General features: G+C 69.7%; 52 protein-coding genes and 3 pseudogenes (1 of these 55 only partly in view). 27 read left to right on the forward strand and 28 right to left on the reverse strand.

Annotation, left to right across the window (positions count from 1 at the left end; translation table 11 throughout):
• From AC1DWC_RS06545 to AC1DWC_RS06555, 3 genes and pseudogenes are all read left to right on the forward strand, one after another.
• Nucleotides 1-149, forward strand: a pseudogene (locus tag AC1DWC_RS06545) (steroid 3-ketoacyl-CoA thiolase); the annotation flags it as partial.
• Between the two features lie 7 nt (nucleotides 150-156).
• A complete protein-coding gene (locus AC1DWC_RS06550; protein ID WP_072843152.1) occupies nucleotides 157-621 on the forward strand; it encodes a nitroreductase family deazaflavin-dependent oxidoreductase in 465 nt (154 codons plus the stop codon).
• A 108-nt stretch (nucleotides 622-729) separates the two neighbouring features.
• Nucleotides 730-1,401 carry a GNAT family N-acetyltransferase gene (locus tag AC1DWC_RS06555; RefSeq protein WP_072843153.1) on the forward strand — a complete coding sequence of 224 codons (672 nt, stop codon included), beginning with the start codon at nucleotides 730-732 and terminating at the stop codon, nucleotides 1,399-1,401.
• Nucleotides 1,402-1,481: 80 nt separating this feature from the next.
• Here the strand turns inward: AC1DWC_RS06555 and AC1DWC_RS06560 are convergent, their stop codons facing one another.
• Both AC1DWC_RS06560 and AC1DWC_RS06565 read right to left on the reverse strand, forming a co-directional pair.
• On the reverse strand, nucleotides 1,482-2,396 hold the full coding sequence (locus tag AC1DWC_RS06560) for an SDR family oxidoreductase (RefSeq protein ID WP_477906688.1): 915 nt from the start codon (nucleotides 2,394-2,396) through the stop codon (nucleotides 1,482-1,484).
• Nucleotides 2,393-3,169: an SDR family oxidoreductase gene (locus tag AC1DWC_RS06565; RefSeq protein ID WP_477906689.1), complete on the reverse strand. Its 777-nt coding sequence runs from the start codon at nucleotides 3,167-3,169 to the stop codon at nucleotides 2,393-2,395. Before AC1DWC_RS06565 ends, AC1DWC_RS06560 begins: the two co-directional genes overlap by 4 nt.
• Nucleotides 3,170-3,304: 135 nt before the next feature.
• Between AC1DWC_RS06565 and echA20 the strand changes: the two genes are divergently transcribed.
• From echA20 to AC1DWC_RS06585, 4 genes are read left to right on the forward strand one after another with little or no spacing between them, the layout of a single operon-like run.
• The gene (gene echA20, locus AC1DWC_RS06570; protein WP_477906690.1) at nucleotides 3,305-4,090 is read left to right on the forward strand and encodes a (7aS)-7a-methyl-1,5-dioxo-2,3,5,6,7,7a-hexahydro-1H-indene-carboxyl-CoA hydrolase; all 786 of its coding nucleotides are present in this window, start codon (nucleotides 3,305-3,307) and stop codon (nucleotides 4,088-4,090) included.
• Nucleotides 4,090-4,980, forward strand: a complete 891-nt coding sequence (locus AC1DWC_RS06575) for a CoA transferase subunit A (protein WP_477844137.1) — start codon at nucleotides 4,090-4,092, stop codon at nucleotides 4,978-4,980. The genes echA20 and AC1DWC_RS06575 overlap by 1 nt, the downstream gene beginning before the upstream one ends.
• Nucleotides 4,977-5,726 (forward strand): CoA-transferase subunit beta, encoded by a 750-nt coding sequence (locus AC1DWC_RS06580; protein WP_477844139.1) that lies wholly within the window; start codon nucleotides 4,977-4,979, stop codon nucleotides 5,724-5,726. The genes AC1DWC_RS06575 and AC1DWC_RS06580 overlap by 4 nt, the downstream gene beginning before the upstream one ends.
• Complete coding sequence (locus AC1DWC_RS06585; protein WP_477906691.1) at nucleotides 5,723-6,787, forward strand: NAD(P)H-dependent flavin oxidoreductase; 1,065 nt, start codon at nucleotides 5,723-5,725, stop codon at nucleotides 6,785-6,787. The genes AC1DWC_RS06580 and AC1DWC_RS06585 overlap by 4 nt, the downstream gene beginning before the upstream one ends.
• Before the next feature lie 88 nt (nucleotides 6,788-6,875).
• Here AC1DWC_RS06585 and AC1DWC_RS06590 read toward each other — a convergent pair whose 3' ends face one another.
• Complete coding sequence (locus AC1DWC_RS06590; protein ID WP_477906692.1) at nucleotides 6,876-7,148, reverse strand: DUF2277 domain-containing protein; 273 nt, start codon at nucleotides 7,146-7,148, stop codon at nucleotides 6,876-6,878.
• A 125-nt stretch (nucleotides 7,149-7,273) separates the two neighbouring features.
• Here AC1DWC_RS06590 and AC1DWC_RS06595 point away from each other — a divergent pair, with 125 nt between their 5' ends.
• On the forward strand, nucleotides 7,274-7,882 hold the full coding sequence (locus tag AC1DWC_RS06595) for a TetR/AcrR family transcriptional regulator (protein ID WP_477906693.1): 609 nt from the start codon (nucleotides 7,274-7,276) through the stop codon (nucleotides 7,880-7,882).
• Nucleotides 7,883-7,961: 79 nt separating this feature from the next.
• Here AC1DWC_RS06595 and AC1DWC_RS06600 read toward each other — a convergent pair whose 3' ends face one another.
• A complete protein-coding gene (locus tag AC1DWC_RS06600; RefSeq protein WP_477906694.1) occupies nucleotides 7,962-9,113 on the reverse strand; it encodes an acetyl-CoA C-acetyltransferase in 1,152 nt (383 codons plus the stop codon).
• A gap of 28 nt (nucleotides 9,114-9,141) precedes the next feature.
• Nucleotides 9,142-9,774, reverse strand: coding sequence for a TetR/AcrR family transcriptional regulator (locus tag AC1DWC_RS06605; protein ID WP_072843246.1), 633 nt, complete (start codon nucleotides 9,772-9,774; stop codon nucleotides 9,142-9,144).
• Between the two features lie 40 nt (nucleotides 9,775-9,814).
• Between AC1DWC_RS06605 and AC1DWC_RS06610 the strand changes: the two genes are divergently transcribed.
• Nucleotides 9,815-10,576 (forward strand): SDR family NAD(P)-dependent oxidoreductase, encoded by a 762-nt coding sequence (locus AC1DWC_RS06610; protein ID WP_477906695.1) that lies wholly within the window; start codon nucleotides 9,815-9,817, stop codon nucleotides 10,574-10,576.
• A gap of 48 nt (nucleotides 10,577-10,624) precedes the next feature.
• Here AC1DWC_RS06610 and AC1DWC_RS06615 read toward each other — a convergent pair.
• Nucleotides 10,625-11,371, reverse strand: a pseudogene (locus AC1DWC_RS06615) (SDR family oxidoreductase); the annotation flags it as partial.
• Nucleotides 11,368-12,573 (reverse strand): acyl-CoA dehydrogenase family protein, encoded by a 1,206-nt coding sequence (locus AC1DWC_RS06620; RefSeq protein ID WP_072843165.1) that lies wholly within the window; start codon nucleotides 12,571-12,573, stop codon nucleotides 11,368-11,370. The pseudogene AC1DWC_RS06615 and the gene AC1DWC_RS06620, both read right to left, overlap by 4 nt.
• A 54-nt stretch (nucleotides 12,574-12,627) precedes the next feature.
• Here AC1DWC_RS06620 and AC1DWC_RS06625 point away from each other — a divergent pair, with 54 nt between their 5' ends.
• The 7 genes from AC1DWC_RS06625 to AC1DWC_RS06655 all read left to right on the forward strand — a co-directional run bounded on the left by AC1DWC_RS06625 (nucleotide 12,628) and on the right by AC1DWC_RS06655 (nucleotide 19,756).
• On the forward strand, nucleotides 12,628-14,181 hold the full coding sequence (locus AC1DWC_RS06625) for a FadD3 family acyl-CoA ligase (protein ID WP_477906696.1): 1,554 nt from the start codon (nucleotides 12,628-12,630) through the stop codon (nucleotides 14,179-14,181).
• Complete coding sequence (locus tag AC1DWC_RS06630) at nucleotides 14,178-15,053, forward strand: enoyl-CoA hydratase (RefSeq protein ID WP_072843167.1); 876 nt, start codon at nucleotides 14,178-14,180, stop codon at nucleotides 15,051-15,053. Before AC1DWC_RS06625 ends, AC1DWC_RS06630 begins: the two co-directional genes overlap by 4 nt.
• Nucleotides 15,053-16,213 (forward strand): acyl-CoA dehydrogenase family protein, encoded by a 1,161-nt coding sequence (locus AC1DWC_RS06635; RefSeq protein ID WP_072843168.1) that lies wholly within the window; start codon nucleotides 15,053-15,055, stop codon nucleotides 16,211-16,213. The genes AC1DWC_RS06630 and AC1DWC_RS06635 overlap by 1 nt, the downstream gene beginning before the upstream one ends.
• Nucleotides 16,210-17,166 carry an acyl-CoA dehydrogenase family protein gene (locus tag AC1DWC_RS06640; protein ID WP_477906697.1) on the forward strand — a complete coding sequence of 319 codons (957 nt, stop codon included), beginning with the start codon at nucleotides 16,210-16,212 and terminating at the stop codon, nucleotides 17,164-17,166. The genes AC1DWC_RS06635 and AC1DWC_RS06640 overlap by 4 nt, the downstream gene beginning before the upstream one ends.
• A complete protein-coding gene (locus tag AC1DWC_RS06645; RefSeq protein ID WP_477906698.1) occupies nucleotides 17,163-18,293 on the forward strand; it encodes an acyl-CoA dehydrogenase family protein in 1,131 nt (376 codons plus the stop codon). The genes AC1DWC_RS06640 and AC1DWC_RS06645 overlap by 4 nt, the downstream gene beginning before the upstream one ends.
• A gap of 118 nt (nucleotides 18,294-18,411) precedes the next feature.
• Nucleotides 18,412-18,918: a nuclear transport factor 2 family protein gene (locus AC1DWC_RS06650; protein WP_477906699.1), complete on the forward strand. Its 507-nt coding sequence runs from the start codon at nucleotides 18,412-18,414 to the stop codon at nucleotides 18,916-18,918.
• Nucleotides 18,919-19,027: 109 nt separating this feature from the next.
• Nucleotides 19,028-19,756, forward strand: coding sequence for an acetoacetate decarboxylase family protein (locus tag AC1DWC_RS06655; protein ID WP_477906700.1), 729 nt, complete (start codon nucleotides 19,028-19,030; stop codon nucleotides 19,754-19,756).
• 22 nt (nucleotides 19,757-19,778) lie between these two features.
• Here AC1DWC_RS06655 and AC1DWC_RS06660 read toward each other — a convergent pair whose 3' ends face one another.
• A complete protein-coding gene (locus AC1DWC_RS06660) occupies nucleotides 19,779-20,330 on the reverse strand; it encodes an SRPBCC family protein (protein WP_477906701.1) in 552 nt (183 codons plus the stop codon).
• A 227-nt stretch (nucleotides 20,331-20,557) separates the two neighbouring features.
• Between AC1DWC_RS06660 and AC1DWC_RS06665 the strand changes: the two genes are divergently transcribed.
• A complete protein-coding gene (locus tag AC1DWC_RS06665) occupies nucleotides 20,558-22,615 on the forward strand; it encodes a neutral/alkaline ceramidase (protein WP_477906702.1) in 2,058 nt (685 codons plus the stop codon).
• Here the strand turns inward: AC1DWC_RS06665 and AC1DWC_RS06670 are convergent.
• The 5 genes from AC1DWC_RS06670 to hsaA all read right to left on the reverse strand — a co-directional run bounded on the left by AC1DWC_RS06670 (nucleotide 22,602) and on the right by hsaA (nucleotide 27,119).
• The gene (locus AC1DWC_RS06670) at nucleotides 22,602-23,501 is read right to left on the reverse strand and encodes a hypothetical protein (protein WP_477906703.1); all 900 of its coding nucleotides are present in this window, start codon (nucleotides 23,499-23,501) and stop codon (nucleotides 22,602-22,604) included. The two genes, AC1DWC_RS06665 and AC1DWC_RS06670, sit on opposite strands and share 14 nt — an antisense overlap.
• A 66-nt stretch (nucleotides 23,502-23,567) precedes the next feature.
• Entirely contained in the window at nucleotides 23,568-24,152 is a 585-nt protein-coding gene (gene hsaB / locus AC1DWC_RS06675; RefSeq protein WP_477906704.1) for a 3-hydroxy-9,10-secoandrosta-1,3,5(10)-triene-9,17-dione monooxygenase reductase subunit, read from the reverse strand.
• Entirely contained in the window at nucleotides 24,153-25,052 is a 900-nt protein-coding gene (gene hsaC / locus AC1DWC_RS06680) for an iron-dependent extradiol dioxygenase HsaC (RefSeq protein ID WP_477906705.1), read from the reverse strand.
• On the reverse strand, nucleotides 25,052-25,933 hold the full coding sequence (hsaD, locus tag AC1DWC_RS06685; protein ID WP_477906706.1) for a 4,5:9,10-diseco-3-hydroxy-5,9,17-trioxoandrosta-1(10),2-diene-4-oate hydrolase: 882 nt from the start codon (nucleotides 25,931-25,933) through the stop codon (nucleotides 25,052-25,054). Before hsaD ends, hsaC begins: the two co-directional genes overlap by 1 nt.
• A 10-nt stretch (nucleotides 25,934-25,943) precedes the next feature.
• Nucleotides 25,944-27,119 carry a 3-hydroxy-9,10-secoandrosta-1,3,5(10)-triene-9,17-dione monooxygenase oxygenase subunit gene (gene hsaA, locus AC1DWC_RS06690; RefSeq protein WP_072843179.1) on the reverse strand — a complete coding sequence of 392 codons (1,176 nt, stop codon included), beginning with the start codon at nucleotides 27,117-27,119 and terminating at the stop codon, nucleotides 25,944-25,946.
• A 200-nt stretch (nucleotides 27,120-27,319) separates the two neighbouring features.
• Between hsaA and AC1DWC_RS06695 the strand changes: the two genes are divergently transcribed.
• Together AC1DWC_RS06695 and AC1DWC_RS06700 are read left to right on the forward strand one after the other, a co-directional pair.
• Nucleotides 27,320-28,492 carry a 3-ketosteroid-9-alpha-monooxygenase, oxygenase component gene (locus AC1DWC_RS06695; protein ID WP_477906707.1) on the forward strand — a complete coding sequence of 391 codons (1,173 nt, stop codon included), beginning with the start codon at nucleotides 27,320-27,322 and terminating at the stop codon, nucleotides 28,490-28,492.
• Nucleotides 28,489-28,827: a hypothetical protein gene (locus AC1DWC_RS06700; protein WP_477906708.1), complete on the forward strand. Its 339-nt coding sequence runs from the start codon at nucleotides 28,489-28,491 to the stop codon at nucleotides 28,825-28,827. The genes AC1DWC_RS06695 and AC1DWC_RS06700 overlap by 4 nt, the downstream gene beginning before the upstream one ends.
• On the opposite strand, the gene dmpG is transcribed toward AC1DWC_RS06700, so the two are convergent.
• The 4 genes from dmpG to AC1DWC_RS06720 are packed head-to-tail and all read right to left on the reverse strand — an operon-like array spanning nucleotide 28,766 to nucleotide 33,204.
• On the reverse strand, nucleotides 28,766-29,854 hold the full coding sequence (dmpG, locus tag AC1DWC_RS06705) for a 4-hydroxy-2-oxovalerate aldolase (RefSeq protein WP_477906709.1): 1,089 nt from the start codon (nucleotides 29,852-29,854) through the stop codon (nucleotides 28,766-28,768). The genes AC1DWC_RS06700 and dmpG overlap by 62 nt on opposite strands.
• Before the next feature lie 5 nt (nucleotides 29,855-29,859).
• Nucleotides 29,860-30,762, reverse strand: coding sequence for an acetaldehyde dehydrogenase (acetylating) (locus tag AC1DWC_RS06710; protein WP_477906710.1), 903 nt, complete (start codon nucleotides 30,760-30,762; stop codon nucleotides 29,860-29,862).
• Nucleotides 30,763-30,774: 12 nt separating this feature from the next.
• Nucleotides 30,775-31,560 carry a 2-keto-4-pentenoate hydratase gene (locus AC1DWC_RS06715; RefSeq protein ID WP_477906711.1) on the reverse strand — a complete coding sequence of 262 codons (786 nt, stop codon included), beginning with the start codon at nucleotides 31,558-31,560 and terminating at the stop codon, nucleotides 30,775-30,777.
• A gap of 24 nt (nucleotides 31,561-31,584) precedes the next feature.
• Entirely contained in the window at nucleotides 31,585-33,204 is a 1,620-nt protein-coding gene (locus AC1DWC_RS06720) for an FAD-binding protein (RefSeq protein WP_477906712.1), read from the reverse strand.
• A gap of 145 nt (nucleotides 33,205-33,349) precedes the next feature.
• On the opposite strand from AC1DWC_RS06720, the gene kstD reads away from it, so the two are divergent.
• The 3 genes from kstD to AC1DWC_RS06735 all read left to right on the forward strand — a co-directional run bounded on the left by kstD (nucleotide 33,350) and on the right by AC1DWC_RS06735 (nucleotide 37,852).
• The gene (gene kstD, locus AC1DWC_RS06725; RefSeq protein ID WP_477906713.1) at nucleotides 33,350-35,080 is read left to right on the forward strand and encodes a 3-oxosteroid 1-dehydrogenase; all 1,731 of its coding nucleotides are present in this window, start codon (nucleotides 33,350-33,352) and stop codon (nucleotides 35,078-35,080) included.
• A gap of 11 nt (nucleotides 35,081-35,091) precedes the next feature.
• On the forward strand, nucleotides 35,092-35,952 hold the full coding sequence (locus AC1DWC_RS06730; protein ID WP_477906714.1) for a MaoC/PaaZ C-terminal domain-containing protein: 861 nt from the start codon (nucleotides 35,092-35,094) through the stop codon (nucleotides 35,950-35,952).
• A 94-nt stretch (nucleotides 35,953-36,046) separates the two neighbouring features.
• The gene (locus AC1DWC_RS06735) at nucleotides 36,047-37,852 is read left to right on the forward strand and encodes a cholesterol oxidase substrate-binding domain-containing protein (protein WP_477906715.1); all 1,806 of its coding nucleotides are present in this window, start codon (nucleotides 36,047-36,049) and stop codon (nucleotides 37,850-37,852) included.
• 72 nt (nucleotides 37,853-37,924) lie between these two features.
• Here the strand turns inward: AC1DWC_RS06735 and AC1DWC_RS06740 are convergent, their stop codons facing one another.
• From AC1DWC_RS06740 to zapE, 3 genes and pseudogenes are all read right to left on the reverse strand, one after another.
• Nucleotides 37,925-39,391, reverse strand: coding sequence for an MFS transporter (locus AC1DWC_RS06740; RefSeq protein WP_477906716.1), 1,467 nt, complete (start codon nucleotides 39,389-39,391; stop codon nucleotides 37,925-37,927).
• Entirely contained in the window at nucleotides 39,388-40,224 is an 837-nt protein-coding gene (locus AC1DWC_RS06745) for a mycofactocin-coupled SDR family oxidoreductase (protein ID WP_477906782.1), read from the reverse strand. The genes AC1DWC_RS06740 and AC1DWC_RS06745 overlap by 4 nt, the downstream gene beginning before the upstream one ends.
• A gap of 100 nt (nucleotides 40,225-40,324) precedes the next feature.
• Nucleotides 40,325-41,299, reverse strand: a pseudogene (gene zapE / locus AC1DWC_RS06750) (cell division protein ZapE).
• A 104-nt stretch (nucleotides 41,300-41,403) separates the two neighbouring features.
• Between zapE and AC1DWC_RS06755 the strand changes: the two are divergent.
• Entirely contained in the window at nucleotides 41,404-42,015 is a 612-nt protein-coding gene (locus AC1DWC_RS06755; RefSeq protein WP_477906717.1) for a TetR/AcrR family transcriptional regulator, read from the forward strand.
• Between the two features lie 142 nt (nucleotides 42,016-42,157).
• Here AC1DWC_RS06755 and AC1DWC_RS06760 read toward each other — a convergent pair whose 3' ends face one another.
• The 7 genes from AC1DWC_RS06760 to AC1DWC_RS06790 all read right to left on the reverse strand — a co-directional run bounded on the left by AC1DWC_RS06760 (nucleotide 42,158) and on the right by AC1DWC_RS06790 (nucleotide 49,774).
• A complete protein-coding gene (locus AC1DWC_RS06760) occupies nucleotides 42,158-42,532 on the reverse strand; it encodes a RidA family protein (protein WP_477906718.1) in 375 nt (124 codons plus the stop codon).
• An 85-nt stretch (nucleotides 42,533-42,617) separates the two neighbouring features.
• Nucleotides 42,618-43,790, reverse strand: a complete 1,173-nt coding sequence (locus AC1DWC_RS06765) for a lipid-transfer protein (RefSeq protein ID WP_477906719.1) — start codon at nucleotides 43,788-43,790, stop codon at nucleotides 42,618-42,620.
• The gene (locus AC1DWC_RS06770) at nucleotides 43,787-44,227 is read right to left on the reverse strand and encodes a MaoC family dehydratase (RefSeq protein ID WP_477906720.1); all 441 of its coding nucleotides are present in this window, start codon (nucleotides 44,225-44,227) and stop codon (nucleotides 43,787-43,789) included. The genes AC1DWC_RS06765 and AC1DWC_RS06770 overlap by 4 nt, the downstream gene beginning before the upstream one ends.
• Complete coding sequence (locus AC1DWC_RS06775) at nucleotides 44,224-45,249, reverse strand: bifunctional MaoC family dehydratase N-terminal/OB-fold nucleic acid binding domain-containing protein (protein ID WP_477906721.1); 1,026 nt, start codon at nucleotides 45,247-45,249, stop codon at nucleotides 44,224-44,226. The genes AC1DWC_RS06770 and AC1DWC_RS06775 overlap by 4 nt, the downstream gene beginning before the upstream one ends.
• A complete protein-coding gene (locus AC1DWC_RS06780) occupies nucleotides 45,246-46,412 on the reverse strand; it encodes an acyl-CoA dehydrogenase family protein (protein ID WP_477837686.1) in 1,167 nt (388 codons plus the stop codon). The genes AC1DWC_RS06775 and AC1DWC_RS06780 overlap by 4 nt, the downstream gene beginning before the upstream one ends.
• Nucleotides 46,397-47,506, reverse strand: a complete 1,110-nt coding sequence (locus AC1DWC_RS06785; RefSeq protein ID WP_477906722.1) for an acyl-CoA dehydrogenase family protein — start codon at nucleotides 47,504-47,506, stop codon at nucleotides 46,397-46,399. The genes AC1DWC_RS06780 and AC1DWC_RS06785 overlap by 16 nt, the downstream gene beginning before the upstream one ends.
• Before the next feature lie 36 nt (nucleotides 47,507-47,542).
• Nucleotides 47,543-49,774 carry an acyl-CoA dehydrogenase family protein gene (locus AC1DWC_RS06790; RefSeq protein WP_477906723.1) on the reverse strand — a complete coding sequence of 744 codons (2,232 nt, stop codon included), beginning with the start codon at nucleotides 49,772-49,774 and terminating at the stop codon, nucleotides 47,543-47,545.
• Nucleotides 49,775-49,902: 128 nt separating this feature from the next.
• Between AC1DWC_RS06790 and kstR the strand changes: the two genes are divergently transcribed.
• Together kstR and otsB are read left to right on the forward strand one after the other, a co-directional pair.
• Entirely contained in the window at nucleotides 49,903-50,568 is a 666-nt protein-coding gene (gene kstR / locus AC1DWC_RS06795; protein ID WP_477906724.1) for a cholesterol catabolism transcriptional regulator KstR, read from the forward strand.
• 14 nt (nucleotides 50,569-50,582) lie between these two features.
• A complete protein-coding gene (gene otsB / locus AC1DWC_RS06800; RefSeq protein WP_477906725.1) occupies nucleotides 50,583-53,147 on the forward strand; it encodes a trehalose-phosphatase in 2,565 nt (854 codons plus the stop codon).
• 33 nt (nucleotides 53,148-53,180) lie between these two features.
• On the opposite strand, the gene AC1DWC_RS06805 is transcribed toward otsB, so the two are convergent.
• A complete protein-coding gene (locus tag AC1DWC_RS06805; RefSeq protein WP_477906726.1) occupies nucleotides 53,181-54,266 on the reverse strand; it encodes a LacI family DNA-binding transcriptional regulator in 1,086 nt (361 codons plus the stop codon).
• A gap of 85 nt (nucleotides 54,267-54,351) precedes the next feature.
• On the opposite strand from AC1DWC_RS06805, the gene AC1DWC_RS06810 reads away from it, so the two are divergent.
• Both AC1DWC_RS06810 and AC1DWC_RS06815 read left to right on the forward strand, forming a co-directional pair.
• Complete coding sequence (locus AC1DWC_RS06810; protein WP_477906727.1) at nucleotides 54,352-55,422, forward strand: metal ABC transporter solute-binding protein, Zn/Mn family; 1,071 nt, start codon at nucleotides 54,352-54,354, stop codon at nucleotides 55,420-55,422.
• 62 nt (nucleotides 55,423-55,484) lie between these two features.
• On the forward strand, nucleotides 55,485-55,971 hold the 5' portion of the coding sequence (locus AC1DWC_RS06815; protein ID WP_083577053.1) for a metal ABC transporter ATP-binding protein. 341 nt of this gene lie beyond the right edge of the window; only the first 487 of its 828 coding nucleotides appear in the window; it begins with the start codon at nucleotides 55,485-55,487; its stop codon lies off the right edge, out of view.

Genomic DNA, 55,971 nt, shown 5'->3' on the forward strand with positions numbered 1-55,971 from the left:
TGGCCCTCGGACACCCCGTGGGCAGCACCGGATCCCGGCTGATCACCACCGCGCTGCACGAGCTCGAGCGGACGGACAAGTCGACCGCGCTGATCACCATGTGCGCGGGCGGCGCGCTGGCCACCGGCACCATCATCGAGCGGATCTGATCCGACGATGAAGCGCCCACCGTTGCTCGATACGAATTTCACCCGCTCCATCATCAAGTGGATGGCGAAGTCGAACGTGATCGCGTACCGGGCCACCGGTGGGCGCATCGGAGGCAAGTGGCGGGTCGGCAGCGCCGCGAAGAGCGGTCTGCCGATCTGCCTGCTCACCACCACCGGCCGCAAGTCCGGCGAGCCGCGGGTGAGCCCGCTGCTGTTCCTGGAAGACGGCGACCGGGTCGTGCTGGTCGCCTCGCAGGGCGGCCAGCCCAAGAACCCGCTGTGGTACCTGAACCTGAAGGCCGACCCCAACGTGAAGGTCCAGATCCGTTCCGACGTGCGCCATCTGGTCGCGAAGGTCGCGGACGATGCCGAGCATGCGGAGCTGTGGCCCAAGCTGGTGGCGATGTACCCCGAGTTCGACGACTACCAGTCCTGGGTCGAGCGGAAGATTCCCGTCGTCGTGTGTGCGTAGCAATCACGCCCCATCTGACAGAGAATGCGTGAGAGAGCCCGCGACGGCGCCCACACCGCGTCGCGCCCGCTCCGGACGTTGCACACTCGACGGATAGGGAGATTTGTCATGACGGCAGGGCCACAGGACCAGATCATCGACCGCCGGGAGATTGCCTCGGCGCTGCTGCGCGCACTCGACCTTCGCCACGAGATCCTCGACGCGATCGTCGACAGCGACGACCACGCGGCGGCGGTCAGCACTGTGGCCCAGCTGCTCGGCACCACCGAAACGAACGCGAATGTGGTGCTGGGCCTTCAGCTCGGGCGCCTGACCAAGCTCGAGCGGGACAAGATCCGGGACGAACTCTCGAACCTCGACGCGACCCTCAAATGGCTGCCCGAGCAGCGGCCGTTCAGCACCGGCGAGGGCGTGTCCCTGCGGCCGTTCAGCCAGAGCGACTCGGACGCCGAACTGTTCCGCCGTCGCTCCGCCGAGCAGCTCGGCGACGACGGCCAGCCGTGGCCCGCCGACCGGGTGGAAGCCGAGCGGCGCGCGGGCCTGCGCCGAGTCGACGACGAGTCGGCCGCCTGGTTCGTCGCCGAGCGAAAGGCGGGCGACCACGCCGAGTGCGTCGGCCTGGTCTTCGGCGAACTCACCGGCAGCGAGGTCGAACTCGCGGTGTGGGTCGCCCCCGACGCGCGCAAGCAGGGCGTCGGCACCGCGGCGATCAAGCAGTCCCGCTCCGAACTGGCCGCCTTCTTCCCGGGCAGCATCGTCGTCGTCCGCACCCCCGCGTAGGCGCCGCCCCCCTGACAGACGCCGCTGGGCGCGTCCGGCATCCGATCGGGATCCGGACGCGCCCAGCGTCGTTGTGCTGCCTACGCGCCGTAGACCGGCGTCGGCACCTCGGCCTTGGCCAGCAGGTCCGCGACGACGGGACCGATCTCCTTGGGGTCCCAGCGGTCGCCCTTGTCCTGGCTGGGGCCGTGCCGCCAGCCCTCGGCGACGGTGATCTTGCCGCCCTCGACCTCGAACACCCGGCCGGAGACGTCCTTCGACTCGGCGCTCGCGAGCCAGACCACCAGCGGGGAGATGTTCTCCGGCGCCATCGCGTCGAAGCCCTCCTCCGGTGCGGCCATCGCCTCGGCCATCGCGCCGCCGGCGCCGACGGTCATCCGGGTGCGGGCGGCGGGGGCGATCGCGTTGACCGAGACGCCGTAGTTCTTCAGCTCGGCCGCGGCCTGGATGGTCATCTCCGCGATGCCGGCCTTGGCCGCCGCGTAGTTGCCCTGGCCGATGGAGCCCTGCAGGCCCGCACCCGAACTGGTGTTGATGATCCGCGCGTCCACCGGACGGCCTGCCTTGGACTCCGCGCGCCAGTAGGCGGCGGCGTGGCGCAGCGGGGCGAAGTGGCCCTTGAGGTGCACCCGGGTCACCGAGTCCCACTCCTGCTCGCTCATCCCGACCAGCATGCGGTCGCGCAGGAAGCCGGCGTTGTTGACCAGCACGTCGAGCCCACCGAACGTGTCGATCGCCGTCTTGACGAGGTTCTCCGCGCCCGCCCAGTCCGCGACGTCGTCACCGTTGACGACGGCCTGGCCGCCGGCCGCGATGATCTCCGCGACGACCTGCTCCGCCGGGCTCTCCCCGGTCGTGGAGCCGTCCGCGCCGGCGCCGATGTCGTTGACGACGACCTTCGCGCCCTCGGCCGCGAAGGCCAGCGCATGCGCCCGGCCGATGCCCCGGCCCGCACCCGTCACGATGACGACGCGGCCGTCCACCAATCCACTCACTTGTTCTCCTCTGTGTCTGCCGCCGCCAGGAAGGCGGGGCGCTCGCCGCCGCCGTGGACGGTCAGTGTCGAACCGCTGACGTAGGACGCCAACGGTGATGCCAGGAATGTCGCACAGTTTCCGATGTCCGCGGGCTGCGCCATCCGACCCAGCGGGACTGTCGCGCCGACCGCGGCGAGGCCGTCGGGTCCGCCGTAGTGCAGGTGAGACTGCTCGGTCTCGACCAGTCCGACGACCACCGAGTTGACCCGCACCCGCGGCGCCCACTCCACCGCCAGGCTCGTGGACAGGCTGTCGATGCCGGCCTTCGCGGCGCCGTAGGCCGCGGTGCCGGGCGACGGCCGGGCCCCGCTGACGCTCGAGATGTTGACGATCGACCCGCCCGTCTCCTGGCGCTGCATGACGGCGTTCGCGGTCTGCGCGACGAGCAGCGGCGAGAGCAGGTTCAGCTCCACGATCTTCGAGTGGAAGCGCGGGCTGGCGTCCGCGGCCAGCGCGAAGGGCGCACCGCCCGCGTTGTTGACGACTGTGTCCAGGCGCCCGTGGGTGGCGACGATCGAGTCGATCATCGCCTGCACCTGTTCGGGGTCGCGGACGTCGCAGGCGATGAACTCCGCCGTCCGTCCGTCCACCTCGACCGGCTCGTCGCCGGGCCGTCGCGCGCACGTCACCACGGTCGCGCCCGCCCCGAGGAAGGCGCGGCTGATGCCGGCACCGACCCCTCGCACACCGCCGGTGACCAGCACCACGTTGCCGTCCAGACCTAGATCCACCTGTACCTCCGCTGTCAGGGATTCTCTGCGGGCCGGGGGTGCATCCGTCCCCTCGGGACGAACTCCGGCCCGACCCGCAGGTGTGCTAACTTACCAAGCAATCGCTTGGTTTGGCGACCTACCTAAGGAATCACGATGGGAATCACTTCCAAATCCGACGGGTCCGGCATCACCACGGTCACCGTCGACTACCCGCCTGTGAACGCAATCCCCTCGAAGGGATGGTTCGAACTGGCCGACGCAATCCGCGAAGCCGGCCAGGACATGGACACCCACGTGGTGATCCTTCGGGCCGAGGGCCGCGGCTTCAACGCCGGCGTCGACATCAAGGAGATGCAGGCCACCGAGGGCCACGGCGCCCTGATCGACGCGAACCGCGGCTGCGCGGCCGCCTTCTCCGCGGTCTACGACTGCGAGGTTCCCGTCGTGGTGGCGGTCAACGGTTTCTGCGTCGGCGGCGGCGTCGGCCTGGTCGGCAACGCTGACGTCATCGTCGCGTCCGACGATGCGATCTTCGGCCTGCCGGAGGTCGACCGCGGCGCACTCGGTGCGGCCACGCACCTCGCCCGCCTGGTCCCCCAGCACATGATGCGCACGCTGTACTACACGGCCAAGAACGTCGACGCCCAGACCCTCAAGCACTTCGGGTCCGTCTACGACGTCGTCCCGCGCGAAGAGCTCGACGCCTGCGCACTGAAGATCGCCGGCGAGATCGCCGCCAAGGACACCCGGGTGATCCGGCGCGCCAAGGAAGCCATCAACCGCATCGACGTGATGGACGTGCACACCAGCTACCGGATCGAGCAGGGCTTCACGTTCGAGCTGAACCTGGCGGGCGTGGCGGACGAGCACCGCGACGAGTTCGTCGCGACGGGCAAGCCGAAGTCGAACAGCACCGCAGCCAAGGAAGAGGGCAAGTAATGGCCGAGAAGCGCAACAAGCGCCGCTCACTGGACGAGGCAGTCGCCGGCATCCAGAGCGGGATGACCGTCGGCATCGGCGGCTGGGGCTCACGGCGCAAGCCGATGGCGCTGGTCCGCGCGCTCCTGCGGAGCGACGTGAAGGACCTGACCGTCGTCGGGTACCTCGGCCCGGACCTCGGCCTGCTGATCTCCGCCGGCAAGGTCAAGCGCGCCTACTACGGCTTCGTGTCCCTGGACTCGGCACCGTTCTACGACCCCTGGTTCGCCCAGGCCCGCGTCGCGGGGACCATCGAGTCCCGCGAGATGGACGAGGGCATGGTCAAGGCCGGCCTGCAGGCCGCCGCCGCGCGCCTGCCGTTCCAGCCGATCCGCGCCGGCCTCGGCTCGGACGTGCAGACCGTCTGGGGCGACGAGCTCAAGACCGTCACGTCCCCGTACCCGGACGCGGACGGCCGCGTCGAGACCGTGCTGGCCATGCCCGCGCTGAACCTCGACGCCGCACTCGTGCACCTGGACCTGGCCGACGACCGCGGCAACGCCGCATACACCGGCGTGGACCCGTACTTCGACGACCTGTTCTGCCTCGCGGCCGAGCAGCGCATCCTCAGCGCGGAGAAGATCGTCTCCACCGAGGAGCTCGTCGCGGCCGTCCCGCGTCAGGCCCTGATCCTGAACCGCGCGATGGTCGACAGCGTGAGCGAGGCCCCCAACGGAGCCCACTTCACCTTCGCCGGCGACTACAAGCGCGACGAGAAGTTCCAGCGCCACTACGCCGAGTCCGCCAAGACCCCCGAGGCGTGGCAGGCATTCGCCGAGACCTACCTTTCCGGCAGCGAAGCCGACTACCAGGCCGCCGTGCGCAAGTTCGCAGAGGAGCAGAAGTCATGACCGAGGTAACCCGCGCGGAGTACTGCGCCATCGCCTGCGCCGACATGTTTGCCGATTCCGGCGAGATCTTTGCCTCCCCGATGGCGACGCTGCCGCTGATCGGCGCCCGCCTGGCGAAGCTCACCACCGAGCCGGACCTGCTCATCACCGACGGCGAGGCCCTGATCCTGGCCGACGCCCCGGCGATCGGCGCCACCGCGCCCATCGAGGGCTACATCCCGTTCTCGAAGGTGTTCGACGTGGTCGCGTCCGGCCGTCGCCACGTGGTGATGGGTGCCAACCAGCTCGACAAGCACGGCAACCAGAACCTCTCCGCGTTCGGCCCGCTGGACAAGCCGACCCGCCAGATGTTCGGCCTGCGCGGCGCGCCCGGCAACTCCATCAACCACGCCACCAGCTACTGGGTGGGCAAGCACTCCACCCGCGTGTTCACCGAGAAGGTCGACGTCGTGTGCGGCGTCGGCTACGACAAGGTGGACCCGGAGAACCCGGCGTTCCGCTTCCTGAAGAACTACCAGGTGGTCACGAACCTGGGCGTGTTCGACTACGCGGGCCCCGGCCAGACGATGCGCGCCGTGAGCCTGCACCCCGGCGTCACCGCCGAGGACGTCAAGGCCAACACCTCGTTCGAGGTCGCGGGCCTGGCCGAGGCCGGCGTCACCCGTGAGCCCAGCGAGGAGGAGCTGCGCCTGATCCGCGAGGTCCTGGACCCGCGCAGCCTGCGTGACCGCGAGGTCTCGCTGTGACCGGCCTGCTGAAGACGCCGTTCACCGAACTGGTCGGCATCGAGCACCCGATCGTGCAGACCGGCATGGGCTGGGTCTCCGGCCCGCGCCTGACCGCGGCCACCGCCAACGCCGGCGGCCTCGGCATCCTCGCCTCGGCGACGATGACCTACGAGGAGCTCGAGGTCGCGGTCCTCAAGACCAAGCAGCTGACGGACAAGCCGTTCGGCGTGAACATCCGCGCCGACGCGACGGACGCAATGCAGCGCATCGACCTGCTGATCCGCGAGAAGGTCAAGGTCGCCTCGTTCGCGTTGGCGCCCAAGAAGGAACTGATCGCCAAGCTCAAGGACAACGGCGTCGTCGTCATCCCGTCGATCGGTGCCGCCAAGCACGCCGTCAAGGTCGCCTCCTGGGGCGCCGACGCGGTGATCGTCCAGGGCGGCGAGGGCGGCGGTCACACCGGCGGTGTCGCGACGACGCTGCTGCTGCCGTCCGTGCTCGACGCGGTCGACATCCCGGTCGTCGCCGGCGGCGGTTTCTTCGACGGCCGCGGCCKGGCCGCGGCGCTCTCCTACGGCGCTGCCGGTGTCGCGATGGGCACCCGCTTCCTGCTGACCAGCGATTCGGCGGTGCCGGACTCCGTCAAGCAGGAGTACCTCAAGCGCAGCCTGACGGACACCACCGTGTCCGTGAAGGTCGACGGCATGCCGCACCGGGTGCTCAACACCGACCTGGTGAACAGCCTGGAGAAGTCCAGCTACGCCAAGGGCCTCGTCGCCGCCACCAAGAACGCGATGAAGTTCAAGGCGATGACGGGCATGAAGTGGTCGACGCTGGCCAAGGACGGCCTGGCGATGAAGAAGTCCGGCGACCGCACGTGGCAGCAGATCATCATGGCCGCCAACACCCCGATGCTGCTCAAGGCCGGACTGGTCGACGGCAATACCGAGGCGGGCGTGCTGGCGTCCGGCCAGGTGGTCGGCATGATCGACGACCTGCCGAGCTGCCAGGAACTGATCGACCGGATCATGACCGATGCCGTGGCACGGATCGACGCACTGGGCGCCCTGCGCGTCTGACGCGCCGGTCACCTCGCCGAAGGGCGCCGTCACCCGTTCACGCGGGTGCCGGCGCCCTTCCGCCGTCTCGGGGCACAACCGTCGGGCGTCAGCCCTGCCGGGCCTCGATCCGGGCCCGGACCTCGGGGCGCCGCAGCGGCGGAACCGTCGTCGGCGGCTGCTTCCGGGCCGGCAGGACCCCGAGCAGTCGCGTGGTGGTCGCGGTGACCTCCGCAACGGCCCGCTCGAACGGGTCCCGGGTGGCGTCGGTGAGCTTCTGGATCCCGCTCACCTTCCGGACGTACTGCCGTGCTGCCGCCTCGATCTCCTCCGCGGTGGCGGCCGGTTCGAGCCCGCGGAGTTCGGTGATGTTTCGGCACATGCCCCGACGATAGTCCCGGGCTCGGCCTCCGTGCGGGTCCCCACGGAGCCGTTTCGTCGGTCCCTCGTCGGGTACCCGCACGCGTTGTCCAATGGGGCGCAACGGCTCCGGTAGTCTCCGCCCTTGTGAAGCTTTCGTCAGACCGCCCCACTGAATCGAGCGGCCCGGGCCGGCCACGCGACCCGCAGGTGGACCTCGCGGTTCTGCAGGCAACGGTCGATCTGTTGGTCGAGTCCGGCTACCAGAAGACCACGATCCAGGCCATTGCACGGCGCGCGCAGGTGAGCGCGCCCGCGATCTACCGCCGCTGGGCGACGCGCGAGATGATCATCGAGGACGCCATCTTCCAGCTGCAGACCGGCGACGTGCCGCCTGCCACCGAGGATCTGCACGCCGACCTGCTCGCCTGGACCCGGCAGTTCCTCGACCGCACCGCCGACCCGGCCGCCCGGTCGGCCATCCCGGGACTGCTCTCGGCCTACCACCACCACGACGGCGTCCACGAGCGTCTGGTGCAGCGCGCCGAACTGCCCATCCGCACCGCTCTCGTCGCGCGGGTGCTCAAGGAAGTGCCGAACCCCGGCCCCGAGGCCGCCGCCACCGCCGAGACCGTCTTCGACCTGCTGGTCTCCACCACCATGATCCGCGGCGTCTCCCGCGGCTACGAGGACGCCGACGAGTGGTGCCGGCGGATCGCGGACGCGCTGTACGCGCTCATCCGCACCCTGTCCTGACCTACCCTCATACCACTGCAGGGCACCCGCATCGGCCTGAGCCGAACGCGGATGCCCTGCGGTGCAGCGGCGCGGTGGGTCAGCCCAGGCGCTCGATGATGGTGACGTTGGCCGTGCCGCCACCCTCGCAGATGGTCAGCAGGCCGTAGCGACCGCCGGTGCGCTCGAGCTCGTTGAGCAGGGTGGCCATCAGCTTGGTACCGGTCGCACCGAGCGGGTGGCCGAGCGCGATCGCGCCGCCGTTGACGTTGACCTTGGCCGGGTCTGCGCCGATCTCCTTGATCCAGGCGAGCACGACGGGCGCGAAGGCCTCGTTGATCTCGATCAGGTCGATGTCGTCGATGGTCAGGCCGGCCTTGGCGAGCGCGTGCTGGGTGGCCGGGATCGGCGCGCTGAGCATGAAGATCGGGTCGTCGCCGCGGGCACTCATGTGGTGGATCCGCGCGCGGGGCTTGAGGTTGTGCTTCTGCACGGCCTCCTCCGAGGCGAGCAGCAGCGCGCTGGCGCCGTCGGAGATCTGGCTGGCGACGGCCGCGGTGATGCGTCCGCCCTCGACCAGCACGTTCAGGCCGGCCATCTTCTCGAGGCTGGTCTCACGCGGGCCCTCGTCGGTGGTGAACTCACCGACCGGGACGATCTCCTTCTCGAAGCGGCCCTCGGCGATGGCCGCCTTGGCGCGCTCGTGGCTCTGCAGAGCCCACTTCTCGAGGTCCTCGCGGCTGACGTCCCACTTGTCGGCGATCATCTCGGCGCCGCGGAACTGCGACACCTCCTCGTTGCCGTAGCGCTCGGTCCAGCCCTTCGACTCGGCGGTGGGAGTGGTGAAACCGTACTGCTGGCCGACGATCATCGCGGCGGAGATCGGGATCTGGCTCATGTTCTGCACGCCGCCGGCGATGATGAGGTCGGCGGTGCCGGCCAGGATCGCCTGCGCACCGAACTGGATGGCCTGCTGGCTCGAGCCGCACTGGCGGTCGACGGTGACGCCGGGCACGTGCTGCGGCAGGCCCGCGGCCAGCCACGACATGCGCGCGATGTTGCCGGCCTGGCCACCGATCGCGTCGACGCAGCCGAAGATGACGTCGTCGACGTCCGACGGGTCGATGCCGGTGCGCTCGACGACGGCCTTGATGACGTGCGCACCCAGGTCGATCGGATGAACGGGAGCCAGGCTGCCGTTCTTCTTGCCGATCGGGGTACGGATGGCGTCGACGATGTATGCCTCGGGCATGGGAAACTCCTACGGTTCGGGTCGAGAGTTAAGAAGCCGGTCGTGACTGGGGGCTGGCGAGCCCGTCGAGCACGATCGCCAGGTACTGCTTGGCAACGGTTTCGGCGGTCATCGGCCCACCCGGCCGATACCAGCGGACCGCCACCCACACGGTGTCGCGCATGAAGCGGTAGACCAGTTCGACGTCGATGTCGGGACGGAAGCTGCCGTCCTCGATGCCGGACTCGAGCACCGAGACCCACAGGCCGCGGAACTCCCGGTTGCGCTCGGTGATGTAGTCGAACCGCTCGCTGCCGAGGAGGTGCTTGGCCTCGTCCTGGTAGATCGCCACCGCGGCGTGCGACTGGTCGATGGAGTCGAACGACGCGACCACCAGCGCCTCGAGGGTTGCCCGGGCGCCGAGTCCGGCGTCCACGATCGCGCGGTATCGGCCGAACAGGTCGTCGAGGAAGTGCTTGAGGATCTCGTCGACCATCGACTCCTTCGAGTCGAAGTGGTGGTAGAGACTGCCGGAGAGAATTCCGGCGGCATCGGCGATGTCGCGGACGGTGGTCGCGCGCATCCCACGTTCGGCGAACAGCGAGGCCGCCAGCTCGAGCAGCTCGGCTCTACGGCCGGACTTGCTGGCAGGCTCTTCGGCGGCACGGGGCGGAGGGGTCACCACTACATCGTAGCAACCAAGCGCTTGTTAGGGTATCGGCATGTCTGAAAACTCCACATGCGCCGTCGTGACCGGTGGCTCGGGCGGGATCGGGGTCGAGATCAGCAGGCTCCTGGCCGCGCGCGGACTGCCGGTTGCCGTGACCTACCACTCCAACGCCGACCGCGCCGCCGCCCTGGTCGAGGAGATCACCGCGGCGGGCGGGCGGGCCCACGCCGCCCGCGTCGACCTGGCCGACACCGACCGGGTCGCGACCTGGGCGCAGCAGCTCTGCACCGAGTTCGGCGAGCCGTCGGTGCTGGTGCACGCGGCCGGGCCGCACATCCCGATGGTGCACCTGTCGAAGGTCTCCCCCGCCACCTACTCCGAACACCTGGGCGCCGAGGCAACCGCCTTCTTCGCGCTGGTGCACGCGTTCCTGCCGGCCCTGCGCCGCACCGCGGGCTCGGTGGTCGCGGTGACGACGGCGGCCACCGACCGGTACCCGGTCCGCGACGGCCTGTCCGCGGGCACCAAGGGCGCGGTCGAGGCGCTGGTGCGCGGCTTCGCCGCCGAGGAGGGCCGGTTCGGCGTGCGCTTCAACGCCGTCGGCCCCGGCATGCTCACCGACGGGATGGCCGAGCGACTGATGGGCGGCGGCGACCTCGACGAGCACGCCCAGGCCGCCGCAATGAGCCGCATCCCGTTGGGCCGCTTCGGTTCCGCCGCCGACATCGCCGAGGCCGTCTGCTTCCTGGCGAGCGACAAGGCCGGTTTCGTCACCGGCCAGAAGCTGAACGTCGACGGCGGCTACACGGTCTAGCCGTCCTCGCCACCCCACCCCCCCGAACGACCGAATGCGACATTCGTTCAGTATCGCGATGGTCGCGGCGATCTCCCACACCTCTGCGGCGCGGCCGAAGGCCTCGCCCTCGGCCAGCTTGTCGAGCAGCTCCTCGCTGGTGACCTTCGCCAGGAAGGCGTGCCGGGCGATGGACGGCGCGACGGCGTTGATGCGGACGCCGTACTCGGCGGCCTCGATCGCGCTGCAGCGGGTCAGCGCCATGACGCCGGCCTTGGCCGCGGCGTAGTGCGCCTGCGAGTGCTGCGCGCGCCAGCCGAGCACCGACGCGTTGTTCACCAGGACGCCGTTGTGCTCGACGCTCTTGAAGTAGCGCAGCGCCGCGCGGGTGGCGCGGAAGGTGCTGGTGAGGGTGATGTCGAGGACGCGGTCCCACTGCTCGTCGGTCATGTCGACGACCGGGGTCTCGCCGCCGAGGCCGGCGTTGTTGACCAGGACGTCGATCCGGCCCAGCTGCTCGGCGGCGGAGGCGATCAGCGCGTCGACCTGCTCGGTGCTCGAGACGTCGCAGACGAACGAGGTGACCTGCTGGCCCGGGAACTCCGCGGCGAGCTTGTCGACGGTCTCGCCGAGACGGCGCTCGTGGAAGTCCGAGACCAGGACGTCGGCGCCCTCGAGCAGTGCGCGGCGGGCGGTGGCGAAGCCGATGCCGGTGCCCGCGGCCGCCGTCACGACGACCTTCTTGCCCTTGAGCAGGTTGTGGCCCTCGATCTCGACGGGTGCGGTGGCCAGGGGGGACTTGAACGACGCGGTCACGGGCGAGCCTCTCGGGGAAGTCCGAGCACGCGCTCGGCAATGATGTTTCGTTGGATTTCGTTGGAGCCGCCGTAGATGGTGTCGGCGCGGCTGAACAGGAACAGGCGCTGCTGGTCGCTGAGGTCGGCATCCTCGCCGAACGCACCGTCGCCGGCGAGCAGCGACGACGCCCCCGCGACCTCCATCGCGAGTTCGCCGAGTCCGCGGTGCCAGTTGGCCCACAGCAGCTTCGCCACGGAGGCCTCGCCGCCGTTGCCGGTGGCGTCGACCGAGGACAGCGTGCGCATGGCGTGCGCCCGCATCACCTGCAGGCCCACCCAGGCGCGGGTCAGCTTGTCCTTGATGACGGGGTCGGACGCGGCGCCGTTGCGCTCGGCGAGCTCGACGATCTCGGACAGTTCGCGGGCGAAGCCCACCTGCTGGCCGAGGGTGGAGATGCCGCGCTCGAAGGTGAGCGTGCCCATCGCGACCGACCAGCCCTGGCCGACCTCGCCGACCACCAGGTCGGCGTCGGTGCGGGCGTCGTCGAAGAAGACCTCGTTGAACTCGGAGGTGCCGGTGAGCTGGACGATCGGGCGGACCTCGATGCCCGGCTGGTCCATCGGCACCAGCAGGTAGGACAGGCCCTTGTGGCGCTGCGAGCCCGGCTCGGTGCGCGCGACGACGAAGCACCACTGCGACAGGTGCGCCAGCGACGTCCACACCTTCTGGCCGTTGATCCGCCACTGGTCGCCGTCCAGGCGCGCCGAGGTGGTGACGGCGGCGAGGTCGGAGCCGGCGCCGGGCTCCGAGTAGCCCTGGCACCACAGCTCGCTGACGTTGTTGATGCCGGGCAGGAAGCGGCGCTTCTGCTCCTCCGTGCCGAACGCGATCAGCGTCGGGCCGAGCAGCTCCTCGCCGAGGTGGCTCACCCGCGCGGGCGCCCCGGACCGGGCGTACTCCTCGTGGAAGATGACCTGCTGGCTCAGCGTGGCCTCTTTGCCGCCGTACTCCTTGGGCCAGCCGAGGCAGGTCCACCCGGCGGCCGCGAGATGGCGGTCCCAGGCAAGTCTCTCCTCGAAGGCCTCGTGCTCACGGCCGGGTCCACCCTTGCCGCGCAGCGCGGCAAACTCGCCGGTGAGGTTGTCGGCCAGCCACTCGCGAACGGTGGCGGCGAACTGGTCGTCGTCTTTGGCTGTGTCCAGCCCCTGGCTTACATCCACACCGGTAGAGTAACCTACCAAGCACTTGCTTTGTAGAGGAGTCCGAGGAGTCCAGTGACCAGTGAAGTGAATACGACCCCCGCGGCGCTCGCGCGGGCCGCACGCGAGTTCGGTGACGCCGAGGCCATTGCCGACGGCGAGGTCCGGATCAGCTATGCGGACCTCCTCGACCGCGTCCGCACCACCGCCCGCGCGCTGATTGCCCGTGGCATCGAGCCCGGCGACCGCATCGCGGTGTGGGCCCCGAACACCTATCACTGGGTGGTCGCGGCGCTCGGCGCCCAGTACGCCGGCGCGGTGATCGTCCCGATCAACACCCGGTACACCGGCAGCGAGGCGCTCGACCTGGTGATCCGCACCCAGGCCAAGGCCCTGTTCGTCGTCGGGCCGTTCCTCAAGGCCGACCGCTACGCCGACCTGGTCCGGGCGGCCGCACCGGGCGACCTCGACCACCTGCACACGGTGGTCCGGATCCCGTTCGACGACGCGCCGTCCGCCGACGGGGTGATCGAGTGGACCGCTCTCGACGCGCTGGCCGAGTCGGTCGCCCCCGAGCGGGCCGACGCCCGCGCGCAGGCGGTGGGCCCGGACGACCTCGCGGACATCCTGTTCACGTCCGGCACCACCGGCAAGAGCAAGGGCGTGATGACCGCGCACCGGCAGACGATCGGCGTGGCGCGGGACTGGGCCGCCTGCGCGGAGGTCACCTCCGCCGACCGCTACCTGATCATCAACCCGTTCTTCCACACCTTCGGCTACAAGGCCGGGTTCCTGGTGTGCCTGCTGCACGGTGCCACCATCGTGCCGATGGCCCTGTTCGACGTGCCCACCGTGATGGCGACCATCGCGGCCGAGCGGATTTCGATCGTGCCCGGCGCGCCGACCATCCACCAGTCGATCCTCGACCTGCCGACCCGCGACGACTACGACCTGTCGAGCCTGCGGATCGCCATCACCGGCGCCGCCGCCGTCCCGGTCACCCTCGTCGAGCGCCTGCAGTCCGAGCTCAGCTACAAGGCGGTGCTCACCGCGTACGGGCAGACCGAGGCCGTCGTGGCCACCATGTGCCGCACCGACGACGACCCGGTCACCGTCTCGACCAGCTCCGGCCGTGCGGTACCCGGGATGGAGGTCCGGATCGGCGATCAGGGCGAGATCCTGGTCCGCGGCGAGAACGTGATGCTCGGTTACCTCGACGACCCCGAGGCCACCGCGAAGACCATCGACGCCGACGGCTGGCTGCACACCGGCGACGTCGGCACCCTCGACGACCGCGGGTACCTCGACATCACCGACCGGCTCAAGGACATGTACATCTCGGGCGGGTTCAACGTCTATCCCGCCGAGATCGAGAACACGCTGGCCCGGATCGACGCCCTCGCGGAGTCCGCCGTGATCGGCATCCCCGACGAGCGGATGGGCGAGGTCGGGCTCGCATACGTCGTGGCCAAGCCCGGACACACCCTCGACGAGGCGGAGGTGCTGGCCTTCTGCAAGGAGCACCTCGCGAACTTCAAGGTCCCGCGCAGCGTCAAGATCGTGAACTCGTTGCCGCGCAACCCCTCCGGCAAGGTGCTCAAGAACGACCTGCGCGAGGGCAAGGCATGACCACGCCCGACGCGGGCACCCCGGTCCCCGACGAGGGCGAGGTCGTCACCTACGAGGTCCGGGGCAAGGTCGCGGTCGTCACGATGAACCGGCCGAAGTTCCGCAACGCGCAGAACTCCGTGATGACCTATGCCCTCGACGCCGCCTTCCAGCGCGCCGTCGAGGACCCCGAGGTGAGCGCGATCGTGCTGGCCGGCAACGGCGAGCACTTCAGCGCCGGGCACGACATCGGCACCGTCGGCCGCGACCACCACGTGTCCTACGACAACAAGGCCGTCATGTGGTGGGACCACGTCGACCGCGAGGGCGGCGACCAGCGGTTCGCCCGCGAGATGGAGGTCTACCTCGGGATGTGCCGGCGGTGGCGCGAGCTGCCGAAGCCGACCATCGCCATGGTGCAGGGGGCCTGCATCGCGGGCGGGCTGATGCTGTCCTGGGTGTGCGACCTCATCGTCGCCTCCGACGACGCATTCTTCGCGGACCCCGTTGTCCGGATGGGCATTCCGGGCGTCGAGTACTTCGCGCACCCGTGGGTGCTCGGGGTGCGCGGGGCCAAGGAGATCCTGTTCACCGGCGACCGCTTCACCGCGCAGCGCGCCTACGAGTGGGGCATGGTCAGCCGGGTGGTGCCGCGGGAGGACCTCGAGTCGACCGCGATGGACCTGGCCGACCGGATCGCGACCATGCCGCAGTTCGGACTCGCACTGACCAAGAAGGCCGTCAACCAGTGCGAGGACCTGATGGGCGTGCGGGCCGGCATGGACTCGGTGTTCGGTCTGCACCACTTCGCGCACGCACACAACGCCGAAATCGGCTCCGGCCCTCTGGGCGGTCTGGACGCCAAATCGATGAAGAAGGCTGGAGAAAACTAGTGGATCTCGACTTCGACGACGCCACAGTCGCATTCCGCGACGAGGTGCGCACGTTCCTCAAGGAGAACGTCCCCGCGACGCCGCTGCCGCACATGGACACGGCCGAGGGCTTCGAGGCGCACCGGCAGTGGGAAGCCACCCTCGCCGACGCCCGCCTGTCCGTGGTGTCCTGGCCGGCCGAGTACGGCGGCCGTGACGCCACCCTCGAGCAGTGGGTCATCTTCGAGGAGGAGTACTACCGCTCCGGTGCACCCGGACGGGTGAGCCAGAACGGGATCTTCCTGTTGGCCCCCACGCTCTTCGAGCATGCCAAGCCCGAGCAGCTGGCGCGGATCATGCCGCGGATGGCCCGCGCCGACGACATCTGGGCGCAGGCCTGGTCCGAGCCCGAGTCCGGCTCCGACCTCGCCAGCCTGCGCGCCACCGCCACCAAGGTCGACGGCGGCTGGCTGCTCAACGGCCAGAAGACCTGGAGCTCGCGCGCCGCCTTCGCGGACTGGGGATTCGGTCTGTTCCGCTCCGATCCGGAGGCCCAGCGGCACAAGGGCATCACGTACTACATGTTCGACCTGCGGTCGAAGGGCGTCACCGTGCGTCCGATCGACCAGCTGGACGGCCTGCCCGGCTTCGCCGAGGTGTTCCTCGAGGACGTCTTCGTGCCCGACGACCCGGCCAACCCCGCCGAGTCCGGCGTGATCGGCGCCGTCAACGAGGGCTGGCGCGTCGCGATGAGCACGGCCAGCAACGAGCGGGGCCTGTCGCTGCGCAGCCCGGGCCGCTTCCTCGCCGCCACCGACCGTCTCCTCGCGCTGTGGAAGCGCAACGGCGACCCCACGGACACCGCGCTGCGCAACCGCGTGGCCGATGCCTGGATCGGTGCCCGCGCATACGAACTGAGCACCTGGGGCACCGTGACCCGGCTCGCCGACGGCGGCCAGCTCGGCGCGGAGTCCTCGATCAACAAGGTGTTCTGGTCCGAGTGGGACGTTGCGACCCACGAGACCGCGCTGGACCTGCTGGGCCCGGAGTCGGAGCTGCTCGACTCGTGGATGGACGGCTACCTGTTCTCCCTCTCCGGACCGATCTACGCCGGCACCAACGAGATCCAGAAGAACGTCATCGCTGAGCGCCTGCTCGGCCTACCGAAGGCAGACCGTTGAGATTCGCACTCGATTCCTCGCACACCGATTTCGCGGCGAGCATCGACTCGCTGCTGACCAAGTCCGACCTGCCGGCCGTCATCCGGTCCTGGAACGCCGGTGACACCGCGCCCGGCCTGAAGGTCTGGCAGCGGCTCGCCGAGACCGGCCTCAATGCGCTGACCATCCCGGAGGAGCACGACGGCATCGGCGCCGACGCCATCGACCTGGTGGTCGCCGTCGAGCAGCTGGGCAGGCACGCGGTGCCCGGCCCGGTCGCCGAGACGCTGGCAGTCGCCCCGGCACTGCTGGCCGGCGTTGCGCCCGAGCGGCTCTCGGCCCTCGCCGAGGGTGCACTGGCCACCGTTGCCGCCCCGCCGCGGGTGCCGTTCGCGGTGGACGCGAACGTCGCCGACCTCGTGCTGCTGGTCGAGGGCGAGACCGTCTCCCTCGCCGCCGCCGGCGAGTCGAAGGTGTCCGTCGACCAGGCCCGCAAGCTGTACGCCGTCACGGCCACCGAGTCGCTGGGCAGCACAGACACCGAGCACGCCTTCGACCTGGGCGCGCTGGCCACCGCCGCGCAGCTGCTCGGCCTCGGCTCGACCATGCTCGAGATCACCACCGAGTACGCCAAGGCCCGCAAGCAGTTCGGCAAGGCGATCGGCAGCCAGCAGTCCATCAAGCACCACCTCGCCGGTGTCGCGGTGAAGCTGGAGATGGCCCGGCCGCTGCTGCTCGGCGCCGCAATGGCGGTACGCGACGGCTCCGCCGACGCCCGTCGGGACGTCGCCGCCGCGAAGGTCGCCTGCGGTGACGCGGCGTACCACGCCTCCCGGATCGCCCTGCAGGTGCACGGCGCGATCGGCTACACCCAGGAACACGACCTGTCGTTGTGGCTGACCAAGACCCGGGCCCTGCTCACCACCTGGGGCACCCCGTCTCTGCACCGCGCTCGTGTGATGGACGCGCTGTGAGCGCCGTCGCGGCCGTCGGTGCGTTCACCGACGAGCAGCTCGAGCTGCGAAAGACGGTCAAGGCACTGCTGGCCAAGCACGCCGACCCCGGCGCGGTGCGCCGGGCGACGGAGTCCGAGAACGGCTACGACGCCGCGCTCTGGGACCTGCTGTGCCAGCAGGTCGGGGTCGCCGCGCTGGCGATCCCCGAGGAGTTCGGCGGCATCGGTGCGAGCGCGGTCGAGTCCCACCTGGTGCTCGAGGAGCTCGGCCGCACCCTGGCCCCGACGCCGATGCTCGGCTCGGTCGTCCTTGCCGCACAGGCGATCCTGGCCAGCGGTGACACCGACGCCTGCGAGCGGCTGCTGCCCGGCATCGCCGAGGGAACCTCCGTCGCGGCGCTGTGCTGGACCGACGAGTCGGGCTCCTGGGACACCACCGGGGCCGGCGTCACCGCGACTGCGTCCGGTGCGGGTTTCGAGCTCACCGGCAGCAGCCACTTCGTGCTCGACGGTTCCTACGCGGACGTGCTCGTCGTCGCGGCCACCGTCGACGGCGCGGTCGCGCTCTTCGAGGTGGACCCGGCACAGGACGCGGTGAGCCGCCGCCGGGTACCGACGATGGACACCACCCGCACCCTCGCCGTGGTCGAGTTCGCCGGGGCCACCGCGCGCCTGCTCACCGCCGACGGCGCGAACGCCCTCGAGCGGGTCCGTGAGATCGCCTGCGTCGCACTGTCCGCCGAGCAGGTGGGCGCCGCCGCACAGTCGCTCGAGCTCACCGTCGAGTACACCAAGTCACGGGTGCAGTTCGGCCGGCCGATCGGCAGCTTCCAGGCCCTCAAGCACCGCATGGCCGACCTGTACTTCCAGGTCGAGACGGCCCGGTCCGCCTCCTACGGCGCGGTGCGCTCGCTCGCCGACGGGGCGCCGAGCACCGGCGCCGACGCGGCCGTCGCCAAGGTGTACTGCTCGGAGGCCCTGCAGGCGGTGGCCGCGGACAGCATCCAGTTGCACGGCGGCATCGCGATCACCTGGGAGCACGACGCACAGATGTACTTCAAGCGCGCGCACGGCAGCGCCCAGCTCTTCGGGCAGCCGCGCACCTACCTGAAGCAGATGCAGTCGGCCGCGGGCCTGCCCGCCTGATCCCGTTCCGCTGAACACAGAAGGCCGGCCCGGACACTCCGGGCCGGCCTTCTGCGTGCCGGGACCGGAATCGGCTGAAGTCGCAGCTGTGGGCATTCGCGTGTGAGAAGCTGCGCGAGTGACCCTCCGATCCCTCGAAGAGCTCGGTGCACTCGACGAGCTGCGGCAGCTCAAGTACCGGTACTTCCGCACGTTGGATCTGAAACGGTGGGACGAGTTCGCGGACACCCTGTCGGAGAACGTCGTCGCGCACTACGGCACCCACGCGCTCGCCGAACCGCTGGTCTTCGAGGGCCGGGACGCCCTCACCGGATTCATGCGGGACGCGCTCGGTCCGGCGGTCACGACAGTGCACGTCGCCAACCACCCCGAGATCTCGGTGGACGGCCCCGACGCGACCGGCTCGTGGGCATTCGAGGACACGGTGATCGTGCCCGGCGCGAACAGCCTGATCCGCGGCGCCGGCTACTACGCCGACCGGTACCACCGCGACGACGACGGGCACTGGCGAATCGCCGAGACGTCGTACCAACGCATCTACGAGTCGCTCGTCTCCCTCGACGACCTCCCGAGCTTCACGCTCCTCTCGCACATGTGGGCCACTCCCCCGGCCGCGGGCGCCTGACCGCACGACCCGGCAGGCGAACGGCATGTCCTGACCCCACCGCCGGTGGTAGAACAGGTTGCACAACGGAGGGAGTCCCGGTGAACACGAACTGCGGGCGGGTCGCGTCATGACCTCCCACGAGATCCTCGGCCGGCAGGTCCAGATCCCGGTCGAGGTCCGCCAGGCGTCCGCCTTCATGGCGATGTACTCCGTGCCGACCCGGGCGGCACAGTCCCTGATCGGGTACTCCGGGCTCGAGGTCCTGCAGTACCGGCCCGGCCACGGCATCTGCGCGCTGGTCTTCGTCGACTACGTGGACGGGGACCTCGGCCCGTACAACGAGTTCGGCGTGGCGTTCATGGTCCGCGACCACCGGGTCCGCGGCGGCTCGGTGACGCAGGACCTCAAGGCCCTGGCGACGGGCAGGGCGGGCACCCTCATCCACCAGCTCCCTGTCGACGGGGAGTTCACCATGGCCGCCGGCCGCGGCATCTGGGGGTTCCCCAAGGTGCTCGCCGACTTCGACGCCGACCACACCGGCAAGGTCAAGCGCGCCGCGGTCAGCCAGGACGGCAGGCTGATCGCCGGGCTGACCGTCAAACCGGGTGTGCCGCTGCCGGGTTCCGGGACCAACACCTCGTTGGAGGCGTACACACACCTCGACGGCGTCACCCGACACACCGCGTGGGACATGAACCCGAGCGGCGCCCGGTCCAGGATCGGCGGCGCGGAACTGCATCTGGGCAGCCACCCGATCGCCGACGAACTGCGAACGCTCGGCCTGCCGCGGCGGGCCATGATGACCTCGTCCATGCCCGACCTGAAGATGACGTTCGGGGACGCCCGGACGGTGTGACGAATCGGGACCCTGCGCCCCGTCAGGACTCGAGGATGGTCTTCGCCTTCTCCAGATTGCCCCGGACATCGTGCGTGTAGAGCCTCTGCACGATGGGATCGGCGAACTTGAACAGGCCTGTGCCTGCCTCGGCCTCCTGCAGGAAGGTCACCCGAGTGCCGTCGCCGTCACTGTCGAAGTCCAACTCCCGGGTGTAGCCGATTCTCGACTCCTTGGAACGCCACTGAAGTCGCTTGTTGGGCTCGTACGTGGTGAGTTCCTCCGTCGCCTCGAGGCGGAGGCCTGCAACCTTGGCAGAAAACTCTGTCACAGAACCGACTTCATCGGCGGTGCCCGAGATCACTTTGTAGTCGATGACGTTGCTGTTCCACGCCGTCCCGTTCTCGGGGTTCGAGAGGTAGGCGAACACCTCCGCCAGCGGCCGTTCGATGACGATCGATTCTTCGGTCTTCAGTGTCTTGGGCATGATCAGTGATCCTTGCCTTGCCTTGTCGTGCTCTGCTGCTTGCTGCGCTTGCACGGGTCGCGCGCGACGGTCCGCGCAGCCACCCACCCGGAGCCCGGCCAGTTTCATCCCCCGAACAGTCGGCACAGCACGACTGGTTCGCCGCTACCCCACCTCGTCCGGCGATCGCTGGCGAGTTCCTCACCTCGAACTTCGTTCAGCACCGTCAATCCTAGACGGATCGACGGCCCGGCAGAAGGTCGTCAGCCCTTGCCATCCGGCGCCGATTCGTGTGTGCTGTCTCACTGGACGCTTGACCAGTTCGGCGCTCCTCCTGCCTCCGAAAGGAATCCGTGGTGACGATCAGTCGACGCAGCGTGCTCGCCGGGGCGGCGGCCGCACCAGCGCTCACAGCCCTGAGCGCGGGTCACGCCGCCGCAGCTCAACAAGGCCCGGCCGAGCGGGCGCGCACGACGCCTGCCGCCGGCGGCTTCCGCGTCGGCGTCGGACTTTCCGACGTCACCGGCCCCATCGCCGAGAACGGCATGATGGGCTACTCCGAGTTCTCCCAGCGCGCCGAGGGCCTGCACCAGCGCACCCGGGTGCGCGCGTACGTTTTCGCCGACGCCCAGGACAACCGGGTGGTCTACGCCTGCACCGACACCTGCATGATCTTCCAGTCCGTGCACGACGCCGTACTGGCCCGGCTCGCGGAGCGCTACGGCGACCGCTACACCGAGCGCAACGTCATGCTCACCGCCGTGCACTCGCACGCCGCCTGCGGCGGTACGAGTCACGACTACGCCTACAGCCTGGCCACCCTCGGGTTCCAGCCGCTGGCCTTCCGGGCCGAGGTCGACGGCATCGTCGAGGCCGTCGCCGCCGCGCACGAGAACCTCGCCCCGGGCGCACTCGCGTACGGCCGCAGCACGCTCGCCGACGCCTCGGTCAACCGCTCCCGTGCCGCGTTCGACCGGAACCCGCAGGCGGACAAGGACTACTACCCACTGGGCATCGACACCGCGATGCGGGTGCTCCGAATCAGTCAGGCCGACACCAACGTCGGCGGCATCGCCTGGTTCCCCACCCACTGCGCGTCGCTGACAAACGAGAACCTGCTCATCTCCGGCGACAACAAGGGTGCAGCCGCCTACTTCTGGGAGCACGACGTCGCCGGCGTCGACTACCTCGCCGGCGCCCCGGAGTTCGTCGCCTGCTTCCCGCAGACCAATGCCGGAGACATGTCCCCGAACCTCGACCTCGAGCCCGGACACGGTCCGACCGACGACGAGTTCGAGAATGCCCGGATCATCGGCGAGCGCCAGCTGGCGGCGGCGCGCACCGCCTTCCGCGACGCGGCACCCCTGTCGAAGCTCGCCGTGGACAGCCGGATGATGTACCTGGACATGGCCGCTCAGCGCGTCGACGGCCGGTTCACCCCGGACGGCACCCCGCAGAGCACCTCCCCCGCCTGCATCGGCGCAGCCATGGCCGCCGGCAGCACCGAGGACGGCCCGGCCATCCCGATCTTCCCCGAGGGCACCCGTAACCCGATCATCGACGCGTTCGGCGGCACCGACATGCCGACCCCGCAGTGGCTCGCGGACGCGCAGGCACCGAAGCTGGTGGTGGTCCCGGTCGGGCTGCTGCCCCCGGACGGCTGGGTCCCGCATGTGCTCAAGATCCAGATCATCCGGATCGGCGACCTCTACGTGGTCGGCGGACCGGCCGAGTACACCATCGTCTCGGGGCTGCGGATCCGCCGGACGGTCGCCGAGGAACTCGGGGTCCCGCTGGAGAACGTGATCTTCCAGGGCTACGCCAACTCCTACTCGAGCTACTGCACCACCCCGGAGGAGTACGACTCCCAGCAGTACGAGGGCGGCTCCACGCTGTTCGGCCGGTACACGCTGCCGGCCTACCAGCAGGGCTACGCCGCGCTCGCGGCCGCGCTGCGCACCGGCGCCCAGGTACCGCGCGGACCCGCTCCCCGCGACCTCTCGGCGGTCCAGCCCGGTGCCGTGCAGTACGTCGACCTCGACGAGCCGGTAGCCGGTCACGCCTACGGTGACGTGCTGGTGCCGCCCGCCGCGCACGCGGCGCCCGGCACCGAGGTGGCCGTCGAGTTCGTCACCGGGCACCCGAAGAACAACCAGCGCCGCAACGGCACCTTCCTCGAGATCCAGCGGCGCGAGGGTGCGGACTGGGTGCGGGTGGCCGACGACGGTTCCTGGTCCACCAAGTACCGCTGGCGCCGCGAGGGCCAGCACGGCTCGGTCGCCCGGATCACCTGGGACGTCCCGGCCGACACGGAGGCGGGCACCTACCGGGTCCAGCTCTTCGGCGACCAGAAGGACCGATCCGGGACGGTGTCGTCGTTCAGCGGTGTCTCCGGCGAGTTCACCGTCGGGTAGGCCTCGTCCTCGGGGCACCGTCGGCGGCAGGATGACGCCCGCGGGTGCCCCGCGAATCCCGAAGGGCCCCTGCATCGCAGAAGACGAACGTGTCGTTGACGAACCTCTCGGCCTGACCGGAGAAGGCGACGCCGGTGGCGGTGCCACTGCCGAGGATCCGGTGCAGCACCGTGCCCTCCGCCACCGTGACGGTCCCGACCCCCGCGGCCGGACGGTTGATCGTCATGTTGGCGTTCGTGGTGACCACGTTGCGGCCCTGGCTGTCCCGGGTCCACAGCTTGTAGACGATGCCGGGATTCGGGACGCGCACCGCATCCGGCAGCAGCGACGGCGTCAACTGCGCGGTCGCCGTGGTCGGCGCGATGGTGCCGCCCGCCGAGGCGGACGCCTGGCGCCCGATCGCGTCGGGTGCGCCGAGGTCAAGCGCGATGTCGGTGACCTCCGACCGATATCCGAGGCCCGACTTGTACTCGGACAGAACCGTGTTCGTGTCCAACTGGGAGAGCATGTAGATGTTCTCGGCCATCACCTCGCCCAGTCGCGGTGAGCTGACGGCCCGCGGGGGCTCGACGGACAGCGCGGCCTCGGAGAGGTGGAACGACCCGATCTCGGTGTCGTTCACGCTCGCCCCCTCGCAGGTCGAGGTCTCGACGAGCATCGTGGGCAGCGCAGCGAGAGCGAAACCCTCCGGGAGCACCGCCCTGGCGCGGCCGGCCTGCTCCGGGTTCAGGGGGATGGTGACGCCCAGGTTGGCGCACGAACGGGCCTGCACCACCCCCGAATGCACCGCGCCCGCTGCCGGTTGGGCGGCAGCGGGCGCGGTCAGCGCGACGGAAGTTGCGAGCGCCCCGATCACCGCCTGCGCCAAGATCACTCGATGTCTCATGGCGCGCGGCTCGTGCACTGAAGTGTCCGTCCTTCTGGTGTGAGGACACCTTCCTCGGTAGATCTCCTAGAGCCAGGTGTCCTCTGTTGTCGTGGTCAGGAATGCCTCGAGATCGTCACGCCACGGCGCAGGCACCGTCTTGTCCGGCTCGATTCCGGTGTACTGCCCACGATAGAACAGCAGCGGCCGCTCGGTCTTGATCTCACTCATCGAATGCACCCGACCGAACACCACGAAGTGGTCGCCGCCGTCGTGCACGGTCTCCACGGTGCAGTCGATGTGAGCCAACGACTTGTCGATGATCGGCGACCCGAGAGGTGAAGCCGTCCAGTCGATCCCTGCGAACTTGTCCGGTTCACGCGAGCCGAAGCGTGCGCACACCGACTGCTGCTCCTCGGCGAGGACGTTGACGCAGAACTTGCCACTGCGTTCGATCGCCGCCCAGGAACGCGAACCCTTGGTCGGGCAGAACAGCACCAGCGGCGGATCCAGTGACAACGCCGCGAAGGACTGGCAGGCGAACCCCACGGATTCGCCCTCGTCCATCGTGGTGATGATCGTGACGCCGGTGCAGAACTGGCCGAGCACCGTGCGGAACTGCCGCGGATCGATCTCCGCGGCAGTCCCGGGCGCCACCTCGGGGGAACCCATCTACTTCATTCCCACCGTGAAGTCGTGACCCCACAGGCTCACTGCCGTGCTCTCCCGCGCAATCCAGGAGTCGTCTTCGACTTCGCGTCCTTCGCAACCGAATTCGATGTCGAACCCGCCCGGGGTCTTCATGTAGAAGGACAGCATCAGGTCGTTGACGTGCCGGCCGAGGCTGGCGGACATCTTGACCTTCTTGCGCATTGCCCGGTCCAGGCAGAGTCCGACGTCGTCGGAGTTCTCCACCTCCACCATGAGGTGCACGATGCCGGTCGGGTTCGGCATCGGCAGGAACGCCAGGCTGTGGTGCCGGGGGTTGCAGCCGAGGAAGCGCAGCCAGGCAGGCTCCCCGTCCGCGGGCCGGCCCACCATCTGCGGAGGCAGTCGCATCGAGTCGCGCAGCTTGAAGCCGAGCACGTCACGGTAGAACCGCAGCGACGCGTCGTCGTCGTTGGTCGTGAGCACGACGTGCCCGAGACCCTGCTCGCCGGTGACGAACTTGTGGCCGTACGGACTGACGATCCGACGGTGCTCGAGCGCCGCGCCGTGGAACACCTCGAGCGTGTTGCCGGAGGTGTCCTCGAACGCGATCATCTCGACGACGCGACGGTCCTGCAACTGGTCGGCGGTGCCCTCCTTGAAGGGCACCCCCGCCCCGGACAGCCGGTCCCGGATGTCCTGCAGCTCAGCGGCGTTGGCGGTCTCCCAGCCGGAGACCTGCAGGCGGTCCTTCTCGCCCGGCACGATCACCAGTCGAGCCGGGAAGTCGTCCATCCGCAGGTACAGGGCGTCCGGGTTGGTGCCCTTGCCCTCGACCATGCCGAGGATCTTCAGTCCGTACTCGCGCCAGGCCGCCATGTCGGTGGCCTCGATGCGCATGTACGCGAGCGAACGAATACCCATCACTTACCTCCTTCGAGCAGGAAGTCGCCGGCCAGTCGGTTGAACTCGTCGAACTTCTCGAGCTGCGCCCAGTGGCCACAGCCACCGAACACGTGCAGCTGCGCGCGCGGGATCATCTTGAGCGCCACCAGCGCACCGTCGAGCGGGTTGACCCGGTCCTCGCGGCCCCAGATCAGCAGCACGCGCTGGCGCAGCTTGTATGCCTCGCGCCAGAGCATGCCGAGCTCGAAGTCCGCGCTGGAGAAGGACTTCCCCATCGCCTTGGCCGCGGCCAGCGACTCCGGGGTGCTGGCGGCAGCGAAGCGCTCCTCGACCAGCTCGGGGGTGATGAGCGACTGGTCGAACACCATGATCCGCAGGAACGCCTCGAGGTTCTCGCGGGTCGGCTGGTAGCTGAACTTGCCGAGGTTCTTGACACCCTCGGTGGGGTCCGGCGCGAACAGGTTGACGCTCAGCCCACCGGGGCCCATCAGCACCAGCTTGCCGGCCCGCTCCGGGTAGTCGAGTGCGAACCGCACGGCCGCACCGCCACCGAGCGAGTTGCCCAGCAGGTGCACCCGGCCCTCGATCTGCAGCGTGTCGAGCAGGTCGTTGAGCGCGGAGGCGCTGTGCACGAAGTACTGCGGGTGATCGACCGGCTTGTCCGACTGGCCGTAGCCGGGCTGATCCACCGCCAGCACGTGGAACTGCTGCGCCAGCACCGGGATGTTCTTGGCGAAGTTCGACCAGGACGAGGCGCCGGGTCCGCCGCCGTGCAGCAGCACGATCGTCGGGCCGTTGCCGACGCCGGCCTCGTGGTAGTGCAGCTTCAGGTCCGGACGGACCTGGGCGAAGCGCGAGGTCGACTCGTAGGTGTACTCGGGGGTTTCGGTCACTGTCATCAGCGGTCCCCTAGACCATCGTGTCCGTGAGCGGCAGACCGAACTCGGCGCCACCGAACATCACGTACGCGCGCTCGGCGTCGTTGGCGGCGTGCACGCGGCCGGCGTGCGCGTCGCGCCAGAAGCGCTGGATCGGGGTGCCGTTCTGCAGCGCCGTCGCACCGGAGTTCTCGAAGAGCAGGTCGATCGAGGCGATCGCACGACCGGTGGCGCGGACCTGGTCGCGTCGGGCACGCAGGCGCAGTTCGATCGGCACCTCCTTGCCCGCGAGCAGCAACTCGTACTCGTCGGCGACGTTGCCCAGCAGCTGACGCCACGCGGCGTCGATGTCGCTGGACGCCTCCGCGATCCGGACCTTGGCGAACGGGTCGTCCTTGGCCTTCTCGCCGGCGTACGCGGCCCGCACTCGCTTGCCCTGGTGCTCGACGTGCGCGTCGTAGGCGCCGTAGGCCATGCCGACGATCGGCGTCGAGATGGTGGTGGGGTGGATCGTGCCCCACGGCATCTTGTAAACCGGGGCGGTGTTGTTCTCGAGGCCCGGCGCGGTCAGGTCGCTCATCGCCTTGAAGCTCAGGAAGCGGTGCCGCGGCACGAACACGTCCTTGACGACGACCGTGTTGCTGCCGGTGCCGCGCAGGCCGACGACGTTCCAGACGTCGTCGATCTCGTAGTCCGAGCGCGGGATCAGGAAGCTGCCGAAGTCGACCGGGCGGCCGTCCTTGATGACCGGTCCACCCACGACGACCCAGTCGGCGTGGTCACAACCGGAGGACCAGGCCCACGCACCGGAGACCTGGTACCCGCCGTCGACCGCGGTGCCCGCGCCCATCGGTGCGTACGAGGACGAGATCCGGACGTCGCGGTCCACTCCCCACACGTCCTCCTGCGCCTGCTGCGAGAACAGCGCGAGGTGCCAGTTGTGCACGCCGATGATGCCGGCCACCCAGCCGGTCGAGCCGCATGCGCTCGCGATGTTGCGGACCGCGGTGTAGAACTCCACCGGGCTCGCCTCGTAGCCGCCCCACTGGGCGGGCTGCAGAAGACGGAAGAAGCCGGCCTCCTGAAGGGCCTTGATCGAATCGTCGGGAATTCGACGAAGATCCTCGGTCTCCTGTGCGCGCTCGCGCAGGGTCGGCAGAAGCTCGTTCAGCTTCTCGATCACCACGCGGCTGTCGTGCTCACCCACTGGTCACTCCCTCATGTGTAGTGCGGCTCGGAGGTTCACTTTCACCTGAGACTAGAACACGTTCCCATTCATGTCGAGCAGATCCGGGCCGACCGGAGGGAAAGTCCCTGACTGCGCCAACTGTCCTCAATGTCTGGCAAAACCGACACAAGTTCTATAACGTGTTCTAGTAACAAGACCGAAGGGATGTGAGGGCACAGATGACCGACAGAAGCGGCGCATCCGGCAAGGGCGTTCGTGAGATCGATGTGGGCAGCACCCCGACGCGGTTCGCCCGCGGCTGGCACTGCATCGGCCTCGAAAGCGAGTTTCTGGACGGCAAGCCGCACTCGGTGGAAGCGTTCGGCACGAAGCTCGTCGTCTTCGCCGACAGCGAGGGCAAGCTGAACGTCCTCGACGGGTACTGCCGGCACATGGGCGGCGACCTCAGTCAGGGCACCATCAAGGACGACTCGGTCGCCTGCCCGTTCCACGACTGGCGCTGGGGCGGCAACGGCAAGTGCACCGGAATCCCTTATGCCCGGCGTGTTCCGCCGCTCGCGCGTACCCGCTCGTGGACCACGCTGCAGCGCAACAAGCAGCTGTTCATCTGGCACGACCCCGAGGGCAACCCGCCGCCGGAGGACGTCACGATCCCCGAGCTGCCGGAGGTTCTCACCGACGAGTGGACCGACTGGCGGTGGAACCGGATCGTGGTGAACGGCTCCAACTGCCGCGAGATCGTCGACAACGTCGTGGACATGGCGCACTTCTTCTACGTCCACTACGGATTCCCGAAGTACTTCAAGAACGTCTTCGAGGGCCACGTCGCGTCCCAGTACCTGCAGAACCACGGCCGTCCGGACGTGGGCGACATGGGCACCCAGTACGGCGAGTCCGTGCTGGACTCGGAGGCGTCGTACTTCGGCCCGTCGTACATGGTCAACTGGCTGCACAACAACTACAGCGGTTACAAGGTCGAGAGCGTCCTGATCAACTGCCACTACCCGATCACGCAGGACTCCTTCATGCTCATGTACGGCGTGAGCGTGGAGAAGCCGAAGGGCCTCGACGACGCCACCAGCAACAAGCTGGCGCGCAAGTTCACCGAGGGCGTCGCAATGGGCTTCGAGCAGGACGTCGAGATCTGGAAGAACAAGACCAAGATCGAGAACCCGCTGCTCTGCGAAGAGGACGGCCCGGTCTACCAGCTGCGTCGTTGGTACGAGCAGTTCTACGTCGACGTCGCCGACATCGACGAGAAGATGACGCAGCGGTTCGAGTTCGAGATCGACACCACCAGGGCTGTCGAGGCGTGGCAGCGCGAGGTCGACGCGAACCTCGCCCGCAAGGCCGAGGAGAAGGCCGCGGCCGAGAACAAGACGGGCGTATGACGATGACCTCGACCTGGGCCAAGGCCCCGAACTACGCTTCCAGCCCGGCCCTGGTCGAGGCCGTCCGTGCGCAGACTGTCGTCGACCACCACACCTACCTCGAGCAGGGGCTGCAAGAGGTGGAGTGCCGCGCCTGCGGTACCTGCGTACTCGTCCGGAAGAACAGCATCAGGCACACCAGCATCCAGTGGCAGGCCAATCCCACTGAGGCGTGCCCTGAGTTCGCCGGCGCCGGCGGTCGCACTGGGTCGATGCAGACCTGCCCGCGCCTGATCAGCAGCATCGACCATGCCGTGATGGAGGGCATCGTCGAGATCCGCGACGCAACCGAGTAGCAGTACAACGAGGGAGGGGCGCACATCCGTTGGATGTGCGCAACAGCTCGGCCGCGGAGACCCCGTACCGCTGCGCCTGACGTTCGGCGTGCTTGAGGAAGCTCGAGTACACCCCGGCATAGCCCATCATCAGCGCCTGCCGGTCGAGCAGACACTCCTGCGGCATCGCCGGGCGGACCACGTCCTCGGCGGCGTCGGCGATCGCGAAGAAGTCGATGCCGGTCTTGACGCCGATCTTGTCGAAGACCCCGACCAGCGCCTCGACCGGGGCGTTGCCCGCACCCGCGCCGAACCGCCGGGTGCTGCCGTCGATCTGACGCGCGCCCGCCCGCACCGCCGCGACCGAGTTCGCGACGCCCAGGCCCAGGTTCTCGTGGCCGTGGAAGCCCACCTGCGCGTCGCTGCCGAGCTCCTGGACCAGTGCCTCGATGCGGTCCGAGACCTGCTCGAGCACCAGCGCGCCCGCGGAGTCCACCACGTACACGCACTGGCAGCCGGCGTCCGCCATGATCCGGGACTGCTCGGCGAGCTTCTCCGGCGTCGTCGAGTGCGCCATCATCAGGAACCCGACGGTCTCGAGGCCTCGCTCACGCGCCAGCCCGAAGTGCTGGATCGAGACGTCCGCCTCGGTGCAGTGCGTGGCTATCCGGCAGATCGACGCGCCGTTGTCCTGCGCCTCGATGATGTCCTCCCCGATGCCCAGTCCGGGCAGCATGAGGAAGGCGATCTTGGTCTGCTTCGCGGTGTCCACCGCGATCTTGATGAGTTCCTGCTCCGGAACCCTGGAGAAGCCGTAGTTGAACGACGATCCCCCGAGGCCGTCACCGTGCGTCACCTCGATGACGGGGACGCCGGCGTTGTCGAGCGCCCCGACGATCGCGCGCACCTCGTCGCCGGTGAACTGGTGTCGCTTGTGGTGCGAGCCGTCCCGCAGGGAGGTGTCGGTGACCCGGATGTCCCACGAGCTGTCGAAGTGGATTCCGTTGAAATGAACGGTGCCTTGCCGTGCCGCTTCGCTCTTGGTCATGTCCCTCACGCCTCGACGCCGAGAAGCCTCTGGGCGATCTCCTCGCCCACCTTGGTTGCCGCCGCGGTCATGATGTCGAGGTTGCCCGCGTACGGCGGCAGGAAGTCGCCCGCGCCCTCGACCTCCACGAACGTGGTGACCGTCGCGTGCCCGCCGGAGGCGAGGCTCGGCTCGTCGAACTGTGGCTCGTTGAGCAGGCGGTACCCGGGCACGTACTGCTGGACGTCCGCGACCACCCGGTGGATGGACTCGGCGATCACCGCGTGGTCCGCCTCTTCCGGGATCGCGCAGAAGATGGTGTCGCGCATGATCATCGGCGGATCCGCCGGGTTCAGGATGATGATCGCCTTGCCCTTGCTGGCACCCCCGATCACCTCGACACCGCGGCTGGTCGTCTTGGTGAACTCGTCGATGTTCGCGCGGGTGCCCGGGCCGGCCGAGAGCGACGCCACCGAGGCGACGATCTCCGCGTACACCACGTCGACCACCCTCGAGACCGCGTGCACGATCGGGATGGTGGCCTGACCGCCGCAGGTGATCATGTTGACGTTCGGCGCATCCAGGTGCTCGCGCAGGTTCGCGGGCGGCACGACGGGCGGCCCGACCGCGGCGGGGGTGAGATCGATCGCCCGGATGCCGGCGGCCGCGTAGCGGGGCGCCGCGTCCCGATGCACGTGCGCGGACGTCGCCTCGAAGACCAGGTCCGGCTTCTCGGACTGGCTCAGCAACCAGTCGATGCCGTCAGCGGAGGTCTCCAGCCCCATCTGGCGGGCCCGGGCCAGGCCTTCGCTCTCCGGGTCGACACCGATCATCCAGCGAGGCTCGAGGCATTGCGAACGCTGCAGCTTGTAGAGCAGGTCGGTGCCGATGTTGCCCGACCCCACAATCGCGACACTCGCTGTGGCCATCGAAACCAACTCCTATGTGAACTGGAGAGACACCGAACCGAGCCCACCGAATTCGGCCTTGACCTGGTCACCCGGACGAACGTCGACGGCGCGGGTGCACGAACCCGGCAGCACGACGTCTCCCGCCGTCAGTCGCACCCCGAAGCTGTCGACAGTGCGCGCCAGCCAGGCCACCGCCCTGGCCGGATGCCCGAGTACCGCATCGCTGCGACCCTCGGCGACACGGTCGCCGTTGATGCTGAGCGTCGCGTCGATGGCGGTGAGATCGATGTCGCCGGGGCGGACCCGCCCGGCACCGATCGCGTGGCCCGCGTACGAGGCGTTGTCGGACACGGTGTCGACCAGATCGATCTTCCAGTCCTTGATCCGAGTGTCGATCAGCTCGATGGACGGGACCACAAATTCCGTTGCGGCCAGCACGTCCTCAACGGTACATCCGAAACCGGGCAGGTCGGCACCGAGAATGAAGCTGACCTCCATCTCCACGCGGGGCAGCAGGAAGCGTGAGCAGGCGACGGGCTCGTCCTCGCGCAGCTGGCAGGTGTCGAAGAGGTGCCCGTAGTCGGGCTCGTCGACCCCGAGCATCTCCTGCATCGCCTTGGCCGTCAGCCCCACCTTGTGCCCGATCACCCGCTCCCCTGCCAGGACCCGGCGGCGGACGTTGAGCAGCTGGATCTCGTACGCGTCGACCATGTCGATGTCGGGGTAGCGCGCCGACAACGGGTCGAGCGGGGCGAATCCCTTCTCCGCGGCATGCAGCCGGTCCGCAATCTCGAAACGCGATTCGGTCGAAAGCATGGGCCGGTTTCCCTTCGGTGCGGACTATGTCGTCGAGACGACTCCGGGCCGAATGGACCCGCGACGCGCGGCGTGCGCGGCGGCGCGACGGCCGGAGAACACACAGTCTGCAAGCGAGAGTCCGCTCACGTAGGAATTCGAGCAAATCCCCACCGCGGTGCGGCCGGCCGCGTACAAGCCGTCGATCGCAGCACCGTCGGCGGTGATCACCGCCCCGGACTCCTCGTCGACGACGAGCCCACCGAGGGTGATCATCGGCAGCGGGTTGGTCAGGCTCTTCTTCAGCGAGACGTCGAACATCGAGAAGGGTCCGGTGCGAACCGGCCGGCGGAAGTCGTCGGGCTTGCCCATCGGATCGCCCGCGCCGGTCTCGATCGCCTCGTTGTGCGCGGTGACGGTCGCGGCCAGACCGGCCGGGTCGACCCCGACCTTGGCTGCGACCTCGACGAGGGTGCGACCGGTGGTGTGGTCCAGCCGGAGCAGTGTCTCCGCCTGGATCCGCTGGAACCAGTTGGTCTGACTGCGCAACTGGGCGCGAGCCTCCGCGACGAGGTCGGCGTCCGCGACCAGCCAGCCCTGCCCCTCACGCTCGGCAATCATCGCGTGGCCCAGTGCGGCGCCGTACCGGGACTCGTCGACCATCCGCTCCCCCCGCCGGTCCACCAGCAGGGACCCGAGGAACGCGCTCGTCGGGACGATGAACCGCCACGCCGAGATGTTGGACATCTTGGCGGTGGCACCGCCGACGTCGGTGCCGAGGAAGATGCCGCTGCCGTCGTCTGCGGCCGTGCCGAGAGCCAGTCCGCCGCGGTACCGCGGGGCATGCTCGGCGACCATCGAACGGTTGGCGATGAAGCCGCCGGCACTGATGATCACACCGGAGCGGGCCTGCACCCGGATGGGCCGGGCGTAGCGGGCCTCGATCCGCTCCACGCGCTTCTGCAGGATCTTGCGCATCGGCGGGTAGTAGATGCCGGGCTTGGCCGACAGCGCCGACAGCCGGGCGTGCGAGGCCCGCACCGCGGCGGGCGCGGCGCGCAGGCTCATGCATTCCACGCCGATGACTGCGCCTGCGTCGTCCGTCAGCAAGCGGACCGCGCGGGTCTGCTGCACGAGCCGTAGCCCCTTGGCCAGCGCGGAGTCGACCAGAGGCTGGTAGAGCATCTTGCCGGACGTGCCCTTGCCCTTGGCCCGGTGTCCACGCGGCGCGGGCGGGGCCACGTCGCGGAATCCGCCTGCGGCCTCACTGCCCGAGTAGTAGAGGTAGTACTTGTCCGTCGGGTACGACGTCTTGTACGGGCACAGCGACGCCTCGAACGGCACCCCGTTGGCGGCCAGCCAGTCGATCATCGCGGGGCTCTCGTCGCAGAACCGGCGCAGCGTCTCGGGCCGGACCGCGTCGCCGACCTCCCTGCTCAGGTAGGCGAACATCGCGTCGGCGGTGTCGTCGATCCCGGCCGCGCGCTGCACGGACGTACCGCCACCTGCGTAGACGATGCCGCCGGAGATGGTGCTGGCGCCGCCTCCGCTGCACCTGTCGAGGGCGAGCACCTCCGCACCCGAGTCGAGCGCCTCCAGCGCCGCGGAAATCCCCGCCACACCGGTTCCGACCACCACGACGTCCGCGGAAAAGTCCCAGGCCACTGCGCACCGCCCTCTCGTCACTGCAACGAATTTTCGTCACTGCAACGTGTTTTCGTTTGGGTTCTGATCGGATCGTCCGAGTTCAGGAATACTTCCTGGCAGAAAGGATGGACGATACCGGCCATCATTCTATAACGTGTTCTACATGAGCAAGCAGGAATACGACGTCGTCGTTGTCGGAAGTGGCGCCGCGGGCATGACCGCGGCACTGACCGCGGCCCATCAGGGCCTGAGCGTGGTCATCGTCGAGAAGGCCGCCCACTACGGCGGATCCACCGCTCGATCCGGTGGCGGGGTGTGGATCCCCAACAACGAGGCGCTGCAGGCGGACGGGGTCACCGACACCCCGGCGGCCGCCCGCGAGTACCTGCACAGCATCATCGGCGACGTCGTCGCCCCCGAGCGCATCGACACCTACCTGGACCGCGGTCCGGAGATGCTCTCCTTCGTGCTGAAGAACAGCGCGCTGGAGCTGCAGTGGGTGCCCGGCTACTCCGACTACTACCCCGAGGCCCCCGGCGGACGGGTCGGCGGACGCTCCGTCGAGCCCACGCCGTTCGACGGCAACAAGCTCGGCGCCGACCGCAAGAACCTCGAGCCCGACTACGTCAAGGCTCCCAAGAACTTCGTCATCACCCAGGCCGACTACAAGTGGCTGAACCTGTTGATGCGCAACCGCCGCGGCCCCGTGCGCGCCATGAAGGTCGGCATGCGGTTCCTGGCCGCGAAGGCCACCGGCAAGGACCTGCTGGTCCGCGGGCAGGCCCTGGTCGCCGGCATGCGGATCGGCCTGCGCGACGCGGGCGTGCCGATCCTGCTGAACACCCCGCTGACCGAGCTGTACACGGAGGACGGCGCCGTCCGCGGCGTGAAGGTGCTCGTCGACGGCGAGGAGCAGGTCATCCGCGCCCGTCACGGCGTCGTGCTCGGCTCCGGCGGCTTCGAGCACAACGACGAGATGCGCAAGAAGTACCAGCGCGGGCCGATCGGCACCGAGTGGACCGTCGGCGCCAAGGCCAACACCGGTGACGGCATCGTCGCCGGCCAGAAGCTCGGCGCGGCAGTCGACTTCATGGACGACGCCTGGTGGGGCCCGTCCATCCCGCTGACCGGCGGCCCGTGGTTCGCCCTCTCCGAGCGGACCCTGCCCGGCTCCCTGATGGTCAACACCGCGGGCAAGCGATTCGGCAACGAGGCCGCGCCCTACGTCGAGGCCACGCACATGATGTACGGCGGCGAGTACGGCCAGGGCGAGGGCCCGGGTGAGAACATCCCGACCTGGATGATCCTGGACCAGCGTTACCGCAACCGCTACACCTTCGCGGGCATCACCCCTCGCACCCCCTTCCCCGGCCGCTGGCTCAAGGCCGGCGTCGTGGTCAAGGCGGGCACCATCGCCGAGCTCGCAGAGAAGACCGGCCTCCCGGTCGAGGCGCTCACCTCGACGGTGGAGCGCTTCAACGGTTTTGCGCGCAACGGCAAGGACGAGGACTTCGGCCGTGGCGACAGCGGGTACGACCAGTACTACGGCGACCCGCGACTGAAGAACCCGAGTCTCGGCGAGGTGAGCAAGGCTCCCTTCTACGCGATCAAGATGGTCCCGGGCGACCTGGGCACCAAGGGCGGCATCTGCACCGACGTCGACGGCCGCGCCCTGCGCGAGGACGGCACCTGGATCGAGGGGCTCTACGCCGCCGGCAACGCCAGCGCACCGGTGATGGGCCACACCTACGCGGGCCCCGGCGCGACCATCGGACCCGCGATGACCTTCGGCTACCTGGCCGTCCTCGACATCGCCCGGCGCGCCAAGTCCGGAGCCGTCGCCGCTGCGGGCACCGAGGCCGAGTCGCCCTCCGCCGCAACCAACTCGAACTGAGAGGCCCGCAGTTGCCCATCGACCCGAACATTGCGATCGGCGCCGAGCTTCCGGTCCAGGAGTTCACCTGGACCAGTTCGGACGTGCAGCTCTACCACCTCGGCATCGGCGCGGGCGCCCGCCCGCTCGACGCCCGAGAACTGCGCTACCTCACCGACGGCAAGCCGCAGGTGCTCCCGACCTTCGCCACCGTGGTGGCCAACATCCATGCCACCGAGGCACCGAAGGTGTCCTTCCCCGGCGTGGAGATCGACCTCGCGAAGGTGGTGCACGGGAGCCAGGAGGTGACCGTGCACCGGCCGATCCCGGCCGAGGGAAGCGCACGCACCACGACCCGGATCTCCGAGGTGTGGGACAAGGGCAAGGCCGCGGTCATCGTCCAGGAGTCCACCACCACCGATCTGGACGGGAATCCGCTGTGGACCGCCCGCTCGTCGATCTTCGCGCGCGGCGAGGGCGGCTTCGGCGGCGAGCGCGGCCCGTCCGAGTCCGTCGCGCTTCCGGACCGGGCGCCGGACTTCGAGACCTCCGTGCCGATCCTGCCGCAGCAGGCGTTGCTGTACCGGATGTGCGGTGACCGGAACCCGTTGCACTCGGATCCCGAATTCGCGTCCGCCGCAGGCTTCCCGGCACCTATCCTTCATGGACTGTGCACCTACGGGATGGTGTGCAAGGCGGCTGTCGACCTGGCCCTCGAGTCCGACGCAACACGGGTCAAGGGCTACCGGGCCAGGTTCGCCGGTGTGGTCTATCCGGGCGAGAACCTCCGGGTTCGCATCTGGGAGGATGCGGGACGTCTGCTGATCTCGGCCACCGTGCCGGATCGCGACGACTCGCCCGCCCTCGCAGATGTCGTCCTGACCCTCGCCTGACTTTTGAACACCCGCGGCCCTCACCGGCCGCTCACAAGTTTCAAGACAACAGCACAACCCCCTCGAATACCTACCACCACAACGGAGTAGACGCATGTCTGCATCTCACGATGACCGGGCCGGCCTGTCCAGGCGAGGCTTCCTCACTGCAGGTGCGGGGGCCCTCGCAGTCTCGACCCTCGGCGCATGGACTCCCGTCCACGCCGTCCCGGTCCGTACCCAGGGTTCCTCGGGTTCCACGGCCTCGGGTTCCTCTGTCCTCTCGGGATCCGCTTCCGGTTCGGCCGCCGATCTCCCCGCGCCGCCGGACTTCCCCGAAGGTATCGACCTGGCCCAGCAGGCGTACCAGAACTGGTCCAAGGAGATCATTCTGGACAAGACGCTGATCGCATTCCCGAAGAACGCCGACGACGTCGTGCGGCTGACCAACTGGGCCCACGCCAAGGACTACAAGCTGCGCCCCCGCGGCGCCATGCACGGCTGGACCCCGCTCACCGTCGTCAACGGCGCGTCGGTGGACAAGGTCATCCTCGTCGACACCATCAAGCACCTCGGCGGCGTTGCCGTGCACAAGGGTTCGCCGGACACGGTCACCGCCGGCCCCGGCGCGACGCTGTCCGAGATCACCTCTGCACTGCAGGAGCAGGGCCTGGGCATCGCCAACCTGCCGGCACCGGGCGTGCTGACCATCGCCGGCTGCCTCGCCGTGGACGCCCACGGCGCGGCACTGCCCGCCGACGGCCAGGCCACCGCCCCCGGACACACCTACGGTTCGCTGTCGAACCTGGTCACCTCGCTGACCGTAGTGGCCTGGAACGGCACCGAGTACGCGCTGCGCACCTACGCTCGCGGCGACGCGGCGATCAACCCACTGCTGACCAACCTGGGCCGTACCTTCATCACCTCGGTGACGCTGCAGGTCGGCCCGAACTTCCGGATGCGCTGCGAGTCGTTCACCGACATCGGCTGGGAGGAGATGTTCGCCCCCAAGGGCGCCGAGGGCCGCACCTTCGAGTCCTACGTCGCCAAGTCCGGTGGCGTGGAGGCAATCTGGTACCCGTTCACGGACAAGCCGTGGCTGAAGGTGTGGACGTTGGCCCCGACCAAGCCGGCCAGCTCGCGCGAGGTGACGGGTCCGTACAACTACACGTTCTCGGACAACCTGCCGGAGCCGCTGACCGACCTGCTCGGCGGGCTGAACGCCGGACTGCCGGGCATCGCCCCGACGTTCGGCCAGGGCATGTACGCCGCCACCGTCTCGGGCCTGGCGTCGACCAATACCAAGGACATCTGGGGCTGGTCGAAGGACGTCCAGTTCTACATCAAGGCCACCACGCTGCGGCTGACGGAGGGCGGCGGCGCCGTCGTCACCAACCGGGCGAACATCGGCCAGGTCATCCACGACTTCACCCAGTGGTACAACGGGCGCATCCAGGCCTACAAGTCGCAGGGCAAGTTCCCGCTCAACGGCCCCGTCGAGATCCGCTGCTGCGGCATGGATCGGGTCGAGGACGTGCTGGTGCCGGCCGCCGGCGCCCCGACCATCTCGGCGATGCGTATCCGCGACGACCATCCCGAGTGGGACACCGCGATCTGGCTGAACGTGCTCGGTGTGCCCGGCACCCCCGGCATGTTCGCGTTCTACCGCGAGATGGAGCAGTGGATGCGCGGGCACTACGCCGGCGCAGACGCGGTCTTCCGTCCCGAGTGGTCGAAGGGCTGGGCATTCGGACCGGAGAAGCCGTACACCGACGGGGCGATCATCTCGAACGACCTGCCGAGGAGCTACCGGGACGGCCTGCCGGGATCGGACAACTGGGACACCGCCCGCGCGGCGTTCAACGCCATCGATCCGCACCGCGTCTACAGCAACACCTTCATGGACCAGCTGCTGCCGTAGCCGGACCGAACGAGCGCCCCTCGCACCGCATGACGCGGCGCGGGGGGCGCTCGTCTTTTGTCCGGTGCGGTATCAGGCCCGAACGCGCGCACGCGCCGGCACACAGAGCGTGACCGCCACGGCGGCAAGCGAAACCACCGCCCCCAGCCAGTAGAGCAGGTTGAAGGCGCCGATGGTGGGCACCGTGACACCGGCCGCCGTGACCGTGGACGTCGCGAGCACCGCTGCACCCACCGCGCTGGCGGTGGAGGTGCCGACGGAGCGCAGCAGGCTGTTCACTCCGTTCGCCGAGGCGGTCTGGTCCGCCGGTGCGGCCTCGGTGATCAGCACCGGCATCGCCGCCAGGGCCAGGGCCACCCCGCCCGAGATGATCGCCGCGCTGACGGTGACATTGAGGACCGCGGACCCGAGCACCGCGCGCACCGCGTAGCCCACCGCGATCGCGACGGCGCCCACCATCAAGGTTGCCTGGGCTCCGTGACGTCGGGACATCCGGGCCGAGAGGGGCGCCAGCAGGACCATCAGCAGCCCGCCCGGCAGCATCGCCAGGCCGGCCTGGGTCTCGGAAAGGCCGGGACCGTAACCGGATTCGACCGGCGCCTGCAACTCCTGGGTGGCGGTATAGGCGCTGAGGAACATCGCGAACCCGAGCAGGACCGCACAGATGTTGGAAACCAGCACCGGACGCAGCACGGTGGTCCGCAGGTCCACCAGAGGCTCCCGGATCCGCAACTCGAGCGGTATCCACGCCGCCAACGCGGCGAGGCCGACCGCCGCACACGTGAGCGTGCTGACGCCGGTCCAGCCCCACTCGCCACCCTTGGAGACCGCGAGCAGCAGCCCGGTCAGGGCCGCGGTCAGCAGGAACGCGCCCGCGAAGTCGAACCGGCCCTGTGAGCGGACCGCTGACTCCGGGACGACGGCGAGCAGCAACGCCGCCAGCAGCAGACCGCCCGCGCCGCTGACCCAGAACAGCGCCTCCCAGCCGAGGTGTTCGTAGATGACACCGGCCAGCGGCATCCCGATCATCCCGCCGATCCCGAGGGTGGCGCTCATCAGTGCCACCGCCCCGCCGAGTCGCTCGCGCGGCAGCACGTCGCGCATGAGGCTGATGCCCACCGGTAGCAGCGCCATCGCGAATCCCTGCATGACGCGTCCCGCGACCACCACCGGAAACACCTGGCCGAGCGCTGCGACCGCCGAGCCGAGCACCATCACGGCCAGGCACACCAGCATCATCGACCGCTTGCCGAACATGTCGGCGAGGCGTCCGATGAGCGGCGTCGCCACCGCGCTCGTCAGCAGGGTCGCGGTGACCATCCACGACGCGGTGGCGGACGAGACATTCAGCGCAACGGCAAAATCGGGGAGAATGGGCACCACCAGCGTCTGCTGGAGCGAAACCAGGACGCCACTGAGACTCAGGACCGCCACGACGCGTCGCGCACGTGCCGGATCCTGAATCACCGACTCCGCGACCGGCGCCTCGACCGTCCCGGCAGCGCCGGCCTCGGGTGCGGTGGTCTCCCCCGCGCTCACCCCGTGACGCGGGCGGCGTTGCCCGCGTCGATCGGCAGCACGGTCCCGCTGATGTGGGCGCTCGCCTCGGCGGCGAAGAACAGCACCGCGCGGGTGATCTCGAACGGGTCGAGCCATGGCACCGGCTGGGCGTGCAGGCTCTCGAACACCGGCGCGACGTCGTCCATGGTCGGCGCGTCCAGGTCCGGCCGCATCAGCGAGTAGAGCGCGTCGTTGTGGATCATCGGCGTCGAGATGTTGCCCGGGGCAATCGCATTGACGGTGATGCCGAACTTCGCCAGGTCCAGGGCCGCGCTCTTGGTCATCCCGATCACGCCCCACTTGGACGCGGCGTAGGCCACCATGTTGGTGTTGCCCGCTCGGCCGAGCATCGACGAGATGGTGACGATCCGGCCGTAGCCGCGCTCGATCATGCCGGGTGAAACCGCCCCGAGCGTGTTGAACACTCCGGTCAGGTTCGAGTTGATGACCTCGTTCCACTGGGCCGAGGTCATCGACTGCACCGGAGCCGCGACGGACACCCCCGCATTGGCGACCGCGACGTCGACGCGACCGAACTCGGACTCGGCACGGGCCACGAGGGCGTCCATCGCCGCCCGGTCGCCGGTGTCGGCCTTGACCGCAATGCAGCGCCGGCCGGTGGCCTCGACGAGCCGGACCGTCTCCGCGAGATCGTCCTCGGTGGCGAGCGGGTAGAACACCGAGTCGTTGTCCGCGCACCGGTCGCAGATCACCACATCGGCACCGCGCTCCGCGAAGGCCACCGCGTGCGAGCGGCCCTGTCCGCGGGCACCCCCGGTGACCAGTGCGACCTTGCCCTCGAAATCGTCCATCGTGCTGCACTCCCTCGCGTCGAATTCGTCTGCACTCATCACTACTCCGCCCGCGGCGACCTGCGCCGGTCGATCCCGTCCAGCGGTACGCGGGCCGCGGTCACCGCAGCAGTGCCAGCCTGCTGCGGGCTCGTGCGAGGTCCGGGACCGCCGGCGGGTCCTGCAGATCCGGCGTTCGCCAGTCGGCGCCGAGCACGGTCAGCTCCACGTCGCGGTCGTACAGGACGTCGACGAGGGTGCAGAACCGCTGCACCCCGTCGGGGGCGGCCTCCCCGATCGGCGGGACGCCGCTGACCACCCACCGGCTGTGGGCGGCGGCCAGGCCGAGGTAGTCGTGCGGCGAGACCGGACGCTCGCAGAGATCGCCGAAGTCGATCCAGAGCAGGTCCCCGCGCACCGCGCGGGCCACGACTGGGCGCCCGGACGGCGGGCTCACCGTGGTGCGTTCGTGCTCGTGCGGCGGCGCCGGATGGGTCCCGCCCGGCAGGTAGCGTCCCGACGAGAAGCGCCCGTCCTGCGGCGGGGCCCCGAGGCGGTAGTCGCGCTCGCCCACCAGCTCGATCACCTCGAGCCTTCGCTTCAACGTCTCGATCGTCGGCCGGAACTTGTCGTGGAACAGTGGATTGGGCAGCAGCCCGTCCGGCGGGTAGTTCGACGTGACAACCAGTGCGACGCCGCAGTCCTCCAAGGCCGACAGCAGGCGGGTGAGCAGCGCGGCGTCCCCGATGTCGTGGACGTGGAACTCGTCGAAGAACAGCACGTCGCAGCCATCGAGCAGGCCCGTCGACGCTCACTCGATGCCGACCTCGTGCACCAAACGGTGCAGTTGCCGGAAGAACTCGTGGAAGTGCACCCGCCGGGTGCGCCGCACCGTGAGTCCGGCGCGGTACGCGTCCATCAGCCAGGTCTTGCCGCGGCCTACCGGGCCCCACAGGTAGGCGCCGCGGCCGGGCCGCAGGCCCACCCGTGCGAGCCGCTCGGCGACCACCCGCTGGCCCGCGTCGAGCTCGAAGCCCGCGTCCGCGGCGGCACGCTCGAAAGTTTCAACGGTCATGGTCGGTCGGGTCCTGAGCATGGCCCGACTCTACGAATGTAGAGTCGGGGTCTCAATGCGAGATGGGTCTCACCCCGGGACCGGACTCGGTACGGAACGGGCGGTAGCCGGAGAGTGGTGACGGGATGGCAGGCGGCACGGACCGACGCGAACGGATCGCGGACGCGGTACTCGACATAGTCGCGGCCGACGGCATCCGGGCCCTCACCCACCGCGCGGTGGACCGACATCTCGAGTTGCCCGCCGGATCCACCTCGTACTACTTCCGAACCAAGCGGGAACTGCTCGTCGCGGCGGTCGAGCGCCTGACCGAGAGCTCACGGCGCGACTTCGAGCGGTCTCGGCTGACCCGGCCTCGCCCGGGCGGGCTACCCGCCGTCGAGGAACTCGCGGCCGACATCGGCTCGGCCCTCGACGCCATGCTCTCCGACCGGGCCCGGGACATCCGCGTCCGCTACGCGCTCGCCCTGGAGATGGTGCACGACAAGGAGATCCAGCGGGCGTTGGCTACCAGCATCTTCTCGCAGGAGTTGGCGGCCGGCCTGGTCCGGGAGCTCGGATCGGCCGACCCCGAGGTCGACGGCGCCAACTTCGTTGCCCTGTGCGAGGGACTGGTGTGGGAGAACTCGGTCGGGGCGCAAGCCCTGGCCGGGCCGGAACCCGGAACTGCCGCGAGCGCACGCCGGCTCACCGCCGCAATCGCGACCTATCTCAGAGGCCTGAGCGCCCGGCCCTGAACTCAGACACGCTGAAACTGGGCACTTCCACGACCTCGGGTCAGCGCAGGAGCTCGACCGGATCGCCCTCGCCACGCACTGATCCATCACGGTCGGTGGGAGCCGATACCCGGCATCCACCGACCGTGTCGGTGCGGGGCGATCAGTCGCGGGCGCGGGCGACGGCCTTGATCTCCACCAGCGTCCCCGGCATGGCGAGTGCGGCGACCCCCACAGCGGTCCAGGCCGGCCGCGCGTCACCCTGGAACTGCGACTTGGCCTTCATGAACTCCGGCAGGTGCTGGGGGTAGTCGACGTGGAAGGTGGTCAGCTCCACCACGTCCGAGGCCGTGCAGCCCTGCTTGCGCAGCACCCCGAGCAGCGCATCGAAGGCGAACCGGTACTGCCGCTCGATGTCGTCCGGCACGGTGCCGTCGGCCTCGAGACCGACCTGCCCCGAGAGGAACCACAGGTCGCCCGCCCGCACGGCGTCCGAGTACTCGAACTCCTCTTCCCAGTTCTCGTTTCCCTGTCCCATGTTCCGTTCCCTGCCCTTTCGCGAAGTGCGGTATTTCGAGAAGTACACCGGCCGCGCCGGTGAAGCGACCTCGGGGGGGCGGGGGTCAGGCGGTGAGCACCAGGCCCGAGGTCGGCACGCCGGTTCCCGCGGTGACCAGCACCTGCTGGGCACCCGGCACCTGGTTCACGGAGGTCCCGCGGATCTGGCGGACGCCCTCGGCGATGCCGTTCATGCCGTGGATGTACGCCTCGCCCAGCTGACCGCCGTGAGTGTTCAGCGGGAGCTTCCCGCCGATCTCGAGCGCCCCCGGCTCCCGGACGAAGTCCTTCGCCTCGCCGCGCTTGCAGAACCCGAGGTCCTCGAGCTGCATCAGCACGTACGGGGTGAAGTGGTCGTAGAGCACCGCCATGTCCATGTCGTCCGGGCGCAGGCCCGACTGGTCCCACAGCTGGTTGCCGACGAGCTCCATCTCGGGGATGCAGGCGAGGTCGTCACGGTAGTAGCTCATCATCGTGTACTGGTCCTTGCCGCTGCCCTGCGCGGCGGCGGCGATGGAGACCGGCTTGTGCTTGAGGTCCTTGGCCCGCTCGGCCGAGACAACGACGATCGCGATGCCGCCGTCCGACTCCTGGCAGCAGTCCAGCAGGTGCAGCGGCTCGGCGATGAACCGCGAGTTCTGGTGGTCCTCGAGGGTGATCGGCTTGCCGTAGAAGAACGCATTCGGGTTGGTCGCCGCGTGCTTGCGGTCGGCGACGGCGATCCGCCCGAAATCCTCACTGGTAGCGCCGTACTGGTGCATGTACCGGCGGGCCATCATCGCCACGCTGCCCGCCGGCGTGCTCAGCCCGTGCGGGTAGGAGAAGGCGTAGTCCGCGCCCGACGAGTTCACCTGGTTGACCAGACCGGAGTCGACCTGACCGAACCGGTGCCCGGACCGCTCGTTGAACGCCCGGTAGGCCACCACGACATCCGCGACGCCCGAGGAGACGGCCAGCGCCGCCTGCTGGATCGTCGCGCAGGCCGCGCCGCCGCCGTAGTGGATACGGCTGAAGAACTTCAGTTCCGGGATGCCGACCGCACGGGCGACGGCGGTCTCGGTGTTCGTGTCCATCGTGAACGAGACGAGGCCGTCGACCTCCGCGGGCGTCAGGCCCGCATCGGCGAGTGCCAGGTTCACCGCCTCGGCGGCCAGCCGGAGCTCGCTGCGTCCCGAGTCCTTCGAGAAGTCGGTGGCACCGATCCCGACGATCGAGGCCTTGCCTGACAGGCCGCTCATGCGGGGCTCCCAACTGCGCCGGTGGTGACCGAGCCGTCCATGACCAGCCGGACGGTGGAGGTGATGTGCTTGCCCAACGAGTCGGTACCGACGACGGAGAGGGTGACCAGTCCGTCCTCGATCGAGACGACGCTGCCGGTGAGGGTCAGGGTGTCGTAGGCGTACCAGGGCACACCGAGACGCAGCTCGATGGACTTGAGGACGGCCTTCTGCCCCGCCCAGTCCGTGACGTAGCGCTGCACCAGGCCGGTGTCCGTCAGGATGTTGACGAAGATGTCCTTGGAGCCGCGCTGCTGCGCGAGGTCCCGGTCGTGGTGCACGTCCTGGAAGTCGCGGGTGGCCAGCGCCGTCGAGACGACGAACGTCGGCGTGCCTTCCACGACCAGGGTAGGCAGCGAGTCTCCGACCGCGACGGCGGGCGGGTTCAGCGGGGTCATCGGTTCTCCTCCACACCGGGGCGAGTGGTGGGGCGCCAGGCGTACAGCGTCCACCGGCCCTTGGCGTCGTTGTCCGGGTCTGCCGGGAAGTCGAGGAAGTCCACCTCGACGGGCTGGCCTACGGCGACGGTCTCGGGATCGGCCCCGCGCAGCTCGCCGAGCATGCGCACGCCCTCCTCCAGTTCGACCAGCGCGATCACGAAGGGCAGCGGACGGCCCGGCACCTTCGGCGCGTGGTGCACGACGTAGCTGAACACCGTGCCGCGGCCGGAGGCCACGACGTAGTCGGTGCTCTCGCCCTTGGGCTTCCACAGCGCCGGCACCGGCGGGTGCTGCAGCGAGCCGTCCGGCCGCTGCTGCAGACGCAGCTCGTGCGCGGCCACGCCGTCCCAGAAGAACTTCGTGTCGAGCGAGGCCGCCGGACGCATCATCCGGGTGCCGTCGAGGTCGTCGACCGGGTCACCGCTCGCCGAAGACGCCACGGCCGCCACGGTTTCGGGGGCAGCGGTCTTCGCGGGCGGCGCGAACTTGAGGATGCGGAAGAGCATCTCGGCAACCACTTCGTCGCCGACCTTCCACAGGTTGCGGGTGGTGAAGAACCAGCCCTCCCCCAGACCCGTCTTCTTCGGTCCCACAACGTCTTCGAGCACCGACTCGATGGTGACCTCCTCGCCGGGGGCGAGGTAGCGGTGGTAGGTCTGGTCGCAGTTGGTGGCGACCACCGAGGTGTACCCGGCCTCGTCGAGGATCTCGGTCATCCTGCCGAGCGGGTCGTCCTCCTCGCGCACCGCACCGAGTCCGCGCATGGTCCACACCTGCGCCATCGCCGGCGGCGCGACGATGCCGTCGTGACCGGCGGCGCGGGCGGCGACCTCGTCGACGTAGATGGGGTTCTCGTCGCCGATCGCCTCGACCCAGTTCCGGATCATCGGCAGGTTCACCGGGTCGCGACCGCTGCGGGCCTTGCTTGCACCGCCGTCCCGAACCCGTTGTGCCGCGGCGAGAATGTCCTGTTCACTCATCGGCGCGCCACCTTGGGAAGTCCCAGTCCCGCGGTGGAGATGAGGTCACGCATGACCTCGTTGACGCCGCCGCCGAAGGTGATGACGAGGTTGCGCTTGGTCTGCGCGTCCAGCCATCGGAGCAGGTGCCCGGTCTCCGGATCCGCCGGGTCGCCCCAGCGCCCGACGACCTCCTCCGCGAGCCGGCCCATCCGCTGGATCTGCTCGGTGGCGAAGACCTTGGTGGCGGAGGCGTCGGCCATGTCGACGGCGCCCTCCGCGGCAGCGACCTGCCAGTTGAGCAGCTCGTTGAGCCGGTAGATCGCGCGGATCTCGCCGAGGGCGCGCTGCACCTCCGGCTGGGTGGCCAGCGGCGCACCGTCCGGGCCCGGGCGGGTGGCCCACGCGCTGACGCGGTCGTAGAGGCCACCGACTCGGCCGGCCGGGCCGAGCATGACGCGCTCGTGGTTGAGCTGGGTGGTGATCAGCTTCCAGCCCCGGTTCTCCTCGCCGACGAGCATCTCGACGGGCACCCGTACGTCTTCGTAGTAGGTCGCGTTGACGTGATGGGCACCGTCCGCGGTGATCACCGGCGTCGAGGAGAAGCCGGGATCGGTGGTGTCCACGATCAGGATCGAGATGCCGCGGTGGCGGTCCTCGGTGGTGCCGGTACGCACCGCGAGCCAGATGTAGTCCGCGGCGTGACCGCCGGTGGTGAAGTACTTCTGGCCGTTGACGACGTAGTGGTCGCCGTCGCGGACGGCGGTGGTGCGCAGCGCGGCGAGGTCGGTGCCGGCCTCCGGCTCGGTGTAGCCGATCGCGAAGTGCACCTCACCGGTCAGGATGCCGGGCAGGAACTTGCGCTTCTGCTCCTCGGTGCCGTACGTCTGCAGGGTCGGGCCGACGGTCTGCAGCGTCACCGACGGCAGCGGCACGTCCGCGCGGACCGCCTCGTTGGTGAAGATCTGCTGTTCGATCTCGCCGAAACCCTTGCCGCCGAATTCCTTCGGCCAGCCGACGCCGAGCCAGCCGTCGCGGCCCATCCGGCGGATGACCTCGTGGTAGACGGGACCGTGCCGGTCGGTGAGCATGATCTCCGCCTCCTCGGGCGAGATCAGGTCGGCGAAGTACTTGCGCAGTTCCGCCTGGAACTTCTTCTGCTCCGGGGTCAGATCGATGAGCATGCTGCCTCCACACCGAGGTCGCGGGCGCCGAGGGCGCCGAGAATGGCCAGACGGGACGACGGACCGCCGACGAGGCGGACGAGGTCCTTGGTCTGCTCGTAGTACAGGTGCGCCGGGTAGGTGACGTCCGCGCCGAGACCACCGTGCATGTGGCTGCACTGCTGCATCGCCACCGGCAACTTCTCGGCCAGCCAGTAGGCGGCCACCGAGGTGTCCTCCGTGGCGTCGAGGCCCTCCGCCAGTCGCCAGCAGGCCGACAACGCGGCCAGTTCCAGGGTGCGGGCGGTGACGTAGGAGTCGGCGACCTGCTGCGAGACGGCCTGGAACGCGGCGATCGGCTTGCCGAACTGCTCGCGGGTGCTCACATGCGTGGCGGTCAGCTTGGTCATCCCGGTACCGAGACCGGCGGCCTGCGCGGCGACGGTGGCGAGCGCGATCCGGTACAGGCTCTCGACCGGGGCGCCGGTGAGCAACGCACCGGAGTCGATGCGCACACCGTCGAGCGCCATCGTGTACTCGGGGGCGAGCGAGGCGGTGAAGGTGCGGGTGAGGGTGACGCCGTCGGCGTCGGGCGCGACGACGGCCACACCGGCCGACGTCGGCACCAGCACGAAGGCCGCCTGCTCGGCGTAGCGCACCCCGACCTTGCGACCGGTGACGACGTACCCGTCGCCCTCGGCCGTCGCCGTGGTGGCCGGGATCGCCGGCAGCGGCGCACCCGGCTCGCTCAGCGCCGCGGTGAGGATCGCCCCGCCCGGGACACCGACGAGGAACCGCTGCGGATCGCCACCGAGCGCGAGCAGCGGCAGCACACCGAAGCCGAGGGTCTCGAGGACCGGGGCCTGGGCCGCGTGCCGGCCGACCTGACCGAGCAGCACACCGATCTCGGCGATGCCCAGATCGTCACCGCCGAGCGCCTCGGGCAGCGGCAGCGAGAGCACCCCCTCGTCCGCCAGCCGCCGCCACAGCGTCGCGTCCCACACCGGGGCGCCGCGGTCCATGGCGGCGAGCGTCTCGGCGCTCGCCGCCGTCTGCAGCACGGCAGCGGCCACTTCGGCCACCGCCTGCTGCTCACTACCGAAAGTGAAATCCACCTGAGAAATCCGTCCTGTCGAAGTGCGTGTAATCGGTCAGCCGCGCGGCAGCCCGAGCAGGTGCTCGGCGGCGACGGTGAGCAGGATCTGCTCGGTACCACCGGCAATGGTCAGGCAACGGGTGTTGAGGAATTCGCGCGAGAGCGGACCCTCCACCGCGCCGTCGACGCCCGCGCACTCGAGCGCGAACTCCGCGACAGCCTGACGATGCCGTACCCCGACGAGTTTGCGCACACTCGACGCCGGACCGGGGTCCTGGCCGTCGAGCTGACGCAGCGTGGTCCGGTGCTCGAGCAGCGAGCCGACCAGGGCGTCGCCGACGAGGAAGCCGATGCGGTCCTCGGTGACCGGGTCGGTGCCGCCGCGGCTGGACAGCTCGAGCAGCTCCTCCATCGCCTTGCCCAGCGACGAGCCGCCGCTCATCGCGATCCGCTCGTTGGCGAGGGTGGTGCGGGCCAGCTTCCAGCCGCCGTTCACCTGGCCGACCACACACTCGTCCGGTACGAACACGTCGTCGAGGAACACCTCGTTGAACAGTGCGTCGCCGGTGATCTCGCGCAGCGGCGAGATCCGGATGCCGGCGCTGCGCATGTCCACCACGAAGTAGGTGATGCCCTTGTGCTTCGGCGCGTCCTTGTCGGTACGGGCCAGGCAGATCGCCCAGTCCGCTTCGCGGGCGAGCGAGGTCCACACCTTCTGGCCGTTGAGCACCCAGCCGCCGTCCACCTTGTCGGCGGTGCTGCGCAGGGACGCGAGGTCGGAGCCGGCGCCCGGCTCGGAGAACAGCTGGCACCAGGTCAGGTCCCCGCGCAGGGTCGGCATCGCGAACCGCTCGATCTGCTCGGCGGTGCCGTGCTCGAGGATCGTGGGCACCGCCCACCAGCCGATCACCAGGTTGGGTGTCTCGAGGTCGGCGCGCACGAGTTCCTCGCCGATCAGGATCTGCTCGGCGGCCTTCGCGGACTTGCCGTACGGGGCCGGCCAGTGCGGCGCCAGGTAGCCGGACTCGGCGAACGCAACGCGCCGCTCGGCCTCCGGGAGCGCGACGATCGCCTCGATCTCGGCGCGCACGGTCTCCCGCTGCCCCGCGAGGTCGCCGAGGTCCACGGTCAGGTGCCGACGGGCGCCGGCGCGGGTCAGTTCCGCGACCCGGGCCCGCCAGGCGGCGCCGCCACCGAGCAGCTGGCGCAGCGAGAGCACCCGCCGCAGGTAGAAGTGCGCGTCGTGCTCCCAGGTGAAGCCGATGCCGCCGAGCACCTGGATGCAGTCCTTGGCGGTGTCGACCGCCGCGTCCAACGCGACGGACGCGGCGACCGCGGCCGCGATCGGCAACTCGTCGCCGGACTCGGCGGCGACGGCGGCGTCCCAGGCCACGGCGCGGGCCTGCTCGACCCGGCAGAGCATCTCGGCGCACAGGTGCTTGATCGCCTGGAACGAACCGATCGGCTTGCCGAACTGCTCGCGGATCTTCGCGTACTCGACGGCGGTCCGCAGGCACCAGCCGGCAACACCGGCGGCCTCGGCCGCGGCGAGGGTCGCGGCCAGGTCACGCACCAGGCCCGGGCGGACGCCGGTCAGGATCCGGTCCGGCGAGACCGTGACGCCGTCGAGGCGCACGGTGGCCAGCGGGACACTCACGTCCACGTTCTCCACCGCCTCGACCGTCAGGCCGGCGGTGTCGGCGTCGAGCAGGCACCAGACGACATCACCCGAGGCTTCGCCCGAGGAGGCGACATCACCCGAGGCTTCGCCCGAGGAGGCGACATCACCCGAGGCATCACCCGAGGAGGCGCCGCGGGTGGCGGGCAGCAGCACCGCCACGCCGGGTGCGCCGCCGAGCGCGAGGCCGGCGTCGCCGCTCAGCACCAGGCCGCCGTCGGCGTCGGCCTCGGCCGCGAACGCCCCGTCGAGCACGACGCCGACCGGACGCCCACCCTCGGCCAGCTCCGGCCCCCACTGCTTGGCGGCGGGTTCACCGCTGCGCCCGACCACCAGCGCGGCCAGCGCGGTCGACAGGACCGGGCCGGCCGCCAGCGCCGCGGCGGCCTGCTCGAGCATCACCGCGAGATCGACGATCTCGCCGTCCGCGCCACCGACCTCCTCGGCCTGCGCGACCATGAACACACCCAGGTCGGCGAGCGCCGGCCAGTGCGCGCGCCACGGATCCGCCGGGTCCTGACGGAGCGTCTCGATAGGATTCGCGGAGCGCGACCAGGCCAGAATCGATTCCTGGACGGCACGCTGCTCGTCTGTCGTGGCGATAGTCACAAGGAAGGCCAACCTCTCAGTACTGACAAAATCATGTAGAACGTGTTCTAATCTGTAAGTTGGTCCAGAGTCAAGACCAGACTTGAACCGCCCTCGAAAATGTTTCGCCTAATCCAAGGATTTCGTCGATGACCTCCTCATCTCGTACACGCTCCGCGGGCAAAGCCACCGCAACCGGCGCGGCCGTGTCGACTTTGACCGACGAGGACCTCAGTTCCAACGCGCAACGAGAGCGACGCAAGCGGATCCTCGACGCCACCCTGGTGCTGGCATCGAAGGGCGGCTACGAGGCCGTGCAGATGCGCGCCGTGGCAGAACGCGCGGACGTCGCGGTCGGCACCCTGTACCGCTACTTCCCGTCGAAGGTGCACCTGCTGGTGTCCGCGCTGGCCCGCGAATTCGAGAAGATCGACTCCCGCAAGAAGGGCATGCCGCCGGGCGACACCCCGATCGAGCGGATGCACCTGATCCTCGGTCAGATCACCCGCGCGATGCAGCGCGAGCCGCTGCTCACCGAGGCGATGACCCGGGCATTCATGTTCGCCGACGCCTCCGCTGCCGCCGAGGTCGACGCGGTGGGCAAGTTGATGGACGCGCTGTTCGCCCGGGCCATGAACGACGGCACGCCCACCGAGGAGCAGCTCGCCATCGCGCGCGTCATCTCCGATGTCTGGCTGTCCAACCTGGTGGCCTGGCTGACCCGGCGCTCGTCGGCAACCGACGTCGCCAAGCGACTCGAGCTGACCGTCGAACTTCTTCTCGGCGGCGGCTACCAGGATCCGGCCGAATCCTAAGTAGACTTCGCGCAGTGAGTGCGCAAGATCTACCCCTCGAGCTCCGCCGGCGTCTGGTGTCAGTCGCCCGGACGCCGCGACTGCTGGTGGCGTCCGACTACGACGGCACCATGGCACCCATCGTGTCCGATCCGGCGAAGGCATTTCCGGATGCCGAGTCGGTGCGCGCCCTGCGGGCGCTCGCGAGCCTGCCCTCGACCGCGTCCGCGGTGATCTCCGGCCGCGCCCTGCGCGACCTGGCGATGCTCTCGCGACTGCCGGTCGAGGTGCAGTTGGTGGGCAGCCACGGCTCCGAGTTCGACGTCGGCTTCGTGCACGAGATCGACGACGACGCCAAGCGACTACTGCGCGAGATCACCCACGAACTGCTGACGATCGCCGCCGCGGGCGACGGCATCGCCGTCGAGACCAAGCCGGCCAGCGTCGCGCTGCACGTGCGCAACGCGAGCCCCGAGGTGGCCGACGCCGCGCTGGCCCGGGTCCGCGGCGACGCCGCCACCTGGGACGGCGTACAGGTCACCGAGGGCAAGGCCGTCATCGAGCTGGCCGTCATCGTCACCGACAAGGGCGAGGCCCTCGACATCCTCCGGCACCGCGAGGGCGCGTCGGCGACCGTCTTCTTCGGCGACGACGTCACCGACGAGAAGGCGTTCCGCAGGCTGGCCGGACCCGACCTCGGCGTCAAGGTCGGCGACGGCGAGTCCCTCGCCGAGTTCCGCGTGGAGAGCCCCGAGGACGTCGGCACCGCGCTGGCGTTCCTGTTCGAGGAACGGCGCACCTGGCTGCACGGCGACAGCGCCACCCCGATCGAGCGGCTGACCATGCTCGCCAGCCCCCGCTCGGTGGCCCTGCTGACCCCCGACGCCTCGCTGACCTGGCTGTGCCATCCCGAGCCGGACTCCGCCGCGATGTTCGCGCACCTGCTCGGCGGCGTCGAGGCCGGCCACTTCACCGTCGCGCCGCAACGGGCCGCGCTGCCGCTGAGCCAGCGCTACGTCGACGGCACCATGACCGTGCAGACCCGATGGGCCAGCCTGCAGGTCACCGACTACCTGCCGCACGACGTGGACGCCGGCCGCACCGACCTGACCCGGGTGATCACCGGCCAGGCCAAGGCGGTTGTCACCTTCGCGCCCCGCCCCGAGTTCGGGCAGGCGCAGGTGAAGCTCGAGCGGGAGGAGAACGGCCTGCGTGTCTACGGCACCAACGACCCGGTGGTGCTGCGCTCCGCCGGCGTCGAGTGGGAGATCGTCAACGACGGCCAGCAGCAGACCGCACACGCCGTGGTCGACCCGTCCGCCGGACCCGTGGTACTCGAACTTCGCTGCGGCAGTTCGGATCTCGAACCGTCCGCGACGCCGGAACCCGACCGTCGGGCACTGTCCGAGGCGTACTGGGCCGAGTGGGCCGAGGGCCTCGACCTGCCTCCGCTCAAGCCCGGCCTGATGAAGCGCTCCGCCCTCACCCTGCGCGGGCTGGTGCACGCCGACTCGGGTTCCATCCTCGCCGCCGCGACCACCTCGCTGCCGGAGGAGATCGGCGGCGTCCGCAACTGGGACTACCGCTACTGCTGGCTGCGCGACGCCTCGCTGACCGCCTCCGCGCTGGTCTCGCTCGGCTCCCTGACCGAGGCGGAGAACTTCCTCGACTGGGTGCACCGGGTGCTCGAGACGCTGCCCGGACCGGAACGGCTGCACCCGCTGTACACGATCTACGGCGGTGGCCTGCCCCCCGAGGCAGTCCTCGACTCGCTGCCCGGGTACGCCGGGTCCCGGCCGGTGCGCGTCGGCAACGCCGCGAACTCGCAGGTTCAGCTCGACGTCTTCGGCCCGATCGTGGACCTGATCTCGCACCTGGCCCACGCGCGGGAGAAGCAGGGCACCGCGCAGGCCCTGACCGACGCCGACTGGGACCTGGTGTGCGCCATGGTCTCCGCGGTCCAGCGCCGGTGGTCCGAACCCGACAACGGCATCTGGGAGATCCGCGGCAACCCGCGGCACCACGTGTACTCGAAGGTGATGTGCTGGGTCACCGTGGACCGGGCGCTGACCCTGGCCACGCGCTTCGACCGGGAGGCCGGACAAGACTGGGAGGCGCTGCGCACCGAGATCTCCGACGAGGTCAAGGACCGCGGCTGGAGCGACCGGGCCCGCTCGTACACCGCCGCCTACGACGGCACCGACCTCGACGCGGCCACCCTGCACATCGGGCTGTCCGGACTGATCGACCCGTCCGACCCCCGGTTCGCGGCCACCGTCATCGCCACGGAGGCGGAGCTGCGCAGCGGCTCGACGGTGTACCGCTACCACCACGACGACGGCCTGCCCGGCGGCGAGGGAGGGTTCCACCTGTGCGCGGCCTGGCTGGTCGAGGCCTACCTGCTGACCGGTCAGCTCGCCGACGCGGAGGCCCTGTTCGCCCAGCTGGTGGCGGCGGCGGGTCCGACCGGGCTGCTCGCCGAGGAGTACGACCCGGTCGCCGAGCGGTCGCTGGGCAACCATCCGCAGGCGTACAGCCACCTGGGCCTGCTGCGGTGCGCGCAGCTGCTCAGCGAGGCCCGCGGCCTGACCGCGCGGTAGGTCGGCCGGCCCGGCCGCAGGACGGTCGGGCCGCTAGGCCGGCGGCGCCGCGGTGTGCCCGCGCAGCAGTTCGGTCTCGAGCATCTCCACGGTCGCGACGCCGGAGTGCGACGGGGTGAGCAGCAGCCGCCCGGCCCGCCGCCCCTTCTCCTCGGCAGGCTGGCGGACGGTGGTCAGCCCCTCGCGCAGCGCGTCGTCGACGCCGTCGAAGCCGGTGATCGACAGCTGCCCGGGCACGTCCAGCCCGCGCCAGCGGGCGTAGTCCAGCGCGCCCAGCGCAAGCACGTCGGTGGTGCACAGCAGCGCGGTGATCCGCGGGTTCACCGCGAGGGCCTGCTCCGCGGCGGAGTGACCGGCCGGACCGGAGTGCTCGGCGCGCTCGATCACCGTCAGCGAGGCCGGGTCCAGCCCGGCGGCGGTCAACGCGTCCCGCACCCCGGCGATTCGCTCGCGCTGGACGTGGAAGTTCGGCGAGTTCAGCCGGTCCCCTTCGACGAGGCCGTCCCGCAGGTCGCGGCCGAGCCGCATGCAGAGGACACCGAACTCCTTGTGCCCCAAGGCGATCAGGTACTCGGCCACCTTGCGCATGGCGCCGCGGTCATCGATGCCGACCAGCGAGGCCCCCGCGATCTCCCGCGGCTGGTCACACACCACCATCGGCATCCGCCGCTCGAGCACGGCGGCGAGGTAGGGGTCGTCGTCCGCGACGGAGTACACGACAAAGCCGTCCACCCCGGCCTGCTGCACCACCGCGGCCGCGTCGACGTCGTCGCGGCCCGGCCCCGCGGGCACCAGCAGCAGCCCCTGGCCGGCGTCCTCGCAGGACTCGGCCAGGCCCGCCAGGAAGCTCATCGCCGCCGGGTCCCGGAAGGAGTAGCTCAATGCCTCGGTGAGCAGCAGCCCCACCGCGCCCGCCTTGCGGGTGCGCAACGAGCGGGCCACCGGGTCCGGGCCCGGGTAGCCGCGCCGCTTGGCGGCGTCGAGCACCCGTTCGCGCAGTTCCGCGGACAGTTGGTCCGGCCGGTTGTAGGCGTTGGAGACGGTGGTGCGGGAGACCTTCAGCTCCGCCGCGAGCGACGCCAGGGTGGCCTGACGGTGCGGATGACGGGACCGGGACATAGTCGGACCGTACTGAATGCGGCCGTGACCGACAGCACGGCCCCGCTAATGTACAACGGAAACGGTTTCCATTAATATCTTGGGCATGCCTCAGCTCGACCCGACCGCCCGTTCCCGCCGCCACCGCAAGGTCGCCGCGGCCGTCGGGCTGGCCGTCACCGCCGCCCTGACCCTCGGCGCCTGCTCCACCGCCTCGAGTGCGGACTCGGACGGCCCCGTCGCGGACGGTCAGCGCGTCAGCATCGTCGCCTCCACCAATGTGTGGGGCTCGGTGGCCGGCGCCGTCGCCGGAGACCGTGCGGACGTCGTCTCGATCGTCTCGGACCCGTCCGCCGACCCGCACTCCTACGAGGCCAGTCCCCGCGACGCCGCCAGGATCACCGACGCCAACCTGGTCGTGCTCAACGGTGGCGGATACGACGGGTTCCTCGACGACATCCTCGAGAGCATGCCCGGCAAGCGGACGGTCGACGCGTTCGAGCTGTACGGCTCCCCCACCGACCTGCACGGCGACCACGACGCCGCCGCGGCCTCCCCCGATGCCCCGGAGGCAGAGGTCCACGAGGCGGCGTCCCACGAGGCGGGGGCCGACTCGCACGCCGGCCACGACCACGGACACGGCGGGGCGAACGAGCACGTCTGGTACGACGTCCCCACCGTCGACGCGGTGGCGCAGAAGATCGCGGCCGAACTCGGCGTCATCGACCCGGCGAACGCCGAGGCGTACACCGCCAACGCCGCCGACTTCCACGGAAAGCTGCACCGGATCACCGCGGTGACCGACGCCATCGCGGCGACCCACGGACAGGCCCCGGTCGCCCAGACCGAGCCGATCGCGCACTACCTGCTGGCCGCCGCCGACCTCCGTGACGAGACGCCCGAGGACTTCACCAAGGCCATCGAGGACGGCAACGACCCCCCGCCCGCGGCGATCGCCGCCACCCGGGACCTGCTGGCGGGCAAGAAGGTCCACGCCCTGATCTACAACAGCCAGACCCAGGACCGCGTCACCCAGGACGTCCGGGCGAACGCCGAGGCGGCGGGCATCACGGTCGTCGAGGTGAGCGAGACGCTGCCCGAGGGGCTCGACTACATTCAGTGGCAGAGCGCCACCGCCGCGGCACTCGCCGCCGCGCTCGACGGCTCCGCCCGCTGAGGCCGGCGCATCCGGTGCAGCGCGAACCCGAGAACCCGAATCCCGACACCCGAAAAGGCCCCGTGACCGAACCCGCCGTCGAACTCAACGGAGCCCGGCTGGCGTACGGACCCCGAACCCTGTGGTCCGGCCTCGACCTGCAGGTCCGTCCCGGCGAGTTCATCGCCGTGCTCGGCCCCAACGGGTCCGGCAAGACCTCCCTGCTCAAGGTGCTCCTCGGCCAGGTCCCGCTCTCCGGCGGCAGCGTCCGGATCGCCGGCACGCCCGCGCGCACCGGAAACTCCCACGTCGGGTACATCCCGCAGCAGAAGACCATGGACGAGGGCCTGCCGCTGCGCGGGCGCGACCTGGTCGGCCTGGGCGTCGACGGCCACCGCTGGGGCACCGGGCTGCGGAACCGTCGCGCCCGCCGCGCCATCGTCGACGCCGCCATCACCCAGGTGGGCGCGCAGGCCTACGCCGACGCCCCGGTCGGCTCGATGTCCGGCGGCGAGCAGCAGCGACTGCGGGTGGCGCAGGCCCTCGTCGGCGACCCCCGGGTGCTGCTGT

It is taken from the genome of Rhodococcus sp. P4_C10, from assembly GCF_056402135.1.

Excerpts from the sequence above, each read along its gene's own strand:
- AC1DWC_RS06550 (WP_072843152.1), top strand. The coding sequence starts at position 157 with ATGAAGCGCCCACCGTTGCTCGATACGAATTTCACCCGCTCCATCATC.
- AC1DWC_RS06555 (WP_072843153.1), top strand. The coding sequence starts at position 730 with ATGACGGCAGGGCCACAGGACCAGATCATCGACCGCCGGGAGATTGCC.
- echA20 (WP_477906690.1), top strand. The coding sequence starts at position 3,305 with ATGGGAATCACTTCCAAATCCGACGGGTCCGGCATCACCACGGTCACC.
- AC1DWC_RS06575 (WP_477844137.1), top strand. The coding sequence starts at position 4,090 with ATGGCCGAGAAGCGCAACAAGCGCCGCTCACTGGACGAGGCAGTCGCC.
- AC1DWC_RS06580 (WP_477844139.1), top strand. The coding sequence starts at position 4,977 with ATGACCGAGGTAACCCGCGCGGAGTACTGCGCCATCGCCTGCGCCGAC.
- AC1DWC_RS06590 (WP_477906692.1), bottom strand. The coding sequence starts at position 7,148 with ATGTGCCGAAACATCACCGAACTCCGCGGGCTCGAACCGGCCGCCACC.
- AC1DWC_RS06600 (WP_477906694.1), bottom strand. The coding sequence starts at position 9,113 with ATGCCCGAGGCATACATCGTCGACGCCATCCGTACCCCGATCGGCAAG.
- AC1DWC_RS06610 (WP_477906695.1), top strand. The coding sequence starts at position 9,815 with ATGTCTGAAAACTCCACATGCGCCGTCGTGACCGGTGGCTCGGGCGGG.
- AC1DWC_RS06630 (WP_072843167.1), top strand. The coding sequence starts at position 14,178 with ATGACCACGCCCGACGCGGGCACCCCGGTCCCCGACGAGGGCGAGGTC.
- AC1DWC_RS06655 (WP_477906700.1), top strand. The coding sequence starts at position 19,028 with ATGACCTCCCACGAGATCCTCGGCCGGCAGGTCCAGATCCCGGTCGAG.
- AC1DWC_RS06660 (WP_477906701.1), bottom strand. The coding sequence starts at position 20,330 with ATGAAACTGGCCGGGCTCCGGGTGGGTGGCTGCGCGGACCGTCGCGCG.
- AC1DWC_RS06670 (WP_477906703.1), bottom strand. The coding sequence starts at position 23,501 with ATGAGACATCGAGTGATCTTGGCGCAGGCGGTGATCGGGGCGCTCGCA.
- hsaB (WP_477906704.1), bottom strand. The coding sequence starts at position 24,152 with ATGGGTTCCCCCGAGGTGGCGCCCGGGACTGCCGCGGAGATCGATCCG.
- hsaC (WP_477906705.1), bottom strand. The coding sequence starts at position 25,052 with ATGGGTATTCGTTCGCTCGCGTACATGCGCATCGAGGCCACCGACATG.
- hsaD (WP_477906706.1), bottom strand. The coding sequence starts at position 25,933 with ATGACAGTGACCGAAACCCCCGAGTACACCTACGAGTCGACCTCGCGC.
- AC1DWC_RS06695 (WP_477906707.1), top strand. The coding sequence starts at position 27,320 with ATGACCGACAGAAGCGGCGCATCCGGCAAGGGCGTTCGTGAGATCGAT.
- AC1DWC_RS06700 (WP_477906708.1), top strand. The coding sequence starts at position 28,489 with ATGACGATGACCTCGACCTGGGCCAAGGCCCCGAACTACGCTTCCAGC.
- dmpG (WP_477906709.1), bottom strand. The coding sequence starts at position 29,854 with ATGACCAAGAGCGAAGCGGCACGGCAAGGCACCGTTCATTTCAACGGA.
- AC1DWC_RS06710 (WP_477906710.1), bottom strand. The coding sequence starts at position 30,762 with ATGGCCACAGCGAGTGTCGCGATTGTGGGGTCGGGCAACATCGGCACC.
- AC1DWC_RS06715 (WP_477906711.1), bottom strand. The coding sequence starts at position 31,560 with ATGCTTTCGACCGAATCGCGTTTCGAGATTGCGGACCGGCTGCATGCC.
- kstD (WP_477906713.1), top strand. The coding sequence starts at position 33,350 with ATGAGCAAGCAGGAATACGACGTCGTCGTTGTCGGAAGTGGCGCCGCG.
- AC1DWC_RS06735 (WP_477906715.1), top strand. The coding sequence starts at position 36,047 with ATGTCTGCATCTCACGATGACCGGGCCGGCCTGTCCAGGCGAGGCTTC.
- AC1DWC_RS06745 (WP_477906782.1), bottom strand. The coding sequence starts at position 40,224 with ATGGACGATTTCGAGGGCAAGGTCGCACTGGTCACCGGGGGTGCCCGC.
- AC1DWC_RS06755 (WP_477906717.1), top strand. The coding sequence starts at position 41,404 with ATGGCAGGCGGCACGGACCGACGCGAACGGATCGCGGACGCGGTACTC.
- AC1DWC_RS06760 (WP_477906718.1), bottom strand. The coding sequence starts at position 42,532 with ATGGGACAGGGAAACGAGAACTGGGAAGAGGAGTTCGAGTACTCGGAC.
- AC1DWC_RS06765 (WP_477906719.1), bottom strand. The coding sequence starts at position 43,790 with ATGAGCGGCCTGTCAGGCAAGGCCTCGATCGTCGGGATCGGTGCCACC.
- AC1DWC_RS06770 (WP_477906720.1), bottom strand. The coding sequence starts at position 44,227 with ATGACCCCGCTGAACCCGCCCGCCGTCGCGGTCGGAGACTCGCTGCCT.
- AC1DWC_RS06775 (WP_477906721.1), bottom strand. The coding sequence starts at position 45,249 with ATGAGTGAACAGGACATTCTCGCCGCGGCACAACGGGTTCGGGACGGC.
- AC1DWC_RS06780 (WP_477837686.1), bottom strand. The coding sequence starts at position 46,412 with ATGCTCATCGATCTGACCCCGGAGCAGAAGAAGTTCCAGGCGGAACTG.
- kstR (WP_477906724.1), top strand. The coding sequence starts at position 49,903 with ATGACCTCCTCATCTCGTACACGCTCCGCGGGCAAAGCCACCGCAACC.
- AC1DWC_RS06805 (WP_477906726.1), bottom strand. The coding sequence starts at position 54,266 with ATGTCCCGGTCCCGTCATCCGCACCGTCAGGCCACCCTGGCGTCGCTC.
- AC1DWC_RS06810 (WP_477906727.1), top strand. The coding sequence starts at position 54,352 with ATGCCTCAGCTCGACCCGACCGCCCGTTCCCGCCGCCACCGCAAGGTC.